Source organism: Acidianus manzaensis, from assembly GCF_002116695.1.
Classification (GTDB): domain Archaea; phylum Thermoproteota; class Thermoprotei_A; order Sulfolobales; family Sulfolobaceae; genus Acidianus; species Acidianus manzaensis.
Window position 1 is genome coordinate 1,754,462 of record NZ_CP020477.1, and the last position, 53,039, is coordinate 1,807,500.

The window sequence follows — 53,039 nt, forward strand, 5'->3', positions numbered from 1 at the left end:
CAATACTCATATTTCTGATCTCTATCAAGATAACTTTACAGGAGTTCTGCTAACATTTACTGGAGTACTATGGGTTCATAATGAAACTAAAGGATGGGTTGATTTGGCATCGCTTCCTAAAGTTGGACCACAAAGTGGAATTTGGATAAATACTACTTATCCATTTAATTATACGGTAATACTGAGTAACGCTAATGGAGATACTTTTGTAAATTGTATAATCATAAATGGATCTAAATATTTGGTAGATATACAAACATGTATCCCGTGGAATTTTTCTTACGTAGGAGTAAGATTAGATAATCTAGATATTGTCACAATTTGTGACTTTTTAGTATCAGGAACATCAGTAACTTTTCCTCATCAACCTTATATAGTTTATGTTAATAATAAGGAATACGTCTCTGGATATACTAACGAATTAGGTGAAGGTTCAGTAACGCTTACTGTATCTTCTCCCTATATGATAGTCAACATAACTTTTCCTTCAGCCCATATCTTTCGTATCATAACAATTTCTGCTCAAAGAGGTGCTAACGTACACGTTGAGTATCCAATTCTTCAGTATGCGCTTTTAGGCGTTTCGGTGCTTTTAGTTGCTATTTCAATAATTGAGAGGAAGCGAATGCATTAGTATATATAAAGAGCATTTCTTGATAATGAAACTTAAAGTCAAAAATTGGAACTAATAACATAAAATTTTATCAGAAAATTTTCTATATTATATATAATATTGAGAATTAAATAACTAAAGTTATAATATTTTTAATAACTTAATTTGCTGTACGCTTTCCCCTCTAGGTTTATCTTTTAATATATTATCTCAATTAATTTTTCTCCTCTACGTAACTTCTCTATAACGGATAGCCAGTTGTCAAAAACTCTTCTATAGGCATTTATTCTCGCTATCGTAGATGTTATACTTTTCATTAACTATCATTTTTAAAGAAGAGATTTTAATCCTTGCTGAAATTTTATATGCATGAGGATAGATTGATAGGAGTAGTTTTACCAGTAAGGACGTTTATCAAATTTGTCGGGGGAGGAGATGTTCATTCTAAGGAAGTTATAACTAGATTAGCTAAGAAAACTGATATACTTTTATTGCCTCCTCCTAGTGAAATCATAGATTATAACGCGGAAATTTGTAATTTCTTAAGAAGGAGTAAGCTTACTTTCCAGATTTTCTAAAAATGTGAAAAACTCAATTATTCGGAAATTATTCATAAATACTTAGAGTATTTAACTGATGTTAGAATAATATATGATCCTATTACTTACATTTATATGGATATGTCTTCTAAATTAAACAAGGCTAAGTTATTTCTAAGATCTCTCAATAGAAAAATATATTGTGACAACGTGATATCTTTTGATGCATATTGTATAGCTAAGACTTCTAATAAACCCCTAGTTACTACAATTCATCCAGAAATAAGGACTTACGAAGACTCATTAAGATTTCTATACGGTAGTATAAAATACGGACTAGGAGATCCTCTATTTGGTTTCAAGAATAGATACAACCTTATTAATATCGCTAAATTTGGAAGAATTTTAATGGATCCACTCGTTAAGTATGTATTATCAGTAAGTGAAGGAGCTATACAAGGTTTAAAAATAAAAAGCGAGAAGATTAAAATTCTTAACCCTGGAAATGCGTTTGATCAAGAGCTTTTGCAATACAGAACAAAAAATAAAGAAGATTACTTAGTATTTTTGGCTAGATTATATTATCTGAAAGGAATATTCGATATTCCTTATATAATGAGGGAAATAGTCAAAAGAAACGATAGTGCTAAACTTATAATGTTTGGCAAATTCTGTAATGAAATGGAGAAGAGAAAATTCTTTGAATTAATTAAGAAATTTAATTTAGGGAAAACATAGAATGGTTAGGGTTTATCTCAGATGAGGAAAAATATAAAATAGTTAGTAAAGCTAGAGCATTAATATATTCATCCCACACTGATTCATTCTCTCTTGTTATCTTAGAGTCTTTGGCATTAGGCACACCAGTAGTCGCTTATGACTTACCTGGTCCAAAAAGTGCGTATAAAGGTTTAGATGCAGTAAAGTTTGTTAAGGAATTCGACGTAAAAACAATGGCTCAATATACGCTAAATATCCTTAAAATGAAGGATGAAGAGTATTTTAATTTAATATATAATGAAAAACTTAATAATTTTCTAGATAGATACAAAAGCTGGGATAAGGTAGCAGATGAAATTCTAAAATATCTTAACTAGTCTTTATTTATCATACTTACATTGAGATTCAATTTAAGAGCTCTTATCTAATTTGTCCTAAAAAACAAGAGTTAGATAGATGATTTTTCCTATCACGTTTTCTTCTAGTTTATGTCTTTTTGCTGCATCTAATAAGATAAGTAACTTTTCCCTTTTTAACCTCACACATAAAATCATTCCCTAATTTGTCTAGTACTTCATTAATTTTTTTAGGATAATGAAACTCAAAAATAATCTTTTCAAATCTATTTAAATTTTCATAATCGTTCATGATAATATCATATTCGCATCCCTCGCAATCCATCTTCAAAAGGTATGGATCATTAACTATTTTTAGAACGTCAGTAAGGGTAATTTTATCTACTTCTATTTCACCACTATCATTAGCCTTATATGCAAATGAATAATATATATTATAATTTGTTGGAACTTTTATCTTTCCTTTGGAGGAAGCTAACGCTGCGTTTAGTACTACTACCTTATCCTCTACATTATTTAGTTTCAAATTTGTCTTTATCTCTTCGATTAGTATCGGAAGAGGTTCTATTGTAATTACTTTAGATGCTCCCATTTTAGCAAAGTATACTGCAGTATCTCCAATTCCTCCACCTACATCCACTACCTCTCGACCTTTAATGCCTGTATCGTAGTATTCTTCATCGTTAAATGTTTCATAAGCAGTAAAGATCATGTGTTTTAATTTAACATCTTTATAAACCCATACATCATTCTTAAATCTCCAACCATTTACATAAGCTCTAATTCCCCAAATTTCGTTTATAGGTATTTTATCCAAATTAATTAGAATACAATTTTCTTTTGTATCAACGTAAAAACTCTCTACTTTATTATTTCCAGCATATAATAGAATTTCTCTAATTGCAGATAATGGTAAAAATAGTGTGTAATTATCAACGGTAACTTTAACACGTTTTTCACTATATTTTCCACTAAACATATCTAAAAATAGATAAACTAATGGAGTAAGACCTTTAAATTAAAATATAGTATAGCGTACTTAGCCTTATCTAATACTGACATTACTAATTAATATTTTGTATTTACTTATAAATCTATTAGATTATTGTATATATTAATAACTTTCTTAACTGAATTCTTCCACGAGAATTGACTAGCATAGTCTCTTAAAGATTGAAAATACTTGTCTCTAAAACTAGTAATCTCGTCTGTTGATTGAAGCTCATCATCAATTTTTATACAATATTCGCATACTTCTTTCGGAATTCTAGCATTTTTGAACACTATGACTGGAACTCCCCTAGCTTGAGCTTCAATTATGGATAGACCGAAGCCCTCTTCTTTAGTGGGAAAGAATAAGGCATCAAACGAATCATAAATCTCTATAAGCTTTTCATTTGGTGCTGGACCCATAATTTTTATCCTTCTGTCGTCTTCACTTTCCTTTTTTATTTCCTTGAATACCTCACTGTTAGGATTATAGCTTCCCCAAAGTTCAAATATTACATTCTCATCTTTTAATTTTTTAAATATCCTTATTCCCCTAATAACGTCTTTTCTCTCGCTATCAAGTTTGCCTATATAACCTAGCTTCACTATTTTTTTCTTCTCTTCTCTTTTTATAGGAGCTGTAAAAAATTCGTCTCCAATTCCTGGATTAACAACAAATACTTTCCCTTTATATCCCAGTCTTTCAACATCTTCCTTAATTAAACTAGATACTGCAATAATTGCATCAGAACTTAATATGCTCTTTATGTAAAATCTTTCCATCATTGGCGTTGGCTTTGATTCTTTATATTTAAGGAAGAATAAGTCGTGAACAGTAGTTATCCATCTTGCTTTGCCTTTCCTTATAGGAAAAAAAGGTTTAGGAGAGAGCAAGTGAATTATATCGTAATCAGCATAGTTGTGAAGCATTCCTTTAATCATGCTTAGAAAGGAAGAAGTAAAAGAAGAGTAATCATAAACTGGATAAGCAGAAACGTTAATTCCCGAATTAACTAAACCATTGTAAACTTCTCTGGCATATCTTCCTATTCCTGTAACTTTGCTCACATCTTCTTCAAAGTCTCCTTTGCTGGCTACTAAAAGTACTTTCATAACTCTTATTATCTGTATATAAGAATAAAGCTAGCTGTGAAAGTAACAATTATAACATCAAGTTTAACTTCAAACTATTCTGGAGGATCTACTCACGTTAATAATGTTGTTTATCGTCTAACCAAATATTTTGATGTAGAGTTTATTCCTTCCATTAACTTCTTTATTAATAATCATAAAACTGAAGAAGAACTAGAGAAGATAAGTAAAAATGGAATAAAAATTCCAGAGTTCGTTTACTCCTTCTCTTTCACTAACCTTAAGCCATCTTTTCTTCCTTACTCTAGTTCGGTATATGAAGCCTTCTCTGAAAAGGTTAAGCTTGACTCTGATTTTATATATGATCCTGATTATACTACGCCAGAGAGTATATTCATTTCTAACAGAAATAAAATACAGTTAGGCATAACTCTTCATGCACCTTTATATTCTCTTTCTCAGTGTATATTCTATACTTACTATACACTAAAGCCCTTCTTCTTTAATTCGTTAGATTACTTTATGAAGAGATCAATAGCGCTTTATTTACTCACTGAGAAAAAAGAAGGATATATAAAAAGAGCTAGATACATGAGTTTCATAGCAGGAGTAAGTAAAGGTGTTATAGATTCTATAAAAACTAAAAAGATAAAGAAATATCTCTTGTTTCCTGCTAACGGAGTCGATAAAGAGCTTTTGAATTACAGAACTAAAGATAAAGAAGATTATGTTGTATTTTGGACTACTCTAATTCCACCCAAAGGTATCTTAAACTTTATTTATGTACTTAAGCTATTGAAAGATGAAGGTATTAAAGTCAAGGCCAAGGTTGCAGGCAACTTCTTATATGAGAAATTCAAGAAATTTTTCTTTAAATACGTTACTGATAATTCATTAGATGTGGAATATTTAGGTTTTCTCGATAAAACAAAGCTTCACGATAAGAGAAGGCTTTACGAAGTAGTATCAAAAGCAAAGCTTTTAGTATATCCTTCATTAAACGATGGATTTTCAATTACAGTTTTAGAAGCTTTAGCTTTAGGAACTCCAGTTATAGCATACTCAATACCTACAGTGTACTCAGCGTATAAAGATGTTCCGGCGGTTAAATTTGTTAAGGAAGGTGATATTAAAAAAATGACAGAAGAGGTAAAAAATGAACTTAACAAAGGAGAACTATTAGATGCAGTTTTTAGTGACAAAGTTAGGTCTTTTGTGGAGTTTCATAACTGGGATAATGTAACAGAAAGTATTGTTAAGATCATTAAAAATGCGGTGGAATCGTGAGAATCTTAATTTCTCCGCCGATGAGATTCGGTTATGAATTCACTGGAGCTTCTAGAAGAACTTTAGAAGTTTATAGTAGGATAGGAGAAGAAGTATATCTTTGCGTAGATAAGCATACACTAAAAGAAATAGATCCAAATATTTCACCTCTTCTAAGTAATTTCAGGCTAGTGGAAAGTAGTAGCACTTCAAGAAAGGATTATATTCAAGGTTTCTTTAACTGTTTATCTGTAGCAAAGAAGGTAGATGTTATATTAAGCTATTCTGAGTTCTCGCTTAATGTTGCTTACTCTTATTTTCTCTCCCTTCTATCTGGTAAACCTCTGGTTATCTTTGTACATCATATAACTGAAGAGATGAAGGGAGAATCAAAACTCTATTTTCTAATTAAACTCGCATTTGGAAGAAGTAAAGGAATAATCTGTTTAGATAATCCAGAGGTATATGAAGAGCTAAAGAAAATGTTTCCTAAAAAGAAAGTAATTACATCAACTAACGGCATTAACGTAAAAGATTATTACACTTCTGATGAAAAAGTATGCGATGGTCTATTTATAGGCAATTATGGGGAAAGAAAAGGAGTAAATTACTTGACTAAGATATGGGATATTGTAAGCGAGAGGATAGGTGCAAAATTATGTATAATAGGTAAAGGATGGAAGGAAATTCCTAAAAATGCTGTTTATTACGGCTTTGTAAGCGAGGATAAAAAGAGGGAAATATTGGCTAAATCTAAAGTATTTGTGTTTCCCTCCCTTTATGAGGGCTTCTCTTTAGCTACGGCAGAAGCTTTAGCGTCTCATTTACCAGTAGTTACTTGGGACTTGCCCTGGTCTAAGAGATTTTTAACAATTAAGATACCGCCGTACGACGTAGAAAAATTTGCTGAAGCAGTAATAGATCTTCTCAAGGATGAAAAGAAAAGGGAGGAAATAGGAAATGAAAGTAGGAAATTTGCCGAAACTTTAAGCTGGGAAAAAGCTAGTGAGATGGAAAGAAAGGTATTATATGAAATTCTTAATCATTGAGTCTATGGCATTAGCTACATTGTCCCATGAGGAATGAAGTCTAATAAATTCATCCAATTCATTATCGAAAAACATTTCCTCTATCTTTTTATTGCTAAGCTTGATAACTTCTTTTTTAGCTTTTTCTATTAAAGACATAACATCAAATTCTCTTACAAAGAATGTAGGCTTAAACTTATAGACTGAGGTTAAGGAAGGTAAGTCATAAGCTATTACTGGAGTCCCTACTGCTAAAGCCTCAAGCATTGTAACTGAAAATTACTCTTGATGTGAAGGTAAAATTAATGCCTTAGCCTTAGATAATATTTCGAATTTCTCTCCTTCAGATACGTTCTCGATTACCTCTATCCCTAGCCTTTTTGCCTCCTTGGCTATGAATTCTTGCTCTGAATAACCTATCATCTTTAGCTTAACATATTTTCCTACTTCTAAAGCCTCGTTAGCTCCTTTTGCAGTGTTTATCCTTCCTAGAAAAACTACGTAGTCTTCCTTATCAAAATTTCTATATTTTAATGCTAAGGAATTAAATGCGTGAGGAGGAGATAGGACTTTTACGTTAAAATGTTTTGGTAAATTAGTATAGTTAATTGCTCCATTATTCATTACTGCTATGAAAGAAGGCTTTCTCTTCAAAGTCTTTGTTAAGAAAACCATATTTTGAACTCTCTGCATGCTACAGAACTTTATAGCACTTGTCTTACTAAACCATACTTTACTCCACACATTCACACAATTTAAGAACGATTCCTTTTCAAGCAAAGAATTGTGAGGATCTGTCATTAATAGCATTCCATATTTATTTCCTATGCTCGATAAGAGGATAGAAGACATTAACTGAATTCTATAATTGTGAGGAATATACGCAAAGTCTACTTCATCAACTTCTTTCCTATAACCATCCAGCAATTCTTTAGATAGAGGAGAGAAAGTAAATAATTCTCTAAAAAGTGAAGTAGAAACTTTCTTATCTAGTAAACTTTCAAAAAACGATGGAACTTTAGCGTATTTTTTAATTTCCTTTAGCTGTTCTTCAGAAATTTCGCTTAAAAACGCATGAGTAGTTGGTAAATAGTAAAGTTTATATCTTGCTGAAAGCCTCTTAATAATCTCTCTAACATGTTTTTCAGTTCCACTGTTATGTTTACTTATTGCTCTTGAGTCTACTAATCCTAATGATAGCATTCCTAAATACTTCTACTATATTTATCTTAAAAATGCTCTTGTACACTATGAAATACAAGAATAGTAAATAAAAGAAGATGTCTACTGCAGTTATTAGCAAGTTAGTAACAAACCCTAACTTTATTGATATTGCAATTCCTCCATCTGAAGTGAAAATATATTGACCAAAGCCGTTAGTTCCTAAAGCTTTGCCGTTATTAACTATTATTCCACCATGAGGTAATGGTAAGGAAGTTTCTACTAGATAACCTTTATTGCTGTAGACTGTGAATTCCGCCATTAGTTGGTTAAAGCTGAAATTAATCGGAGCGGAAACTAGATCTGATAAGTTTACGTTGCTAGGTATGATTATAGTCCATCTTTTTATACTTAAGTTCTCATCATGAGTTATATCTATTCTTGTTATATTTCCTTCATAATTTATTATATAAGTTCCTTTAAGTATAGTAATATTTCTGCTTTCATTAAATAATGAGATGTAATCTTCATTAACAGTAGATGGATTAAGTAACATTGTTACTGTTGCAGGAGTCTTTACTGGAGTAATAATTGCTGGAGTATAATTAAGTAAAGGATAAAGAAGCCATTCCGCATTAAACAATACGGTCTTGTTTCTACAGTTGAGGAATATTCCCATTTTAGCTTCTCTGAATATTGATGCATTTGGCTGTTCAAGTAAGTATACATCACCGTTTGCATATAAGACCTTTAGGCCAGAGTGATTAAGGTAAGAGTAAATGAAGGAATTGCTTAGTGGAACATACGACGTATTATCTATAAAGAGATATTTTATTCCAGCAACCTCATAAGCTAGAGGAGTTTGATTAACATAAGATGTAGAAGGAGTAGAAATTGTAGCATAGCCTGGCATAAGAGGAGGGGAGTATGAAATAAATTGATAATTTGTCCATTTTTCGCTAAAGCCTACTTCACCTACATAAGCAACACCTGCATTTGATGTAGATAAAATATTCATTATATGAACCCATTGTGGCGGAGGATTTAATGGATAATAATAGCCTTCTAAAGATACACCATTACCTGGAAATGAACCAGTATGTTGGCTAGGATAAAGTGTACCATTAAAGTATTGCCAGCTTGCAAAGCTCATAATTATGACTAGTATGATTCCAATTATATATTTAGTTTTAATTTTTCTAAAGGTGTTAATAATGTAATCAAAGCCTATTGCGGCCAATATTAGCGAGATCGAAACGTTAGTCCATTCTGCATAAAATGGAATTGCAAACGCTGTAGACATTATTCCTCCAATTATTGGTAACTTTGATGGAAGAACGTCAAATATATAAGTGAATTCTCTAAAAGGATAGTTAGTTCCACTTTCTACTCCTATCATAAATAAGAGACTTAATAGCAGTTCTGCGGATATTTTCCTTTTAGATTTATTAAAAATGCTTATAAATACTATAAATATAAAAATAAAGAGAGAAGATAACCATATATATGATATAGGATCATTTGGCATTAGAATCTGATCATTGAAACCATAAGCTGGTAGATAGAACCATTTATCTCTAGGATAAAAGAGTATAGAAGGAGAAGATGGGATAACCGATGGCCACCAACTACTTATGAACATAAAAAGATTGGGAAAATTTGAATTTTGAGAGAATCCCGCTATATAAGATAGACTATCTGGCCTTAATGCGCTAAAACTTGCAGCCTCAGCTATTGATGTCGTAATCAGAGAAGGATATATAAATATATAGTATACATAAGCTACGAAAGGTAAGGATGTTAAAAATATGCCTAATAGACTTTTAATAACGTTAATAAGAGACTTCCTATATGCTAAAATACTAGATAGCAGAAAAATTGATATAATATAAATAAACCAAATATAAAATCTTGGATCCATCATTGCAGAAAATCCTAGAGCTATACCAGATAATATAATAGTCTTCTTAGATAAAGAAACGTTATTTAGCTGTATATTTATAAGGTTTATTAAAACAAATGAAAGTGAGAGTATACCTAATATTACATTAAACCAGTTAGAAGCTATTAGTTGCATGTAAAGCGGCAATAAATAGAAGAATAAGATTAGTAATATTTTTACACTGAAACTATGTATTTTTAAAACATCAATGATCAAATCAGTTAGCTTCCATAGTATAAGATAAATTACACTAAACATTAATATTAAATATATTTTAGCAAGAATAATAACATCATTACTTGGTATAAGATACATAAATAAATATAGCACACTTTCTACACTGGGAGAAATACCTGTTTCGGGAGCATATACAAAAAGAGGATAAAGATATTTAACTTCATATCCAGAGAAAAATGGAAATTGTGGACCTCCGTAGTTTAAATATCCATTACCAAACAGATACCCAGAGATGGGAATTAACGAAAATGCCCATAATAATAAAAATATCATTGTTCTATGTTTGGTATTTACATCCAACATTACATAGATTTCTTGTCTCTCTCCCCTTTTTAATTTTTCTTCTTTAATTCAATCAAGCATAAAAATTATTAATTTTCTCCAAACTATAATTTTATACAAGTAATATATATTTTCCTATTAAACTATCATCTATGGCATTGTAGCTTCTTAGATAGTCGTAAATATTCTTAGATATAGAAATTTGTGTATCTCTAGTATTTACATTTAAATATTGTGTTGGATCTACAACTGTATTGATAGCTTTTTTGAAAAAATATACATAATTATTTACATTAGCATTTTTATATTTACCCTTAATTCTAGCAATGACATCTAGTAACATTAGAATTAGAATGTACTTTTTAGTGTAGGGATACATGAGCACAAGATCCTTAAACTGTATATTCAAACTGCGATAAATATTAATAACATTCTTTAATAGTCTAATTCTCCATAATTTTGTATATCTTCTTTCTCTCTCTATATAAAGATTTTTTGCTTTTATTTCTTGATTTTCACCTATAATTAAGGGAAAAGTGATAGATATTTTCTGCCTACTCAAAAATTCTATATCTTCTCCATAATTTAGATTCTTCCAATTTCCAATTTTAAGGATTTGATCCTTTGACTGTATATAACTCATCATCGGACCTAATATAAGCAATTCTTTTAATCCAGATTTTATTACTTTGTGGAAGTTTTCATTATAATAAGTGTCGAGGTCGAAGTATGCTGTTATTGAGTTTTCTGGGCAGTGTTCTAGTGCGTATGCTCTTCCTTTTCCTCTGCTTGATTTTAAGCGTAAGAGTGTTAAATTATAATCTTTCTTTAGTTCTTGTAATTTTTCCCAAGTTCCGTCCTTGGAATAATTATCGACTATAACTATATCATAAGAGGGGTCAAATACTGATTTAATGCTTTCCTCTACAGTGTTAACGTTATTATATACTGTACCATAAATGCAAATAGTCATAATAGCAAGTTAAAAAACACTAAATATAAGCTTTATGAATAATATGTTTATATAATATTCAGAATACTTAAAGGTTTTAACAGCAGACTTAAGATATATCATGATGTTTTTACAGATGTGAACAGACAAATTTATTCATTTGAAATTTAGCTAAAAATTTCTTTAAAATTTTTGTACAGTTTATTTTAGTGTAAAGTTATTAAAATTATAATATACTCTTTTTATCAATGTACAATCTTCTTGATGATATATTTTTACAGCTATTATAAGATGAAGAATTAAATAAGGAGTGTAATAGTTATTCCTCATTCAATCCAGTAAAATACCAGTAAAGTGTTTTGTTCCAGCATCGTAATATTTGTTGCTTAGTGTTATTTAGGAATACTATTTTATGCATAGCATAAGCTGTTTTGTTTAAGATTTAAGTTTTCCACTTACTAGTGTTTCCTTGATTTCCAGTTAGCAGTTTAAAGGAAATTACCTCACCATAAAAAATCAAAATATTTATTCGTGGACTAATAATATATTTTTCATTTAACTTCTTAATTCTATCGCTTATCAGAAAAAATTTTCACTTAATACGATTATTATTCTTAGAAATCTTTAACGTAATATAAACATGTATTAACAATTTTCCTATAATTGCTAATCAGTATTTTTGTACATAAAAATTTTATACAAGTCATTACTAAATTCTCTGCATGTTAGTAGTTGGATTTAACTGGCCTTTATAACACGATCACGGGGCAGCAGTCATACAAGATGGAAAGTTAGTATTTGCTACGGAGGAAGAGAGGTTTACTAGACATAGGCACTTCCTTATGAGAACCACCTTTTAACTCCCTAAGGCAAGCTTTCAAGTTTCTAAAGAAAAGAGGTATAAAGCCTAAAGATGTTGATGCTTATGCAATAAATTGGGTACCATCACTATTTCACAGGGAATATAAACAATTAAAATTTGGTCAGATGTTTGTACGGCCCTTAGATAATGTTATAATTAGTTATTATGGATTTTCTTCTCTTATAATAAATTTTATTAAAATCGATTACATAGAACTTGAAAAAAACTTGTGAGAAAGGCAATTTCAGATTTAGGGGAAGAAGTTTCATCGGAAATTAAAATATATCCCGTTATGCATCATTTAGCTCATGCAGCTTCGGCTTATTACTTTTCTGGATATAATTCTTCTACGGTGTTGACACTTGACGGAAGCGGAGAATACGATGCTTAGGTAATATGGAAGGTTAAGGATGGAGAATTTGAACCAATACTATCAATGTACACATCCTATAGCTCATTGGGATTTCTTTATGAGTATATAATGTAAAAAATATCTTTCAATAGGCTAGAAGGTCCTGGAAAGGGAATGGGATTAGCTCCTTATGGAAAGAGATCAAAATATTACGACAAGCTAAAAGAATTTGTAAAAATTACTCCAGAAAGAGATATACCTTTTTACATTGAAAATGGAAAGGTTCTAAAGACTAAAAACAAGTTAGAATTTTTCTCATTTTACGAAAGGTTGACTGAGAAGTTTGTTGGCCAAAAGCTTGCTTGGAATCCATATGGTGAATTAAATGAGGATGCGATAAATATAGCTTTGGCTGTTCAAAAGGTTACTGAAGAAGCTGTTTTGGCAACAGCAAAGTGGGCTAAAGATCATACTGGTGAGGATAAGGTTGCTTTAGCTGGTGGGGTAGCACTTAACGCTAAGGCTAACATGGAGCTTCATTATTCTCGTCTATTTAACGATATGTTTATTTTTCCAGCAGCTAATGATGCCGGAGGTCCTATTGGTGCTGCGGCTTATGTTTACGAGCACGTTTTAGGAGGTAAGATGAAGAGGCAGAGGTTAAAGAACGTTTATCTAGGTCCAGAATATGATGACGAGACTATTAAGAAAGCAGTGCAAGATAGTAAGTTTAAGGCTGAGTACGTTGGGGAAGACGTTAATAAGGTCGCTGATTTGGTTGCTAAGGGTTACATAGTTACTTGGTATCAAGGTAGGGCTGAATTGGGGCCTAGGGCTCTCGGCAATAGGTCAATTGTTGCTGATCCAACTAGGAAGGATTATTGGAGGCTTGTGAATGAGATTAAAGGTAGGGAATGGTGGAGGCCTTTGGCTCCTTCATTGCTTGATGAGGATAAGGAAGTTTACTTTAAGGATCCCGTATCTCACGAGTTCATGGTCTTAATGTTTCGTTATAAGGATGAGGAGGCATGTAAAAGAGTTCCTGTAACTTGTCACGTGGATATGACTGCAAGACCTCAGACAGTTACTAGGGATCAGAATAAGACGTGGTATGATCTTATAAAAGCATTTAAAGATGCTAAGGGTGAAGGATTAGTGATGAATACTTCATTTAATCTTGCTGGAGAACCTTTGGTTGAAACTCCTCAAGAAGCTTTGAGGAGTTTTGCTGTTAAAGGTTTTGATGCTATGTACATGCAAGGCTGGATAATATACAAGAGGTAGAGAAGAAAAAGAGAGAAAATCATTTTATATACTCTCTCTTTTTGCTTTAAATCTATAACAGATTGATTTTTAAATTTTACATCCTTCATTATTCAAATGAAGGTAAGTGTAGTAATTCCCACACTTAACAGTGAGAAGACTATTGGTTTAGCAGTAAGTTCTGCGTTAAAATTTTCAGATGAGGTCATCGTAGTTGATTCGTTCTCTTCTGATAGAACTGTGGAAATTGCTGAAAAGGAGGGAGCAAAGGTAATCCAGATCAAAGGCAGTAGGCTTATTGCTAGGATTGAAGGAGCAAAGAGAGCTAAAGGAGACTACGTAGTTAACCTAGATTCTGACATGTATTTTTCTGACAACTTTAAGGGATTTGAGGAGAAAGTAGTTGCTTTAGGAGAAATTACTGTGGGGAAAGGAACAGTTTATAAAATAATGTCGATAGATAGGGAAATAACTCACAGGAGATGGATGGAAAATCTGGACGTAAAAAAGGGCGGAATTATTCCGAGGATGTACGATAGGGAACTGTTGTTGAAAGCTTATGATAATATCCCTGGACATCTTAGGGAGAGATTGAATGCCTTTGAGGATAGTATTATATATTACGAAGTCTCAAAACTGTACAAGGGAAAAGTTCAGTTTATCCCTAGTGCTGTATACCATATAGAAGACGATTCTCTCTTTCAATTCATGAGGAAATGGTACAAATATGGGAAGAACGCAAAGCTTCTAAAGGGGACTGAGTACGAAAGGATTATGAAAGAAAGAGGAATGAGACCCGGACTAACTATGTCAGAAAAGGTAAAATTGGTTTTGCCTACGTTAATTAAAGGTATACCTTTCGCCTTAGGATATTATTTATAGATCGATGTGTCTATATAAATATTTAATATCTCACAAGCAAGATAGAGGGCGATGTGAAAGTTCCATATTATAAGGAAAATGATTAATGAGTCTATTAAAGAATTGTGAGGCTGACGTTATTTTAAACTCAGAGTTAGAGAAGATAGTGTTTGAAGCTCACCCTAAACTGAGTAAGGTTTCTAATAAGAAGATAATTTCTAAGTTGGAGAGCGAGAAATGTAACAGTAAAATTAAATGAGACGGAGATAATTTATTGTGAGAAAATAATTTGAACATAGTTCATTGTTTAATTAAGCGTTAGAGTAAGAAAAGATCTTAAGGAGAAGACCGAGGAGTTAGTAATAAACATTAGAGAAATTGTGGAGAAGGCTTTAGAGGAAACATGTAAAGGTATAGAGTATGAATTTAGAGTCTAAGGAGGCAAGTGGCAAAAGCCCTTACTCATTTTGTTATTTAAAATCTAATATGTCTACAGTTATAAAATGGAATTTAGCTGATATATAAGTTTATGAAATAACTAACCAGCAGATATACTACATATGTTATTTTCTAACATACATAGCGTAATAGATTCCTGGATATGTTAGCTCTTCTTTTAATTTATATAACCCATGTCCTTGCAATTTAGTGTCTACAAAGTTTCGATTTTGTTCATGAACTTCTATTATTACCTTATTTGTTCTATCCAGAGTATTTTCAGCACCTATTAGAACCTCATTTTCTAAGCCTTCAACATCAATCTTTAACAAATCTATTCTACTTAACTTCAGTGAATCTAGAGTTAGAATTTTAACTCTATATCCAGATTGTGAGACATGAGTTTCGTCAAAATCAAGTTCAATAGTCACCTCACCTTCTTTACTTCCTAATGCTACGTTATATAGTTTAACGTTATCGAATTTGTTATCGTGAACGTTGAGTGATAATATCTTAAATGAGTTCGGATTAGGTTCAAAAGAGTAAACAGTACATTTGTTTTTAGCAGCCCTTAAAGTATATGCACCAATATAAGCACCAACATCTACAAAAACTTCTCCTTCTTCAAAGGAAAACCATTTTCTAACGTTAATCTCTTGCCTTAATAAGTAATGCTGAATGTCGTGGATGAAATTATGTTTACGTACATTAAATATTATACCGTCTATCTTTACCTTTATTAAGCTCGTGACATCTTCATTGTGCTCAAATCCTTTGTGAAGAATAAAGTAATTTACGAAAGTTTTTAGTGAGAGATAGTAGAAGATAGGCAAAGTTCTGAGATCGGCTGGAAAAACCTTTAAATAATCTGAATAACGCATACACCAATATTTCAAATATCTATTATTAAGTTTTGATATTAAATGTGTTCTGTGAATCGCCTTAGAACGTTGTTAATCGAAAGACTAGTGCAAGAGAACTGAACATGATGAAAGCGTCGTAAAAATTTACGAACTGATGTTCCCCTTTTACGTCTTCAGACACTGGTGGGAACTACTCTAAAGAGATTTAGCCATCCATCGCGTATTTTTAACTGAATGAAGAGAATCGGTTAAAGGAAAGTTGATATTTTTACAAACATATTTCAATTAAAATAAAAAAGTAAATTATTCACTTAAGAGAACAGATAAATGGAATCAAGTATAAGGCAAAATACTACTAACCTTATTAGAGAAGGCGAAGGTAATATCAACATGCCTTACGGTATGGGACAGAGTGAAAAACATAGAATTAGCTTTTCTAATAAGGTAATATCTTAATCCAAATTAAGTGAGGTTTTATTTTAAGGCTTGTCTTCAATGCTTTATTCAACGCAGGTACATTTTCTCAAAAAACGAAGAAAGTGATGTTATCTATTCCTTTTAGCATTAATAAGGCTGCACTTAGAAGTTTTATTGATCAATGGTATACGTTTTATATGGAAGCTGAAAATCTATCCGGTAATATTCCTTCCGATGTAGCCGATAACTATTTGGAAGCAGTTAGGTGCTTTAATGCTAATGCGTATAGGGCATCTGTAGTAATGGCTAGGAGAACTCTAGAATTAGCATTGTTTAGAAAAGGATTAATAAAAGAAAAAGAGACTATAGCAAGTTTTATACAGAGAGAAAAGGAAAAGTCTTCTGAACAAAGAGTGCTTAGTGATAAAGTGCTTGATTTATTAAGTGCTATTAGGGTGTTCGGTAATTATGGGGCGCATGTGTCTGATGACATGCTGAATGATATAACTGAAGAAGATGCAAGACTAACAATAGAAATCTTAAAGAAAGCCCTAAGTGAGCTATTCAGACCGAATCTATTGCGTAAACTGGGGGAATTAACTCGAAACGCCTAACGTATTCTACTACTTCACTATTCTAATTTTCTTTTATAGTTTGATTCTATTTCTGCTTCTACTTGTCGAGATTCTACCAAATCTAAAATGTCTGGTATGACTATCTGAACTTGTTCCATAATTTAAACTAATGCAAAATAATATATAAGTATTAGGAAGAGAAAAAGAAGAATATATCTTAGAATGTCTGAGTTCTTTTCTTTCCTGGCTTTCTTAATCTCGTTTCCCTAATCTTATTTTGAATGCTCTCAAACGGCCTGACATTGATACCTTGAGCATTAAGCCAGCTATCCATCTTTTGCCCAAACTTCTGTGCAGTCATTATAGCTCCTGCTTTTAGATTTTCGCCAACACCATATGCAAATGCGTGAGCCTTTGTTTCCTTAATCTCAACATCCTTCTTCCTCAAGTTAGTAGCAGTTTCGCGAAAAACAGTTGCCTGTCCTTGTTTTTCTGTATTAAGTGATGAGATTGCAGTAACGTTATTCATGTCCGATCCAGTTATCCTCATATTGTTGTTCGTTGGTTTCGCTTGCATCGGTCCGTAGTCAGTATATTCCTTCGCTGAAGTTATCTCGTACCCCTTAGGAACGTTCACTGGGTTTTCAGCACTCGTAGATATCTTTGCAGATTCCCTATTCCTAATTCTACTTATGATCCCTACTGGCGCCGGTCCGGGCGAATTCACTGATAGAGAAGAAGGCGTGCCATACTGTTGTGATAGTTTCGTTCCGGGTGATGGAGGAGGATTCGAAACGTTCATATTTATCCTCCCAAGTCCCGTTCTTAATTTTGAAGATCCGACCGAAGCGCCTACTTGAGCAGGAGCTCCAGCAGGTACTGGTGTAGGTGTATTCTGCCCCGCGCCACTTCCTCCTCTTCCGCCTGCTCCTCTTCCTCTTTTGAATGGTAGAAGATTCGTCCCTAATGACAATAATCCCGATCCGCCTGCAAAACTGATCATCATCGGTAAAAATCCATACAAGACGGGGGACGCTAAGTACAATATCGTTGCGTAGCCTGCGTTTGATGTACCTACGCTCAGTAGCGTTAGAAAGATGCCAGAAGCTATTATACCAGAGAAGGCCATCCCTAATACAAATTCTATTAAGAATTTCACCGCCCCGCGAAGGGGAGGGAATACCCATAATGCCATGAACACTGGGAATAGTACCAGCGCTGCAGCGACGGCGAAAAATCTTATTGCAGCTAACATTCCTGCTATTGCTAGAGAAAATAGTATATCTGACGCAGTGTCCGCCAGAGCGGGAACGAAGTATCCTCCTGCAAATCCCCCTGCAATTAATGCAGCTGCTGAATCACCCATGCTTGTTATCGTTCCTGATACGGGTTGTATCAGGCAGTTTGCTATATAGTTAATAACTGTTGCAAAAATTTCATAAATGTAAGGCATTGATATTATAAGAAGTACTGCTGCAGCTACATCTTTCGAAACATCTTTCAGCATAGCAAATACGTCTTCTTTCTGCCACAGTGTCCAAATAATATCCCCTAATATCGCTATACCTAGAACTCCGAACGCAATGTTCTCTGTGAATTGATAAACGCTTTCCCCGTTTATCTGGATTGATAGAATTTGAGATGAGCTTGGCATATCGATAAGCCATTGAACGGGCACCCCTAACTGGAAAGAGGTCCCAGGTATTCCGATACCGAACACAGCGTTAACTTGAGGTGGTTTCAAATTTACATTATTAACGCCAAAAATTGAAGGGCCATAATTTAACATGAAGATCAGCGCTATAGCAGTCAAGAAATACCCCAAACCTTCCCTGCCGTTCCCCCGAACTAGCTCAATAGCTGCGAAGATAACAGAAAACGCCGCTGCAGCGTATATGGCATACGATATGTCAGACCAGCCTGGGATATTATAACTTTGATAACTTATTGTGCTCGTGATAATAGTCCATCCAAATGCTAGAATAAATGCCCCGATTGTAGTTCCAAATATTATCTTTCTTCCTTCGGCAGACCTACCTAAAGTAAATAAAATAGCACTAGCTATTATCCCTCCGAAAACCACAATCCAGCCGAAATAATCCAGATAATCTACTAATGTGCCTAGTTCTATCACTTTTCCTCAAAGAAAAAATAAGGAATATTTAAATAGAGTTCACGCGCCAAAGAACTCAACACTATAATTCGCATATTCATATTGTTCAAATTCAATAGCCCCGTCACACCAATTGAGCCATTTATAAAATGTATGCGTTCCATTTTCTATATCTGTTATATTCGCAAATCCGTACATGAAAGAAGATACGACCAATCCTTGTGAGCCGTTTACTATTATTTTGCTAATGAGAGGAAGCTCCAGCGGTCCTATAATTTCCATTGTTGCGTTTGGTATACTGTAGTTCAGCCAAGGTATACTGAAAGATGCGAAATATAACGCTAAGTTTCGTACTTCCCAAGAAGGTCCAGAATAGTTAGCCAGGATTTGCACTGGCTGTAAGGTTTCACTTTCATTAATTTGATGTAAATCATTCACTAACGACATAAATAATGTTATCGCTGTGAAATTAGCATATTTCTCATTAGCGAAGTAATTCGTTAGATATTTATAAAGTCCGTATAAATAAGCAGGTCCTTGTAGAAATTCCAGAGCGAAATTATGTTCGTATACTTGATTTTGAGGAATATGATGGAATACCCATTGGGGCTGTTTTGCTATATTATCATTTACTTTTATATTGAGATAGTAGTTTATCGTATTCCCAGTCTGTTGTCTATATTGCTTAGTGATAATTTCTATATGTCCCGCGTTCCATGTTCTATTTATCATATAGTTTGCAATCTTAATCGTATCGTAAGTCATGATCGTTGGTGTAGAGAAATTTTTAGTTTCAAAGCTCCAGATCAAAAATGAAAAATCAGCGTTGATTATTCTAGTATGATAAGTTTGATTTCCTATGACTGTCACGGGGTTAGTTCCATTGAAAACTCTAATCGTCATGGGGATACTGACATTATACTCGTACCAGTTAAAAGTAAAATTCTGATAAGACACGTATGGTCCTTTAGGACAGTATATATAAACATGATAAGTATAGTTTCCCTGAGTGTAAGTATAATTATAGCAGGCCTGAGTTGTGCTCAAAGAGAGAAGAGCGTAAACTTCCTCAGGATAGTGTTGTATACAGACTATACCCGTTATATTTTCTGTGACATTTCCGCCAACCCAGTAGAACATATACTTAAAGTTTGTAGTATTGACCAGCTTATTATTTGCATATAAATAAGCGGTCCCGCTTACATTCATATTGTAATAGTAATATTCATACACATTGTTACAAATAATGTAAGTCCGATTATAGAATAGGTAAGTTTGGACATTATAACTGGTAGTCACGTGGGTTTTTACTGAAGTTTTGTTGATAATCTGGCAAACTGGGGAGTTTACCGTAATGTTATCGGATGGCGGATACGAAACATTGAACGGACTGGCATTAAAGAAGGATAATTTCAAATGATAAAATGTAAGATTAGCACCGTTGTACTCAACCGCATTATATAATTTATATGTAATATTACTAGGCTCTAGTGCGCCTGCAAGATCCGCAGTTGTCCAATAAGGACCAGGAGCTATCATACTTGCATTGTAGGAAAGCAACTGTAGTATTGCTTCTTCTAGTGGTGTTCCTGTTCCGTCACTTAGGAAGATCTTCAAGTTCGAATCATTCGTAAGGTTAGTTGGAGTTACAGGTAGCTGCAGCATACAATTCAGTAAAGTTCCTCCAGTGATTGTCATATTTTTATAATAATTTGGCGGAACAGGGGGCTTAATTGGTACTACACTGAAGTGCACATTTGCTGCTATTTGTAACGCTAACATTATCAGTAAAATAGCTACAACAAACCAAATTATTGCCTTGTGCGGTTCTTCTGTTTCCATTTTCTTCTCACCTTATCAATATTTCTAAAATTCTTTCAAATGAAACTGAAAAACCTGCTATCATCATTACCATTGTTATGATCATTTCCTTAATGTTCAAAATCAGTAATTCTTTGTGAAATAAAATCGCTCCGAATGCTCCTACTGCTATTCCTATTATTATTATAATGTAATCTGCATAGCTGACTGCAGGGGATTTTGATTGTATGATCTGCTGTTTCTCTTCAGTGCGAATATATTTCTGTGCTTGCGATGCGCTTTTCTGCTGTTTCTCTTCTTTCTTTTTCGATTTCTCTTCTTTCTTCTTTTTCATTTCCTCTTTTTTCTTCAGTTTTTCTTCCATCTTTCTTCTTTTCTCTTCCTCTTTCTTCCTCTTGAGCTCCTCCTTTTTCTGTTTCAGCTCTTCTTTGCTCTTACTAGAACTAGAGCTCCCGAACAAGTAATAGGACATCAGGCCTATTAGCAATGATTCTGGTCCGACAGATTTTTTCGGATAAGCTATTAAAAATCCTAGAAATGCAATTAATAAAATCCCTAAAAGTTCTGTCACTGGTTTTCCACTATCAATGAGTTTATACCCTACTAGCACCGCAATGAGCCCGTACATCATATTTTTCATTGTCAGGAAAGAATTTCCGCCTAGAGGTTCTTCAAAAAAGTTGATTTCGTCTATAATCAGACTCTCTCTTAATCTTGCCATTCTCTCACCCTCTCTAGAATTATCTCTCTTACGACCTGGGAAACTGAACTTCCCTTAATTTCTGCCATCTTCAATAATTTATTGTAAATGTCTTCATCTATATACGTTATTACGGCCTTTCTCTTCATCATCACCACTCACCTGATGTCCTGAATAATTCGAATTCTTCTCTAGAAGGCTGAACATAGATTCTCAGTAAGTAATTACCAGATCTAAGAATTCCATGCCCAGGCTCAGCGTTGATCAGTGAATTCGCCTCCTCCTCCCTGATATTGTAGATCTCTTTCAGCGTCTTTATTGAAGCCTCTTTCTGTCTTAGTAAGATTGTTGTAGCAGACTGCTCAAGAATCGTTCTTCCAGCTTCAGTTGCAGCAACATCGTAAGGCCTCTGCGTGATAAAAAGTAGTCCTTTGTTATATTTTCTAGCTCTTCTTGAAAGATTTTCTAAAAGGCTCATCGTAATGGGGTACTTAACGAAGAGCCACGCTTCATCTATAAAGATATATCCTTTTTCTCTGTCTGAAAATGCATATTTCTGGAAAATAATCGTAACTAAAGTTGTAATAAGAGCCTTCAGTCTTGACGCTCCATAGCCGCTGATCTCTTTCAGCCCAAATATTATATTATGCTGAAAATCTGGAATATCGCCGTCGAAAACATAAGAATCTGGTGGGGCTTCTATTCCTTTCAAATAGTTATATAGTTCTGTATCACTTTTCTTTATTTTTCCTACAAATTCGAATATCGATTCTGATTCACTTGCAAAATCGTTTACATAAGCTCTCAGTCTGTTGATGAGTGCAATATTTTCCTGGGGAATATAGAAAGTTGAAAGAATCTCTGCAACATCATCTACATCTAATAAACGTCCCTCCGTTGTTGTTATTCTATAAAGCTTAAACGGATCTAGACCTAATAGCTGATTTTTTCTTACTATTATCCCTTCGGCGTTGAATATTTTCGCATTTTTTACGTATTCATTTTCTGGGTCAATTCCATAGATTTTAACACCAAATTTTTCTATCATTCGCTTTAGAAATACTTTCGACGTCATGCTCTTTCCAGACCCAGTTTCACCTAAAACTATAATATTGTAATTATTTCTTCTGTAAGGATTAAACAAAACAGGTGATCCGGAATCACTGAAACCTAGAAAGATCCCATTCTCATCTATTAGATCTTCAGAAATCAGCGGATAGAATTGCCAACTTGCTGTTATTGTGTCGACATAATGAGGCCGAATACTGTTATAAAAAGGCATGAAAAAGTCCACGTCAACCCTAAAGTTGTAAAGGGCACCTTGGTAAAAGCGCGGTATATCCACATCGAACAAACGACTTTTTGCAATCGATCTCACTTGATTAAATTTATCTTTCAGTTCTGCTTTAGATTCGCCGTAGTATGTGACATAGGTCCAGAATCTTAGCAGTTTCGCTTGTCCTCCAATGATTCCTTGAAGCTGAGTTACTTTGTTCATCTTTCTAATTGTGAAAGAATCGTTACTATTTGCACTTTCTAGTCTCTTTCTGGTTCTATCTATTGCGGAAGCAGCTGATACAGGGTCCAGCGCTTCCCATTTAAAAACAATATCCCCTAAGCCGAAATATTCGGCGAGAAAACCTTCTGGGACAATATCAGGGAATCTATAGAAAACTGCAGATTGCGCTAATAGTCCATTCTCAAGCTCTACGTAGTCTGGGTGGGCTTTAGCGATTTTTGGCCTTTCAAGTTTTGCTTGATTGTATTGAAGATCGGTAGTTGTGGCTAACAAGAACTTATTAAAAATGATAGGATATTTCTCGTTCTCATATTCATATTCGCTTTGCTTAGATATTACTATTATTGTACCGCGATCTACTAAATTTAATAATTGCTGGAAATCGTTTTCTAGTCTGTCCCTTTCGTTATCGTCCAATAACTCAAAAGGCCCAGGTTCTAGTTCGTAAATTTTCTCTTCTATCTTCTTCTTTTTTGTTTGTTGTTCCTGTTTCATCAATCAAAAAATGCTAATGTTTAAATAGGCTGCGCTCTACATATCTCTATTTAAATCTTCGCTTTCTTCATTTGAGAAAATGGAGCCGTTCTATTTTAAATCATATGATAAAGTAATAGGAACAGCACACAATATAAAGGAGCTAGAAAGTGAGGTGGAAAGGTTATCTAAAGAGGATCCGGAAGCATTGCAGTATCATTTAAAGGAAGGTCACATAGTATCCTGGCTGAACTATATAGGCGAGAGGGGTTTAGCTGAAATACTGAAAGGTGTAACAGAACCTGAAGAGGCCATTTCAAGAATAAAAGAATATGAACTACTGAAAAATTCTGCGAAAGTGCCAAACAAAAGATCAAGCAAGAGAAGGAAGAGAAACTGAAATAACTCCCTAGTTAAATGAGTAACATAATATATGTTGGTGGAAAAATGATGGGTGTTTATTATTATATATATGTGCTTGTAGATTTATTGTTATTTATTACGGGGTTAATAGCCATTAAAAAAGATAATTGGACGTTGGATCAAAAGGATTATGTGGTCGGCGTTTCGATTTCAACATCTCTTGAAATGTTATTTCTATCCTTTATTGGAATTCCAATAATTTATGAGGCCATGCTTGTGGTAGGCGTAGTTGTTTTATTCGCTGACTTTTTATTATTTAGACTAGCAAGTTAAATTTTTATTTTTATATAAAACTTTTTAGTTTAATATTCTGTTTTAGCCACTCCGTCTTTCTTTGCTAATATGTGCAGTTCTTTTTCTCAGCTAAAGCGTAGAAAAATTCAGAAAACTCCCCAATTTACTGAATAAAAATTCTATTTATGATCTATGTTTCTTTTCTGAGAATCTGAACTGTGTATAAACCATTTTTTTATACTGAGCAGCCTTTTGTTTTTGCAATCTTTGATATGCATTTTTTGGTGTATGTCCTTTCGTTATCTTTTTTCACCTCAATATAATTTAGCATTTTAAAAATAAAAATGTTGAAGAGCACAATATTGTGAATTGTGATAGAAGGACAAACCTCGCCATCTATGACAGGGAGGAAGTCAGATTTGTGAGTTAACTTTATTCCTTCTGAATCAAAATAAAAATAGGGGAACGGGCTCAGATTCCAAGCCTTTCATCATGGTTCAGCCCTGGAATCCTCATCATTTCCCCGCCCCCATTTTAGTTCTTGATTTTTTTCCTTGTGTACGCCATAAATAGTTCTTAATTTTCTTACATATTTAAACTTTCAATATCGCAATATCACGTTTCATTGTTTATAGTGAGGAGGAAGTCAGTGCGAGAAATTGAGGCTAGATAACGGGGGTTATCTCAGTGTCTGTTCTTTTAGCCATTCCGCATACTTCCTAATATTATATATTATAGCCCCGTATACAGTTGGCATCCGATTCAGTTCTGGTTTGGTCCATCATTTGCCCACTCCCCATCTTAGTTTTAATCCTGGTCGGATCCAGGGGTTTTTAGTCAAAAGAGCTTGATCTTACGATAATGACGACAAACCTAACACTCTGTTAATCCTGATATACCAGTCTAGAAATCCCAATTCTTGCTCCCTTCTAAGGAGGTAACACTCTGTTAATCCTAGTTAAGGTTTAATAAGGGCAATAGTTCAATACAATTTTATGGAAAGTAAGATTGAGAAACATAAGAGGAGGTTTACAATCACACAAATTATTTTGATGACAATGGCAAAAGCCCCAGGGAGTTGTTGTAGTTTGGAGTATCTCAGTGAGAAGACGTCTGTAGATAAGGACGAGTTGTTGGTTTATCTATCCAGGTTGGCACAGAGGGGGATAATAGAGAGGAAGTGGCATAAGGGAAGGGCAGGGAAAGAGAGGATGTATTGCTTAAAGTATAAGGATGAGTTGTTATGAGTGCATACAAGAATCCACTGCAAAATTGACATCATGCAAGTTTCTAGTGGAGCAAGAGGATTCCTTATCTCTTTAGAGTTCAATAACACGGATCCACGCAGCAGTATTGAGATATGGTTTCCTATAGATGGATATCTTGACCTACAAAAAAACGAGAAAGGATATATAAGGAATGAGTACGTTTGCAGGATTTTAGAAACCAACCCAGACGTTGCATCTAATATCAAAAACATAGAATTAGATGATTATCTCTTAGCACCGAACCAGATGAAATCCAGTACTTTCCTTTGTATTGTTGAACCTCATATTGCCCATAGGCTGTATAATTATATTAATAACATCAATATGAACTATATCACCTTTAATTTAAGGCTCCTCTTTAGTGCTTTATTCAACGCAGGTACACTTTCTCAAAAAACGAAGAAAGTGATGTCATCTATTCCTTTTAGCATTAATAAGGATACACTTAGAAGTTTGATTGATCAATGGTATACGTTTTATATGGAAGCTGAAAATCTATCCGGTAATATTCCTTCTGATATAGCTGATAACTATTTGGAAGCAGTTAGGTGCTTTAATGCTAATGCGTATAGGGCATCTGTAGTAATGGCTAGGAGAACCCTAGAATTAGCATTGTTTAGAAAAGGATTAATGAAAGAAAAAAAGAGTATATGGGATTTCATACAGGGAGAAAAGGAAAAGTCTTCTGAGCAAAGGGTACTTAGTGGTAAAGTGCTTGATCTATTAAATGCTATTAGGGTGTTCGGTAATTATGGAGCACATGTGTCTGATGACATGCTGAATGATATAACTGAAGAAGATGCAAGACTAACAATAGAAATCTTAAAGAAAGCCATAAGTGAGCTATTCAGTAAGTAACCGAATCTATCGCGTAAACTGGGGAGTTAACTTGAAACGCCTAACGTATTCTGCTACTTCACTATTCTAATTTTCTTTTATAGTTTGATTCTATTTCTGCTTCTACGTGCAACATAAAACGATTCTAATAGTCGTTTTATTGAAACACTACCTAGCCTCTCAAGCCTGTGGCCCGGGTTCAAATCCCGGCCGGAGCACTAATTTTTCCTTAAATTGAAAGAGAGTTATGTTCTCTATAGATATAAGGAAATTGCAACAGCGAAGGATATTTTTGCAACACTCTCACCATTTAATATGGAATGTGATAATATTGTAGACATTGATGTAAATAAACTCGATAATGGGCAAAAAATTAGAATATTGAAGAAAGCAATAGAAAAATTTGGATTAAGTTACGTTGCACAAAAGCTAGGGATTGACAGAAGCACTTTATATAGATACGTTGCAGTCAAAGTGAAGAGAGTCCCAGATGAGATAGTAAGCAGAGCTGCGGAAATGCTCAGTGTTGAAGAGTTATCAGATGCTATATACGGGTTGAAAACTATAGACGTAGATCCTACAGTAGCTCTTAGTGTAATTATAAAGGCATTAAGGGATGACGGATTTCGGAATTTCTTCTTAACACTGCTTTATCAATACCTGGGAGACTATCTGAATACAGTTACCAGGACCTATATAGTAAATGAGGAAGATCTGACTTCCTCTCCGCCCTAAAGGGCGAGGGCGTTCAGTAATAAATCTTTTGGTCGAATTTTGAACATAGTATTAGCTACTATTGCCACGCGGACTCTTTCAATCCGCGTGGCGATTATGGGAGGGTCACTTCACCTCATAAGGTTTATTATTATACCAAACACTCCACACTATCCTAGCCAACTTCCTAGCTAAGGCAGTGTACAGTTTCCTACCCTTCAGTTTATCCTTGTGGGCTTCGTAGAACTTAAGGAGAGTCGGGTTACGAGAGCATTGAGTCTCAGCGAGAAAATAAAACAAGCTACGCAAATACTTGTTACCCCTCTTGGAGATACCCTTTCTAACCTCAATCCTACCGCTCCTCTCAACTATCGGGTCTAAACCGCAATAAGCAACGAAGGATTCAGGTCTCGGGAAGCGCTTAATATCACCCACAATCCCAATTATAATCCCGGCTGCCAGTTTCCCTATCCCGGGAATCGTGAGTAACACGTGGTCTTGAGGCACATTACCCTCTATCATCTTCCTCACCTCCTTCAACTCTTCTCGTGTTTGAATTAGTGTCCTCGCCAGGACTTGAATCTCACGTAGTACTGTATTAGTGTATTCCAGTTGATACAGTTTTACGTCGGAGAAGTCTCCCTTAGAGAACTTCTCCAATCTCTTCTCGCTCAACTTCTCGTCGCTCACGAGGAAGAGAGCTCTCCTCAACCTGTTCTCCTGTTTCGTTTGCACATCCTTCATGAAGAGGTAGAGTGATACTAACTCTTTCAAGGGGTTGTTAACGTATTCTCTAGCCTTATTTACCATGTTTTCAAGTTTTTCTGCGTCGTAAAAATCTGTTTTCTTTCCCCTTACGTCTTTTTCTTTCCATAACAAGGTAGGGCTGACTAGCAGGACTTTCACTCCTCTTTCTTTGAAGTATTGGCAAGGTCTCGTTGAGTATACTCCGGTGGGTTCTATTACGATGATGTTTGGCTTCATGGTTAGTATTTCTTCGTAGCCCTTCTCGTTGTTTGCGAATTTCCTCACCCTCCCCTTACTTGTTACCAAGTGGTCTTTTGATATATCTATTCCAATTGCCCCTACGCTTGTGTCACACCTATATTCGTGAATATTTTCACAATGTTCAGTCCGACCGTAGGGGCTCGTCACGCCCTCGCCCGAAGACTTTGCTTCAGTTCCCCTCTCGACCATTTTTCCCCAGCTGAGGAGGATTACTCTCCCCAGCTAATTAACCTATATAGGTTCCCCTCATCGATTCGGATTTACATTTCTCATTTGAGGGGCAGTCGAGAGGCTCAGAGAACCCCTCCCATTCAGATTCGCGACTGCGATAACGTCACGATCATTCTCGTAACCGCACGAACAGGAAAACCAACGGTGAGAGGTCTCCTTCATCTTCTTCCCGCACTTAGGACAGGTTACGGAGGAATAGAATGCGGGAACGTATTCCACGATGAGACCGTGCTTTTTAGCTTGCCATTCAATCCAATACTGAATACGACGATACTGCATCAGATATAACTTATCTCTGTACTCCTTCGGTAGATCCTTAACATTTTTGATCAAGTCCCTCAGATTCTCAAGCTTAATAACGTTAGCACCCAAATCTCTATCAATATCTACAACCCATTTTCCTATCTTTCTTGCAGAATCCTCCATGATACATTTAGCCTTCAGATGAAAAGAATGGATCCTATAGAGGATCCTCTTGTTCTCTTTCCACCTTTTTGGATATTTTTTCTGAAGAACCTCTGCAAGTGACTTCCAGTGATGGGAATCGGATAAGCGAGTTGGTATTCTAACATAATGAGTGTCATCCTTCCCTGCAACAATCTCGTTCATGTTCACGTCTACGGCTACACCGTCCATGGGTACTATTTGTTCTTGTTCCTTCTCAAATACAACTTTAAGAAATGCTTGGCTGTCCTTAATTACTAACCTGGCTTCTTTCATCTTCCAGTCTTTATAGGAAGAGAGATTTCTGGGATAACCCAGAATCGGAAGTTCGCCGACGCTAGCTATCTTAACGCCCATTTTCTCTAAATTAAGAGAGTAACTCAGTCTCGGTGATAACCATACTGTTGGTTTATGCACCCAAGGGAATCTACCTTTGTTAGTGTTATTATACCAGCCTTTATAGATTGCAAGTGCATCTCTATAACAATCTTCAGCAATCTTAGAGGGTAGTTGGAATTCCTCTCTTATTTTTTCATATAGTTCTTGATGTATTAGCTGAAGGATACCTTTCTCTTTTGGATTTACGTTCCTCTCTTTTAACCAGAAGAGAACGAACTTTAACGCCTTCACGTAGTTACGAGAGAGGGCTAAGAGGGGCTCTGATACTCCAATCTTCATAGAAACTGTTGCTCTGATTGGATTTTTACCCCCCTTAGCCATAAGAATGAGTCGGAAGGAAAAATATTTAAACTTTCATCATCCCCGCCCCTAGAAGGGGCGAGGCTTTCATTCTTTTGTAAAGAAGTTTGAAATGCTGCTTAGTAATAAGTCTAAAAGCACTAAGGATATCCGACTTAGGTACTTAAAGAGAGCCTTATTAGAATTGGGATATGAAATATCCCCAGAAGGCATTAGGGAAATGATAGCCGAAACACCTAACGTTGCCAGACATATCGCAAATTCATTAAAGCTCTTCATTAAGACGATTGTGAGAGAGAAAAATCCTGGATTAGCACACTTACTTTACTCTTCGTTTACAGTGCCGAAGGGAAAGTATAAACATAGACCAGAAAACCTTAACGTAGAAACTTTAAAGAAAATATTTAATACAATAGAGCACCAGGGAGGAGTCAGTGCAAGGCAAAGTATATGTCATATCTTATATTATTTTAGATTCTTTTTAGAGTATTTTATGGAATTATGTTCTTCCCTTTATATTAAACTATATAAACCTTCAATCTATAGCTTATGTATTTCCTCTATCTCTTTTAATATTTCTTTTCCTTTATCATTAATTTTTATAATTAAATTAGATAAATTCAAAATAAAGTCAATAATCTATTTTTGCGCATCATTTTTAGAAGTTATTGGAGAATATTCTCCTGCTTTATCATAACCTAAATAAGAAAAGACGTGAAGTGACATAGCCTCCTTAGCTAAGTTAGTTATTCCTGGAAAATCCTTTTCTAAAAGAGATGAATAGGAAATCAACCTATTTGAAGGCGCAGTAAAGCCTATCTTGTAGAAGAATTTCCTTTCCTTTTCATCCAGTAGCGAAAAGAAAGTAGACTAATTAGTGCTTATTAAGCCGCTCAAGAATGCCTTAAAATCCAAGAAAGCCTTATTTGCAGAATTCCTTAGCTTACCTTGTTTCAAAAGCTCTAAAGAAATTAAAGCTTCATCTATGCTTTCATCTAAATCTTAGTTTCCCCGTATTTCTTGACGTCTCTTTCCCAAACTACCTTTTTGCTCATTCTTATTTTTATATTCCCTATTAAATATATATTTCCTAATAGTTAACTAATTAGAACGTGAATTGAAAGTCAACACGGTAATCTTAGTTAACATTATGCTTAAAGTTTAACCGAAAATGTATTATTGAAGATTGTCATTATAACGGAGTGATTTATTAACTCAAAATATATAATAATTATAAATTATCTTAATTTATTCTTAAATCTTTATTGTAATTTTTTAATAAAAACTAAATAAAAGTTTAAAAATAAAGGCTTTATAGGTAAATTTCTCTTTACTTTATATAAGTTTACAAAATCTTTAAATTTGTAAATAGATTATTTGCATACATGGATATCTTTGATGCAATTTCAAACGAGCTGAGAAGGAAGATAATAAAATCTTTAGATAAGCCTAAATCTTTCTCTCAACTTTCGGATGAACTTAAGGTAGAAAGTTCAGCGTTAGCTTTTCATTTGAAGAAACTTGACGGCTTAATATCTAAGGATGAGCAAGGTAACTATATACTAACTGAGGAAGGAAAAAGAGCTTTATCCATAATAAATGTAATAGAAAATCAAAATATATCACTTTCAAATTCACCTAAGATTCCTATGATAATTCAGTATGTAGATAATTTTGTTGTAAATGAAAATATGATAAGAAAATTAAAGGAAGAAGGAAGAAAACTTATAATTAAGGACGTTAATACTGTAGAATTTAAGGAAGTAGATCCGGAACTTCTGGACAGTGTATTAGAAGACATAGAGAATGTAATAACTGTTAAATGTCCAGAAGATCTAGTCAATGTAATTTCTTCTAAATCTAAGGAAATAATTTCAGTTGAACATGAGACTGAGGAAACTTCGAAAAATGAAATTGAAATGTTTCAACCTGAGAGTTTAGTTGGTAAGTTTATTTCGGCATTTTTACCAAAAATAAGAATAAACGATAAGTTAAAAATAGTGTATGATGGTCCTCTTCAATCTACTAATGATTTACATATAGATCTCGATGGAGGAGTAATAAAAATATCAAAGGGAGAACCACATCTTTTTGCCAAATGTAGGGAAGTAAATGACTTAGATATAGATAAGGATAATATAGAAGCTGATGGATGTTATATAAAAATTTCCTATCCCGATTTAAATTCTCTTGATGTTACACTGGACGGAGGTAAAATAGATCTCTCAGGTTTAAAAATAAACAAATTGTCAGTAGACGTTGATGGCGGATTGATAAATCTTAACGTTTCAATACTTGATGAGGCATACTTAAGTATAGATGGAGGAAAAATTGATGGGAAAATATCATTTTTACCTAATCAGAATTCTAAACTGACTATAGATGTAGATGGAGGAGTAGGGGACATTTCCATATTTGTGCCTAATGACATTGCTGTAATTTCGTCTTCTAACATAAATGGCGGAGTGGTTACTTTACCTAAAAGCAGGATAGGTAAAAACGGTATCCTAAACATAAACGCGTCGATTAATGGAGGAGTAATCAGAGTGAAGGAAGAATGATATACGTTGGAACTTCTGGCTGGGTATACGATTGGAATGAGAAAGGAAATTTAGATTGGTATGTTAAAAACAGTGGATTAAATGCTGTAGAGCTTAACATGAGTTTTTACAGATTTCCTTTTAGAAACCAAGTTATTTCATGGAAGAAATACAATATTAAGTGGTCCGTAAAAGTTAATACATATATTACTCATATAAAAAGAATGAAGGATAAGGAAAGTTGGGAAAAATTCTATAAATTAATGGAAGATCTTCATCCTGATTTCTATCTGTTCCAATTACCTCCTAACTTCAAGTATTCCGAAGAAAATCTAAAGAGAGTGAAAGACTTCTCCCTAATCCTTAAAGATAGAATGGCTGTTGAATTTAGAGAGAATGAATGGTAGGATAAATTACCTAAGTTAGATTGTACTGTAGTTTCTATTGATTCTCCGATAGGTACTTATATTGTAAATACTTCAGGTAAAATATATCTCAGAATGCATGGAAGAGAAGAGTGGTATAATTATGAGTATAGCGAAGAAGAGTTAACTGAGATAGCTAGAAAAATTAAAGAGAAATCTCCTCTAGATATTTACGTGTTTTTTTAATAATGATCATTATATGCTGGAGAATGCTAGAAAAATGAGAAAAATTTTAGAGACAATTTAACTATTTATCTAAAAATAATAAAATACGATACTAGTCAATAGAAAATCCTCTTAAATAATAGGAACCTAAGAATTAATAAAATCTAAATTACTAATCTCTAATACTCTATTTAATCTTGTCTTAATAATGCATTTCTATATAGTTTATAGTGCGAATTCTTTCAAATTATCCAAATATTATTGATATATCAAAGCTAGATTGTATTTAACGGAATGCTTCCTTGAGCTTCGGTTTGAACTAGCTAACATGTTGAAGGCGTTAGAGAAGCTGGAGGACGAGTGGGACAATTACGTAGAGTTGAAGGGTGTTATGAAGGAACCGGTGGTGATAGTGAATGAAATATTCGACCACAAATCATATTCTCGTGCAGGTAGAGTCAGCAGGTACGGGAACTACTTCACTTGGAGTTACTCTTACAGGAAGTTCTAGGCTGGGGTGCTGGTGCTCACGCCCTCCACGGCCTCACCACGGAGAAGAGTTACTTTTCTGTTTTCTGCGTTCCCCTACGCGATCAGGAAGATGTGGGAGACCGAGATGGTGGATCAGTTCAAGACTAAGATCCAGATGGCTGCGGCGTTCTGGAGGTGTTGAGGATGGAGTTCCACATTGTCAGGATCATCTTCTACTCCTGATATTGGTCATAAGAGCCGTTTGCGAAGAACTTGGTGCCGGAGCTCAAATCCAAAAGGGGTCCTCAAGGTCACGCCCTTGGAGGGACGCGTGGAGGACGTCATCAGGTTAGTTGAAATACTTTTAGGAGGTGTTCTAGGCTTAATGAAACGTTTAAGCTTATGTTAAAGTCGTACAACTGCTATTATTGCTCTTAATTTAGGAGTAACGAAGGCTATTGATGAGTCTTAATATCAAAACGTACTATACAGCTTTATTCTTACAAGGCAAATGTTAATACCAGAATTTAAGTTTAAACTTAGTTGAATGTATTTAAGCTAAACATGAAGATCTTCAAAAGAAAAAAAATAAGAAAGCAACTAGAAATATACGAAAAGGTTAGTAGAAAATGGATTCCCATAACAACTCCTTCAGATTCATGACCGCTACTTTAGTAATTAAGGACTTTCTTTTAGGATTTCAGTTCTTAGGCTATCCCTTGTACATGTACTTAGTTGGTATAACTCCTTATGAGATTGGTATAATATATTCGCTTGAGTTTTTATCTAAAATTGCATTTATTCCAATTCTTCATTATTTTAAGGGCAAAGAGAGGCTAAGCTATACTTTGTCTTTTTTATTTTCATCCATAGTGTTCCTTAATTTGGCTTTATATCCCTCTCTGTTTACTTTCCTGGCAAATGCTCTACTGATAGGTCTTTCAAGTTCTCTAGGTTCTTCGGTTACTGTATTCATGGGAGATTTAGATAGATCTAAATTTTCCGCACTAGGTTTTTTGAGGAGAGTATTCGCAGCCCTTGGTTTCCTTGCCTTTTACCTTACTAAGTACATTCCATTCTCTACTTTTTACCTTTCTTTCTTTCTCGTTGCGATCGTTCCTATAGTTCTGTCACAGTTTATTGAAATGAAGCCGGTTGCTGTAAAATACACCCTATCAATTGAGTTTGTTAGGAGAAATTTGAGGGAGTTTTCTTGGTACTTAACCTATGTTGTAGGCATTTCACTCTTTACCAACATGATACCGATAGTAATTCACTACTACACCGATTTATCAGCATACGATGAGGTGTTTTATTTCGTCATTGTATTTGTTATCTCTTCGATAGGTGCTTATTTTTCCAAGTTTATCAAGGGCAGATTACTTATCACGAGCTTTATGCTTTCATTGCTGATTTTGGCTCTCATGGGAATTGGATATTACGGCGGTGTCATGTACGTCTCTTATTCTTTTCTCTATGCGGTCGTGTCCCCTAACGTGTCTTACCTTTACGCCAGGACTGTAAATAAGGACATTGATAAAGTGGCTGTAATATCATTAGTCGGCACTATGATTACCGCTCTGGACAACTTTATGGAAGGACTAATTATAAACCTTGGCTTAACGTCTTTAATCTTTCCCTTAGCATCACTTTTCATGTTCCTCGGAGTGTTCAGCAAAGTTAAGGGATTAAGCTCAGAAAATAAACCATAACTTTAGAATTCTGTGCGTCTTTCCCAATTTAACATTGCAAATTACATTTGGGAGATTCAGGGATCCTTTGCGAAAGGTAAGCATTAGCAGATCTGTAGATCTATTAATAACGAACTAATTTAAGCTTTACCAGAATTTACTAGAAATGGGAGAATAATAGATAATATGGAATGTATATATAGTTTTATAGAAGATCTAAATCGTCTAGCGTTATTAATTTTGTTAGGCATAATTAAAACAATTATAGCGTACATGTTCGGGATGACACCTTAAAAATGATATTACTTAAATGCATGAAAAATTAACGATAGAAATATTAAAGGAGGAAGTACGTGCTATACCTTAAAAGGCATAGTTTTGTAGTTGTAGAGGTCTCTTGTTTAACTGTTCGGCAAGCCTCTCAAGCCCGTGGCCCGGGTTCAAATCCCGGCCGGAGCACTAATTTTGCATTTAGTTGAAAGATATTTACGTTCTCTCAATAAAGGCGTAAATGGAACAGCGTCACTTTATTAAAAGTAGAGTAATTTAGTATGCTGATTCACGTCAGTAAATTAGACGAGGAACAGAGAAGAAGAATATTGAAGAAATTAATGGAACGACTAGGTTTATCACAAGCTGCTAAGCAGTTAGGTATAGTTAGGAGTACGTTGTTTAGGTATATTAGTAGAAGTCAAAGTGTATCATTGGAAGTAGTAGAGGAAGCTTCACAAAAACTGTCTGTGGAAGAACCTCACAAATGCTTGTTTGTTTTTGTACTCTTTATTCTTGTTTTTTAAGAGTGTTGTTAAGGGAATTGATTTTAAGCTTTTTCTTGGCTTAATTTTTGTAAAAGAGATAAAGGATAAATTTATATCTGGATTAATTAAAATTATGAAACCGCTTTTTATTAATTTTAATTTATTTTTAAGGAGGTGATTTTAGGGACTACCGTCTAGGGCGAGGAGGAGGTCAGCGATTTCTTTTTTCATGTCAATAATATGAAAGGTGAAACTTAATTTATTTTGCATTAAATGGTTAGCCGCTAACAGATATCTAAAAGAAGTTAACCATAAACTTTTAACTCTTTCATTCAAAATTTACTGATGATCATTTCAGTTCAATCAGAAGGAAGATGTGGAAAGACCACAAAAGAGACATCAATATCAAATTATAAGAAGGAATCTTCAATTCAGTGTTTTGGCATAAAACTTATCGATAATGCCTTGTATGGTGATTTAGAAAACACGTTATTTGAACATCACAATCTTAGTATGTCTAACCTTCAACAGTTCATTTTTACTAATATTTATGGAATTAAGGTTTCTAACAATGTAGATAGAGTAAATTTCAAAATAGTTTGTCAAAAAAGAGGTCATTAAATTATGTTTATTGGTCATTTTGCAGTTGCGTTCTTGTTACATTATTTTTTCCCCATGGTACCATTATGGATTCCGCTACTTGGTGTAAGTTTTCCTGATTTGTTATGGCCAGTGTTTATCATATTAGGCGTTGAAATAGCACATTTTGATAGCAACTCTCCACTTCAGAAAAATATAGATTTTACGTACTATCCATATTCACATTCCTTGGTACTTACTTCAATATTTGCATTTATTGTAGGTATAATTCTGTCTTTTATTTTGAAAGACATAACAGTCGTCCTAATATTCACAATTGCATCAACAACTCACTGGTTCCTAGACATAATAGTACACAATAAAGATTTGCCAATTCTTGGATTCTCCAAATATGATAAAAAAGTTGGTTTTGGTCTTTGGAATTATGGATGGAAAGCTTTCGTTATAGAATATTTATTTTATGCCTTAATTACAGTCATTTTTGTAAGACCCGCTTTAGTATTAGATTTGCTATTACTTGGAGCATTGTTCCATATAGCTAACATAAATACATTCATAGCTTTTACGAAGAAGAACCCATTTGCATTTTCTAAATATAGTTACCCAATTATAACGTTACTGGGATTTTCTCTGTTTATAATTATTGCTACATTATGACCTAAGAATAGCTTTAATTTCATTATGACTATCATCTCTTAATAAGACTATTAGATCAGCTATCTCAGAATCATTAGTAGCGATATCTATTGGCCTATATAGGTCTTTAATATCTATAAAAATATTCACGATATCTTACCCAGTGTAAAAGAACACCACCTAGTGCATGGGCTCTGTTTATCTCAGCTTTAGCTATACATTCTTTACCAGCGGTTTCTCCTTTGTTAGTTGCCTTAATTCGGATATATTTAGCCTTACCTATGATAGGGGAATTTAAGATAGGTGTGAGAATTCAGTTAGTGCGTTAAATACTATTTCAAGTTCGATTTTCGGTTTTTTCATTAACTCTCTATTTTGCTTCTTTAATTCCTCAACTTGTTTTTCTAAGGCTTTAGTTTGCCTTTGAGAATAATATACTGAAAAAGCTAAGGCTATTGCTGAAATAATGCTTGCGGATGCACCTAAATCAGATATTATGCTCATTGCATATACCTCTTGAGTGACGAATTAAAGTATTTACAAATAAAAAATTTTTTTAAATCATGATAGAATTTATTCTCCAGTAAACGCAGAACGGTTAAGCGATTTTGATATAGCTTTATTCTACTTTTATTTTCAACTAGTATTGTAGATTTGCTTAAACATGTAACATAATACGTTAATTTTTTCGTTTTATTTGAAACATTTTCTAGTTATCAAGGCCCGTGGCCCGTTCAGATCCAGGCCATAGCACTAATTTTCATGAAAAATTGAAAGGAGTTATCCAGAAAGACAACCCTCTGATAGATAATAGCTTACAAAATTTATCAACTAAAATAGAACTTATTATATTTTATAACTGCGCTAAAATAATTAAGTAAAGAAACTTGTTGGAGTTACATTACTTAAGAAAATCGCTTAATATTAATGTAAAAAATTCAGTAAAGGCTTACAAAAAATTATAAGTCAAAAGCCTAGACGATATAGCGAATAGGCTAACGTTACCTAATTATTAATTTATTATCCTATTATTTTTTACTCCTTTTTGCTAGGTAGAATAGTATTAGCAATGATATGCCTACTATAAAAGCTATTGAAATTGGAAAAAAGTTTAAAGATGATTTTAGTGTTGTGCTTGTATTAGTTGTTGTAGTATTTATTTGCTTAGCAATTATGATAATTGTATTCTGCCCTATCTTTAGATTTGCTGTAAACTGAAGTAATTCATGGTTAGCCCTATAATTGAAAGCTTGTCCATTTATGAATATGTTAAAGTTAGTGATTCCTGTTAAGAAGTATAAGCTTAAGTTCTGTGGATAATGCGCGTAGATATGTAATATTAAGGCTGATCCATTCCATGTTTGGTTCTCTAAATAGTTTCCGTTACTAAAATTGGCATAGAATAATTGAATTTTGGGGTAGTCCCATGCTTGTATATAATCTTCTTCAGCTACAATTCCCCATGGTTGTGTTTCACTATTTATTTGCCCGTCTGTCCTGTTATCACTTACATAATAAGCCATATAATAAGGATAATCTAAAGTTGTTCTTTCCCACATTCTGCTAATCGCCAAATCTGCTAATGTTTGATTTCCTATAGCATCAGCGTATTCACTCAATAGTTCGTCCATATACGTATCGTAATCTGATTGAATAGTACTGTAATTGTAATAAATCCATATTCTGTAATTAATTGATATATTTCCTTTCATATCACTCCAGTTAAGAAAAGGCTCCTCTGAATAGTGTAGCCCTTGCTCGATCATTAAAGCATGTGTTAGGTAAGTTTGGTTATGTGTTAAGTAATATAATGACATTAATGCTTGCCCCGACATTGAAGTTACATCAAGACAGTAATTGCTCATAGGATATTTAATAATTGGATTTAATAATTTGGGTATTGTAAATAATCCATAAAATGGATTAGGCCAGCTAAATGGGATTGTAACATTTGATGGTCCGTTAGTTGAGTCAACTAACATATAAACCTTTTGCGGGGCTTTTACATTGATTCCTACTATTAAAGTACTGCCAGACGGAGCTTCAACATTAGTCAAAACGGGAATATGGAAAGTAACTGGATAATAGGGTGTACTGCCACTTTTACCGCCAGCTTGAATTTGTACATTAGTAAATATAGATGAGCCAATAGTCTGTAGAACTTGCCCATTGTATGCTATCTGAACTGTTATCGTTACATTAGCCTCTGTATCTGTACCACCACCGTTAAAGTATAGTATAGTTGTTAGAATTCCGCTTACATTCAAATCATTGCTTAATGTGGGTGGTAATAATGCTTTGTATGGTTTATTGTAAAGACGAATTGCATATGATGTATTAAGTGGAATATCCTCAAAGAAGTTGATTGCTATTGAGCTTCCGCTAATCACAGTACCTACATCCATGCCACTTGTAGTGTTAATGATGTAGCCATAAGTATTATAACCATTTATGTTAGTAACGTAATTATCTTTGTGATACCACATACTAATATTATAATATGTATATCTGTTGCTACTTTGATACTGAAGTAACCATGAACCTAACTGATTTAATGCATCTAAGTAAATGCTATTATGTGTAGTATTGTAGAGTACTATTGTGGCTAAGATAAATCTCGCTAGGGAAGATGTGTAGGTTTTTCCGTTAGACCACTTTAACTCATTATAGTATGCTTGCCATGATTGTTCTGCCATTGATAATGCCTGGGTATTTCCATATTTACCTAAAAGCGCCAATGCATAGATTATTTGTCCTTCATAATAATCTTCACCAACAATTGCGTATTTCCAATATGATGGGCCGTCTAAAATGTTCTTTACTACTGTGTTAGGACATGGGATCCAGTCTACACTAGGGATAAAATCGAAGCCTACTAGGGAAGTTCCGTTGCCTTCATAGGCTATTTGGAACCATTGATAATATCCTGCTGGCGTTTCAAATGTTGAATTCATGTAAAGCGTATTTCTAATCTCATAAGGTGGGCCAAAATAAACGGTATAAGGTCCAAAGTGACCAAATTGTGAATTGTATTCAGTATAATTAGCCAGAGGAAATATGAATAGTAAATTATAATCACCAATCCAATTTGGTGCATAGCTGGTATTCAGCAGTAACCATTGTCCGATATTCACATTTGCGAAATAAGTCCAGCTAATATTAGATGAGTCTTGATAATTCTTTATGTATCCAAATTTTTGCGTAAACATATACTGATAACCGCTTCCAATAGTAGAAAGGCCATTAAATCCAAAATATAATGTAGAGCCATTTTGAATTTCTGCTAAAGCTAAAATCATATTATTCTTTTGCAATAAGTAAGCCCACCAATATTGCGAACCGCTATTGCTAGTAAAGGTATAATTAAAGGCAACATAATTTTGCGTTTTGATTACATTAAATTGAGGTGCATAAGTAGTGGGATAAAGAGTAGATATTGAAGCAACGTAAATTCCAGTGTTCCTAGTCTGAGTGGATGTTGCCCCAGGCACATAGATGCCTATTCCGATAAGGAATGGATAGGCTGACAAAGTGCCTAAATTCCAATATTTCGGGTATACTGAATTAGGGATTGGAACATTTATGTCCTGCCATTGTCCATCTGCTGTGAAATAAACTGGTATGTTTGTTTGTATGAATGATCCAGAAGCGTTTTCCCACACAAAAATCAAATATATTCTATTAATTGAAGATGATTGTATATATAATGTTATGTTGAAATCCATGAATTGGTCATTAGGATTAGTCTGTCCTAGGTACTTAGTCCCTTTTATTAATGTAATAGCCTGTGGTAGTACATTCACTATTGGGTAATTATATTGTAATTGTTCTGATGGTGTGCCGAATAATGCTGGGCCAGTTAGATTGAGATATGTTTTCGCGCTATTGTCTAAAGAGGTCTTTGTATCATTCCCCCATGCTGAAATATTAAGTAATTCCCATGGTGGATTTTGTCCACCAGATCCACTGAATCCCCCATCCACTATTGGGTTTTCAGTAGCTTCACATGGATTTACCAAAATACCATTGGGTTCTTGAATTACAACAGATTGTAAATACGCTACGGTTAGTGTTGGATTATAATAGGTGCTTACTCTTAACCCTTGTAATGTATTGCTTTGATTGTACCATATCCAATAATAGCCATTAGTATATCCAATCAGATCCCCGCATATCTTTTCATAGAACTGTGCAAATGGATATTCAAATCTTTTTATAAAATATCCGCCAACATCACCTTCTTGCAAAAATTGAAGGATATCATCAACATAAGTACTGTAACTATTCCAATATGACGCTATTGCTTCTAGAAATTTTGAATTATCATCAAGCCAATAAGAATTTGGAATACTCTTAGCTTCATAAAAAGCATAAGTCCCTGTAGGGCTCTTTTCCCATAATGTAGCAATTTCTTCATTAACAGCCATTTTAAGGGGTAAAGGAATGTCACTATAAGCTACTGTATTGAATTCGCTTATTAAAAATAAGGATAAAATAAATATTGAGAGAAGAGAAATAACTAATTTATTCATTTTGATCATCCAAGGAAGAAGTTATAACTTTAGCTCCTATAATGGAAAGAATGAGAATACAGATTGCACATGAAGAAATAAGACAGAAATCTGAAAGTAAAATATTTTCTGCGATAGAGAAAAGTAATAAACCTGAAGTGATCATAAATTTCCATCTAAGCTCTATTAGTATTACTACAGCAGAAATTAATTCATTTATCCACGAGTGAAATTCAAAAATGATTTCTGAAGAACTGGTAAAATTTTGAGTTATAGTAATAGATGATGAGATATTATTCAAAGGGTATATCGTCAATATTGTGTAGTTCTTGCTCACCATATCACATCTAATATTATTCAATACTTGAAATATATAAGTGGTACCTTTGCATGTTCAAAACCGGTAATATTAGATCATGCAACTTAAAATAAAGAATTTAATTCTATTTTCAATAAAGATAGCAAATTGTTGAAGTGCATAATTAGGCAAAATTGGAATACTAAAATAAAGGCTGAACTTGAAGGTGTGTATTGATACTAACATTACTTACTATATTAATTGTATAAGAAGGAGTTGAAGCACTCACTGGATACACCTAATTTATAAAGATATAAATGAAATAGTAAAGATTATTTCTGGGAAGTAATTAAAATTATGGATTTTTTTATTAATCTTTATTAAAGAGCTATCTTAAGATTATAGTTTAGAGTTCAATATTTCAATCAGTAAACTATTCCGCCTTACGACGGAGCATCCCGACCTCGCGATGAGGATTTCCTGCTTCTCTGGGGAAACATGGGGACTTTCGCCCCTTAACCCCATTAATGTTAAAAGAGAAAAAGAATTTTCTAAAACATGAAACATAAGATGTGTGTTTTCAGTTTATTTAAATAATTGGTATTTCAAACTCTTTTTTAGTTCGACTAACGGCACTAATTTTACGTTAAGTGAAAAGTTTATCTAAAAAACAGTTTTCACGCGTAAAAACAAATATAACAGTCAAATTAAATTATAAACTTGGAGAAACAAAAATAAGCGGATATATCTATAATTTTATATTTAATTCTCTTATATTCAATTCTTAATAATAACTTAGTCTTGTTCCACATTTTATACAATACTGGCTTCCAGCAGGATTTGGATATCCACAATTAGGACATATTATGCTGTTTGGAGGTATTTGAGGTTGTATTTCTCTCAATACTATAACGTCTCCTATTCCTCTTATATCTGTTATAGAATAATACTGTTCTTTATTATCTTTTGTAGATACTATTATAGCCATTCTTCCTGATTCATCATATCCCGTATCTTTAACTATTCCTACAATATTACCATCTTGATTTATGACTTGTTTGCCGACTATATCCTCTCTTTTATATATTTTTCTTGTAGACACAATCAATTTGATAATTTTATAACTTAAAAATCTTATTGATAGCATTACTAAATTATGCTCTAATAGATAATCAAGTTTAATCAAAAAAAGTTAGTAAAAATGTTTTTGATCTTGAATGACATACATAATTATATCTTGTATAAGACTAATTGTATTTAATAAATCTGGTAATTCAGATAAATACGATGTAAATTTCTCTATTAATGTTTTTCTTCACTTTTTATTTATATTATATATTAATTTAGTAGTGATGATTAACATCAGATAAAGCTAAAATATTATTTTTATGCTTAGACTTTATGAATAGGTTCTTTATCATTTTCTTAACTTCGATATCTTTCTTCTTAAGTTATTTCTCTAGAATAGCGTGGAGTATTGTTTCAGTTTACTCGTCTCTTAGACCTACAGAAGTAGAAGATGGAGTAATATTTTCTCTTTTCTTTTTAGGGTATATTATTGTTCAAATACCTTCAGGCATTATTGCAGATAAGAAACCTAAAGAAGTTATAATTTTAGCGCTAATTGGATTGGGTGTTTCTTCTTTTATTTCTGGTTTTGCTATATCGATTCAGGAAGAGTATTTTGCTAGTATTTTAATGGGTCTTTCTGCTGGCTGGATTTATCCTGTTACTATAAAGATTTTATCTTCAAGTTTTTCAAGGGAAGAATTACCAATTGCTATTGGCTATTACAGTTTAGCGTGGCCTCTTTCTATAGTGCTTGCTGGTTTGATATTACCATTTTTAAGTATAAGTATTGGATGGAGATTTTCGTATTATCTAATTTCTATTATTTCTATAATAGTGGCTCTTTTATATTTAGGTTTGAAAGTAAATATAGTAAACGATTCTAAAAAATTTAAAGTTATAACAGATAAAAATGTCATTATTGTAAGTTTTGCTGGTTTTCTGTTCTTTTTATCTTACTGGATAATTACTCTTTATGCTTATAAATATTTTATTTATATAGGGTTAAATGATTATATTGCTGGTTTAGCGTATTCGCTGTTAGCTTTGGCAGGTATTCCTTCAACTATTATAGCTGGGTATATTATTAGAAAAATTGGAGTGAAGAATACGTTATCTTTTTTTGAAGGTATTTATGGTATTTTAGCTCTTATGTTTTCATTTTTTATTTCTGCTATAGGAGTAATGGTGATTTCAACAATTATGGGGTTTGTGAGATTTATAATAACTCCAGCTAATTCTAGTGCAGTATCAATTATAGGTAAGAATAAGGCAGGAAGTGTGTCAGGATTTGCGAATTTCTTTTGGCAAAGTAGTGGGGTAATAGCGCCAATATTAGCTTCATTTATAATTATATCGTTAAATTATTTTATACTTTGGATAATAGCGGGTGTAATAATTGTATTATCTGCTATACTCTACTATGTCCTTTTGAAGGTAAATTAATAATAATAAGAAAGCTTATTAACTGCAAGTTAAAGGGTTATATTAGAAAGTCTTGAATAAAAAATCTCTAAAAAAGGTAGATAAAAAGATGAACTTATTCTTAAATGAAATAAAAATAGGAGACTCGCGCTAAATCCCCTTATTGGGGAATACGTGAGTTAGAAATAGAAGATGCAGAAAAACCGTTTTACTCTGGAGATAATAGGATGGATAAGTATAGTCTAAAAGACTACTATCTATGGAAACTACAAGGAGATAAAGTATACGTATTGGATATTAATGGAGATATTGCAGGAGTCGAGGATCTTATAGAAGGGGATAATTATATTCTAGTAGACATGTTAGCTAGAAATAAGCTTGTTAATGCAGAAAAAGTAGGAAGTAGATTATTAGAATTTGCTGAAGAATATGCAAAAATTAAAGGAAAGGTATTTGTAATCGTAGAAGCTTTAGATACCGCTTCAGGTTTTTATAAAAAGTTAGGATATAAAGAAGTTTCAAAGAGATACGATAAAGAATGGGGTATGTTGACTGTTATGGCAAAAGAAGTTGTCACAAATAAAAATAATAATGAATTATTACTTCAAGCTATTCATAAATAAGTCATCCAGTTTTTTGTATTGCTCCTTTTGGCCAAGTTAGTAGCGTAATTAATACTATAGCCAAAGACGAATATCCCATAATATTTCCAAATAATGTTGCAGAACTTAATCCATAAATTTGAATTAATGTTCCCATTATTATTGATCCTATTCCACCTATTACGCTACCTAAATTGTAAGATAATCCTGTGAATGCTGATCTAGATTCTGGTGGTACTGATTCTACTATTAAAAGTGGGGCTAATGGCCAAAATCCAGTAGCTATTAAGTATATCAGAAGTCCAGTTAACATGATGCTAGGTATTTTTAGAGACTCAACTACTGGTAACATAAAAGGTAATCCTATTATTTCTCCTATGATGCCATAAATTATGAGTTTTCTCTTACTAAAATAATCTGATATTCTTCCATAAAATATAAATGATATTGCTAAAGCTATGTTTCCTATAGTCATCATTAAGCCAACAAAGTCTTTTGATAATCCTATACTTTCTGCTAAGCTAGGATATACTGCAAAAATTGAGTAGTAAGAGAAGAACATACCTGAAATTACTATAGATGATCTAATTAATATCTGTAAATATTCCTTTACATTTACATTTATTTTTGTTTTGTTTTCTATGCTTGGATTATCTATTTTCAGTATGATGTATGGAAGCAGTATTATGGGGATTGCACCGGTTAATAAGAATAATCTCCATCCTATACCTTGCATTATTGGAGAAAACGCTATGAAAGCTACTCCAGTTAATGCATAGCCTATACCATAACCTGCCTGAACTATTCCATTAATTATTCCTCTTAATGATTTTGGTGCTTTTTCGTATGCTATTACTGTACCTGCAGTCCATTGTGCACCCATGAATAATCCTTGTAAAGATCTTGCTATCAACAAGATTATTACGTCTGGAGAGAAAGCCATTAAAGCTTGAAATATTGAGTACCCTGCTGTTCCTATAATTAATACGATTTTCCTTCCTTTTTTATCAGCGAATCTACCAAAAACATATCCACCAATTACTCTAAATATTAACCCTAGAGCAAATAGTAAAGTTCCTTCTACAGCGTTTAATCCTAAGTATTCTTGAAAGAATGGATAAACGTAAGTTACTATTAGTAAGTCATATATGTTTCCAGCCCACGAAAAGAATGACGCTATTGTAGTATGAATGTACTTTTGCATAGCAAATTTTAGAATTTATTAATATTACTTAACTCTAACTTATTAAGAAATTGATAGCTAAATAAAAAATATCTCGAAAAATTTAAAATAAGTTTGAAAAGTAAAAACTATTTTACATTTATATGTTACATCCTATATCTTTTAATTTCTCTAAAAATTCGCTGTTATACGTTATTATAAGGATTTTATTTCCTTTTTCCATTATTTTCTTTAATATATTAAGAATTAATGGATAGTTTTCTTTTATAGTATATTCGTCAGGATTTTCTATAATTATGAGTGATGTATCTTTGACAGAATTTAGCTCTAAAATTAGAGCTGAAATTGATCTAATATATTTGTCCTTATTTATTAATGGTGTATCTTCGTAAGTCATTATACCGTTTGAATTCTTTAATTTATCTAATCCATAATTCTCAGTAAAGCTAGATTTTCCGCTTCTTATTCTATTTATTGCCATCTGGCATGGATCTGTAAATAACTGAGCAATTTCTTCAGTATTTAGTGCTGATTCTTCTGCATTGAGGATAAATGGTCTGCCACTGGGTATGTAAGTTATTTCTTTAAATCCAACTTTATTAGATATATTTTCTTTTATATCATAAAGTATTGGTTCTATTAAGCTTTCTATGACGTCTATCATGAATTCTTCTAATGACGAGTGAGTATCTATTGATTTTTCGTTAACCTCCTTTGCAGTAACTCTTAATACTTTATTTAACTCTTCTGCTGAAATTTCTCTATTAAATCCTTTATCTGGAATATAATAATTTAGATTTAAGTTCATTTTTAACTTGTTATTTTCAAATGAAAAACTAGCTATTAGTGTTAATCCTTTAACGTTAGAGAATTTATAAAGATCTAATTGATTCTTGACTTCTCTCTTTTGGCTAATGATCTCTGGATCAAAATTATTGCCTATTAACGATTTAATTAATTCATATAAATTTAGTTCAAGTTCAACGTTTAGTGGATCTTTTATGGAAAGTGTATTGTTTTTCCACGATAATTTCATTGAAGTATTTATGTTATCTAAAATAGATGGTAGGGCAAAGTTCATATTTATATTTCTGAAGTTCATTTCTCTTACTATTGCAGAAATTTCATAAATAACAAAATATATTGATCTTATTTCATCTGAATATTCTCTTGATATCTTAAAATATAAATTCCATGCAATATTTCTTCTTAACTTTAAATATCCTAAAGAATCCAAAATGTACAAAGGCTTCATAAAATTTTCTACGTCAAAATTGCCGTAAACTATACAACAACGTCTACTTTTTATCTTTTCTAATAAATCGGACATAAATTAAGATTAGTAATAATGTTTTATAAAATGGCGTTAATATACGCAAGAGATATTAAAAGTTAACTTAGAAAAGATTTTTACTTTAATTCGAGAATTATAGATTTTATTCTTTTTAAATGAAAATCTCACTATATTACTATAGTTTTTCCGTAAATTGATTAAGATAGTGTTTCCAATTAATTAATAGATTATAGTAAAGAAAGTATGACTAGTATATTTTAAATTATAGACGTAAGGAAAAATCTGTATAAAGAGGAAATTGCATCCTATCAGAATTTATTATTTATAATTATAGTTATTATAAATCTTTTAAAATATCGTTTAAAGTAGTTAATGATAGATAAACATTGTTCAGAGTTATAAATTTTTGTAGGAATAAATAGTAAATATTTATTTTAGTTTATATTAGACAGGCTTATATACGGTATTAGGATTGAAAGATTTTTATGAAAGAGTATATTCATGCTACTATTTCTTCTTCGTTAGCGTGGGCTGGAAATATATATGATCTGCTATTAATGACGTATGTATTTATAGAATTGGAAAAAGTTTTCTCATTGAATTATTTTGAAGTATCTATTCTCTTTTCCTTAGGACTGTTAGGTCGTGTAGTAGGTGGAATAATTTTTGGAAAATATGCTGATCTTATAGGTAGAAAACCTGTACTTATTATTGGTACTGGAGGATATGCTATATTTCAAGGATTAATGGCTTTTTCTCCTATGATTATTTTGCTTTTTGTTTTCAGATTAATTGAAGGAATTTTTATGGGTGCCGAGTGGACTGCAGGGACAGTAATAGCATATGAAAAAGCACCTAGATCGATGAAAGGTTTTGTTACTGGTATAGTTCAATCTGGCTATGGAATAGGTTATGCATTAACTGGTGTAACTTATCTAATGTTTATATCTTCTATTGAAACGTCTTGGAGAATATTTTTAATTACTGGTAGTCTTCCATTACTTTTACTCCCATATATACAATTAAAAATTAAGAACGATAATATTGATAATATGTCTAAAATAAAAATAAGATATAAGGATTACTTGGGCATATTAATTAAATCTACCTTAGCAATGTCTGGAATGTTTATAGCATATTTTGCTCTTTTTGGTAATTATCCTTCTATTGCATCAGATTTTAACGTACCCGGTTATCTTCTTGGAATTGTATTAACTATTGCTAATATCTTGCTTGCTTTCTCGTTTATATTATTTGGTAGATTAGCAGATATTATAAATAGAAAGAAGCTGATAATAGTAGGTACTATAGGATTAATTATTGGATTGCCACTTGCTGTTCCATTTATACCTAGTATGATTATATTACCTATATTAATTAGTGGAGTTATAATTTTTGCATTTTTCACTGGTTTTTGGCCCATTATGCCATTGCTTTTAGCTGATGCAGTACCTACAGAAGTTAGAGGCTTCTTATCAGGATTATCTTATAATTTAGGTGGATTCTTTGGAGGAATTACTAATATAATTATAGGTTTACTTACTTCCATGTATGGAATGTCTAGTTTGCCGAAATGGGTAGATATGTTCGGTTTAGCTGCTGTAGTATTAGTATTAGTTAGTATAATAACTTGGCCATCAAGTGGGTCTAAGGCAAGAATATTAATAGAAAGTTAATATTAAAAGAAATTTTTTCTTTTTCTCTTTTCTATTGCTTTTGTTCTTTTATTTCTTTGCTAAATTCTTCTATAACTTTCTTTAATTCTTCTATGGATGTTTCATCTTCTAGAGTAGATACGTCTCCTAAGGTTTGTCCAGCTATTACGCTTCTTACTAGTCTTCTCATTATCTTACCTGATCTAGTCTTTGGTAGTTTGGTTACGAAGTATAATCCACCAAACACAACTAATGCTCCTAAGTTATTTCTAACATATTCTAATATTGATTTTTTGAGTTCGTCAGATGGTTGATATCCCTGCTTTAATACTACAGCAGCTACAGCTACTTCTCCTCTTACTGGATCGGGAACTCCGATTACTGCTGATTCAGCTACTGCAGGATGAGAAATTAATATATCTTCAATTTCTCTTGTGCCTATTCTATGTCCTGCTATCTTTAGCACTTCGTCTGCTCTACCTAAAATGTAGAAGAATCCGTCTTCATCTTTTACAGCATAATCTCCGGGATAATATATTCCTTTAAATTTGGAGAAGTATGTTTTTACGTATCTGTCTGGATCTCCCCATACTCCTGCTAACATTCCTGGCCATGGTCTCTTTATTACTATGTATCCTTTTTCTCTTGTTCCAGCAGCATTTCCGTCTTCTGTAAATACGTCTGCGTCTATTCCAGGCAATGGTAGTCCATTTGCGCTTGGTTTGAGCATGTAATTTCCTAATCCTGGTGTAGCTGAAATCATTATTCCTCCAGTTTCGGTTTGCCACCATGTGTCTACTATAGGAAGTTGAGAGTTTCCAATGTTCTTGAAGTACCATCTCCAAGCTTCTGGATTTATTGGTTCTCCTACGCTACCTAATATTCTTAATGTAGATAAATCATGATTCTTAACCCAATCCGCTCCATATTTCATTAATGATCTTATAGCTGTTGGTGAAGTGTAAAATACTGAAACTCCATATTTTTCTACTAATTCCCACCATCTGTCTGGATTAGGATAATCAGGTACTCCTTCATACATTAAAACTGATGCTCCGTTTTGTAATGGACCATAAACTATGTAAGAATGTCCTGTTATCCAACCTATATCTGCTGTGTTAAAGAATATGTCGTTATCCTTTAAGTCAAATACCCATTTTGTAGTTAAATAAGTCCATAATGAATATCCGCCATGTAAATGTAGAATTCCTTTCGGTTTTCCTGTTGTTCCAGAAGTATAAAGTATAAATAATGGGTCTGTAGATAAAGTTTCTTCAATTTCCACTTTTTTATATCCTGTTTTCTTAGCTAAATCTTGGTATAATACGTCTCTTTCTTCATTTAATTCTATTTCCTCATCTCTTTTTATTACTAAAACTTTTTCTACTGAAGGAGTTTGTGCTACTGCTTCATCTATTATTCTTTTTAATTCTACTCTTTTTCCTCTTCTCATTGTGTGAGAAGTAGTTATAACTAATTTTGCTTTTGCATCGTTTATTCTATCTATTACTGCTTGTGTAGAAAATCCTGAAAATACTATGCTATGTATTGCTCCTATTCTTGCTAGTGCTAACATTGAGATTGGAAGTTCTGGCATTAATGGTAGGTAAATTAATACTCTATCTCCTTTCTTTATTCCTAAATCTTGTAAAATTTTTGCAAATCTATTAACTTCATTATATAATTCTCCATAGGTTAAATGTCTACTTTCTCCTTTTTCGTTTTCCCAATATAATGCTACTTTGTTTTTCCTTGATTTTAAATGCCTATCTAAAGCATTATATACAATATTTATTTTACCGTTAGGAAACCATCTATAAAATGGTGCATTAGACTCATCTAAAACCTTATCAAATGGGGAAAACCAATCTAGTTCTTTAGCCATTCCTTTCCAAAAATTTTCTGCATTCTCCAAAGACTCTCTGTATAGGATCTTGTAAGGAGGCTGAATATACCTCTCATTAAAAGGTAAATTCTCTGACATGCTATGATTTTAGATAAGGACGTTTTTAAAGTTTTATATCGCTTATATATATCTATAATAATCATGTGTGTTAAACTAAATTTATGGAATATTAAACTTCAAATATTAGGTTTTGGGATATTTTACTAATGATTGAATTAGAGAAGGCTAGTGACGTAATGGAACTGGCAAGGGAAATAAATTCTCGAATTAATATGAATTTAAATTTAGATAAAATAGCGTTTTTGCGAAGTAAAAATGCAAAAACTACTGCTATAGCAAGGACATTAGTTTTGCCAGCTCAATGGAGATATGTTCTTGGAGAAGAAAAAATATACATTGTAGAAGTTATTTCAGAAAAATATGATAAGTTAACGTGTGAACAAAAAGTCTATGTAGTTACCCACGAATTAATGCATATACCTTATACTATGAAAGGTCTGAGAAATCATAATTATAAAGGATTTAAGCAGATAAGAAGAATAAGTAATGAAGTATCAAAATTCATATGCTGACTTCGTTTTTAATTGAAAATTGCTGAACCTCATCTTCGAATTTTCGTACTTTTACCTTCTCTACTTTTCCATTAAAGTAAAATAATGCTTCTCCTACATCTAAAGTTTTTACTATTTCTACTTCCTTACTTTTCCATGGTAAAATCTCTCTGTAAACTTTTAGATCAATAGGATGAACCACTTTATGTAAAAAGTATATTTCGCTTTGCGTCAATACATCTTTATTTACTTTAGCTGATCTTTGACTGACCATTATCATTCCTATTCCTCTTTTCCTGCCTCTTAGGGCTATTCTCGTTATCTCTTCACTGATCTTGGTTTTTTCTCCTTGAGGTATAAATTCATGGGCTTCTTCAACTAAAAGGAATACGTTTTTTCTATAAATTTTGGACATGTTCCAGAAAGTATCTAAAAATTTAAAAAGAAATTTGAAAGATTCGTCTGTCCAATCATTCATATCTATTATTGCAGATCTTCCTTCTTCTAAGACTTTTTTAACAATAATCTCTTCATCAACGTTAAACTTATCAATTCTTATCTCATTTGAAAGTCTATATTCTCCATCAGGATCTATTATTATCAAAGGATACCCCTCTTTATTTAATTCTTCAGATAATATTTTAGCAGTATTTGATTTTCCAGAGCCACGAATTCCTAGAATAGCAATGCACTTTCTTACAAAATCTTCAGAATTCACCTCAAAACCTAAGTCCATAAATTTATGTAGAAGCAAAATAAATATAAAACAAAGTACTAAGTAATATGTAGCTCGAAATATCAAAGGGATTATTAGAAATAAAAAGAAGGGAAAATCAATTATCTTTTACTTTAAAGAATTGAAGTATATTCTTTCTATGAATTAACTTAGTTAGTTCTTTAGTACAATAGACTGTTCCATTACCTTTTCCTATTACTTTGCCTATAACTGAAGGTTCTAGTCCAGATTTGCTTAATTCTTGAGCTATGTTATCTATTACATTTTTAGAGGCGAAAATTACTATACCTCCATTAGTTCCTGCAGTAGAGTTTGGTATTATAAAACTCTCTGTTGCAAATTCTGATATTTCCTTATCAATTACGGGTACGTCATAAAGTTCTACATCTACATTAGCTTTTTCAGCAAATTCCTTAACTACAAATATTCCTGGACCAGTAACATCAGTAGTCATTGCTATATGTGCATTCTTATCGAAAGATTTTCCAAATTCAGGTAAATGATTGTAAATTATTTCTGCTGTTTTTATATTTGGTTTTTTCATGTACTCTATAGCCTTCTTCTTTGCTTCCTCTACTTTAGCTAACGATAGTCCTCTACTTTCTAATAATTCTAGCAATTCTGGAACTGCTAAACTCCACATATATACATTTACTGGGGTTAATTCTCCAACTGGTCTGGTAACTAAAATTTCCATTCCTTCATCTACTTTATCATAAAAAGTAGGCAACTCGTGATCTGATTCACCTATTACAGTTGCTCCCATCATTAAGCTTTTTGTTTCTGGTTGGATATCAGAAATTATTTCTATATTATATCTTTTTGAGAAAGATTCAAAGTTTTTCATTAGTTCAGATTTTAAGGACTCAATAGGAGCATCAGCTAATGGTATCATTCTTAAATTCTTTGACACACCTTTAGTAAATAAATCATTCAAAGAATTAGATATTGCTACATCTACTTGCGTTTCTGACGCTGGATCTTCTAAAGGATCTACTATTTGAATTGTATCATTATTTGCTAAGGTATAAGATGGTAATGTTTTTCCATCTAATTTGAATAGATCTAAAACTGCAACTTCTGCTGAAGGAATATTAGTTACTATAGAATGTCCTTTACCTATGGTTAATTTTCTAGATGTTTTAATTGACGTATAAGCTTTTAGGATAAAATTAGCGAATTTTTCTGGACTACCTGCAGTTTCTTGATTTACTTGAATTAAGCTTATAG

At 33.0% G+C, this 53,039-nt stretch carries 52 protein-coding genes and 3 pseudogenes (2 of these 55 running past the window's edge); 31 read left to right on the forward strand and 24 right to left on the reverse strand.

Going from position 1 to position 53,039, the window contains the following annotated elements; genetic code table 11:
- The 4 genes from B6F84_RS08885 to B6F84_RS14075 all read left to right on the forward strand — a co-directional run.
- Positions 1–634, forward strand: partial view of a hypothetical protein gene (locus tag B6F84_RS08885; protein ID WP_148691907.1) — the 3' portion only. 347 nt of this gene lie to the left of the window's left edge; the window shows 634 of its 981 coding nt (coding positions 348–981); its start codon lies beyond the left edge, outside the window; its stop codon occupies positions 632–634.
- A gap of 329 nt (positions 635–963) precedes the next feature.
- Entirely contained in the window at positions 964–1,191 is a 228-nt protein-coding gene (locus B6F84_RS14065; RefSeq protein ID WP_236748930.1) for a hypothetical protein, read from the forward strand.
- A 102-nt stretch (positions 1,192–1,293) separates the two neighbouring features.
- Positions 1,294–1,890 carry a glycosyltransferase family protein gene (locus tag B6F84_RS14070; protein ID WP_236748931.1) on the forward strand — a complete coding sequence of 199 codons (597 nt, stop codon included), beginning with the start codon at positions 1,294–1,296 and terminating at the stop codon, positions 1,888–1,890.
- Between the two features lie 38 nt (positions 1,891–1,928).
- Positions 1,929–2,249 (forward strand): glycosyltransferase, encoded by a 321-nt coding sequence (locus tag B6F84_RS14075; protein WP_236749113.1) that lies wholly within the window; start codon positions 1,929–1,931, stop codon positions 2,247–2,249.
- Between the two features lie 109 nt (positions 2,250–2,358).
- Here the strand turns inward: B6F84_RS14075 and B6F84_RS08895 are convergent, their stop codons facing one another.
- The gene (locus tag B6F84_RS08895) at positions 2,359–3,207 is read right to left on the reverse strand and encodes an FkbM family methyltransferase (protein WP_148691908.1); all 849 of its coding nucleotides are present in this window, start codon (positions 3,205–3,207) and stop codon (positions 2,359–2,361) included.
- A gap of 107 nt (positions 3,208–3,314) precedes the next feature.
- The gene (locus B6F84_RS08900; RefSeq protein WP_148691909.1) at positions 3,315–4,331 is read right to left on the reverse strand and encodes a glycosyltransferase; all 1,017 of its coding nucleotides are present in this window, start codon (positions 4,329–4,331) and stop codon (positions 3,315–3,317) included.
- A gap of 36 nt (positions 4,332–4,367) precedes the next feature.
- On the opposite strand from B6F84_RS08900, the gene B6F84_RS08905 reads away from it, so the two are divergent.
- Positions 4,368–5,597: a glycosyltransferase gene (locus B6F84_RS08905; RefSeq protein WP_148691910.1), complete on the forward strand. Its 1,230-nt coding sequence runs from the start codon at positions 4,368–4,370 to the stop codon at positions 5,595–5,597.
- Positions 5,594–6,625 (forward strand): glycosyltransferase family 4 protein, encoded by a 1,032-nt coding sequence (locus tag B6F84_RS08910; RefSeq protein ID WP_148691911.1) that lies wholly within the window; start codon positions 5,594–5,596, stop codon positions 6,623–6,625. Before B6F84_RS08905 ends, B6F84_RS08910 begins: the two co-directional genes overlap by 4 nt.
- Here B6F84_RS08910 and B6F84_RS14080 read toward each other — a convergent pair.
- The 4 genes from B6F84_RS14080 to B6F84_RS08925 form a co-directional block, all read right to left on the reverse strand.
- The gene (locus B6F84_RS14080) at positions 6,602–6,871 is read right to left on the reverse strand and encodes a hypothetical protein (RefSeq protein WP_236748932.1); all 270 of its coding nucleotides are present in this window, start codon (positions 6,869–6,871) and stop codon (positions 6,602–6,604) included. The two genes, B6F84_RS08910 and B6F84_RS14080, sit on opposite strands and share 24 nt — an antisense overlap.
- Positions 6,872–6,883: 12 nt before the next feature.
- Positions 6,884–7,807 (reverse strand): glycosyltransferase family protein, encoded by a 924-nt coding sequence (locus B6F84_RS08915; protein ID WP_236748933.1) that lies wholly within the window; start codon positions 7,805–7,807, stop codon positions 6,884–6,886.
- Positions 7,767–10,247, reverse strand: a complete 2,481-nt coding sequence (locus B6F84_RS08920; protein ID WP_148691912.1) for a hypothetical protein — start codon at positions 10,245–10,247, stop codon at positions 7,767–7,769. The genes B6F84_RS08915 and B6F84_RS08920 overlap by 41 nt, the downstream gene beginning before the upstream one ends.
- 91 nt (positions 10,248–10,338) lie before the next feature.
- Positions 10,339–11,199 carry a glycosyltransferase family 2 protein gene (locus tag B6F84_RS08925; RefSeq protein ID WP_148691913.1) on the reverse strand — a complete coding sequence of 287 codons (861 nt, stop codon included), beginning with the start codon at positions 11,197–11,199 and terminating at the stop codon, positions 10,339–10,341.
- Positions 11,200–11,954: 755 nt separating this feature from the next.
- On the opposite strand from B6F84_RS08925, the gene B6F84_RS14220 reads away from it, so the two are divergent.
- From B6F84_RS14220 to B6F84_RS13885, 5 genes and pseudogenes are all read left to right on the forward strand, one after another.
- Entirely contained in the window at positions 11,955–12,038 is an 84-nt protein-coding gene (locus B6F84_RS14220; RefSeq protein WP_338025995.1) for a hypothetical protein, read from the forward strand.
- A 294-nt stretch (positions 12,039–12,332) separates the two neighbouring features.
- Positions 12,333–12,944 (forward strand): annotated as a pseudogene (locus B6F84_RS14085) (carbamoyltransferase N-terminal domain-containing protein); the annotation flags it as partial.
- Between the two features lie 93 nt (positions 12,945–13,037).
- Positions 13,038–13,676 carry a carbamoyltransferase C-terminal domain-containing protein gene (locus B6F84_RS14090; RefSeq protein WP_236749114.1) on the forward strand — a complete coding sequence of 213 codons (639 nt, stop codon included), beginning with the start codon at positions 13,038–13,040 and terminating at the stop codon, positions 13,674–13,676.
- Between the two features lie 96 nt (positions 13,677–13,772).
- On the forward strand, positions 13,773–14,537 hold the full coding sequence (locus B6F84_RS08940; RefSeq protein WP_148691914.1) for a glycosyltransferase family 2 protein: 765 nt from the start codon (positions 13,773–13,775) through the stop codon (positions 14,535–14,537).
- Between the two features lie 85 nt (positions 14,538–14,622).
- Entirely contained in the window at positions 14,623–14,775 is a 153-nt protein-coding gene (locus B6F84_RS13885; protein ID WP_187152669.1) for a hypothetical protein, read from the forward strand.
- A gap of 304 nt (positions 14,776–15,079) precedes the next feature.
- Here B6F84_RS13885 and B6F84_RS08950 read toward each other — a convergent pair whose 3' ends face one another.
- Positions 15,080–15,835: an FkbM family methyltransferase gene (locus B6F84_RS08950; RefSeq protein WP_236748934.1), complete on the reverse strand. Its 756-nt coding sequence runs from the start codon at positions 15,833–15,835 to the stop codon at positions 15,080–15,082.
- A 309-nt stretch (positions 15,836–16,144) separates the two neighbouring features.
- Between B6F84_RS08950 and B6F84_RS14185 the strand changes: the two genes are divergently transcribed.
- Together B6F84_RS14185 and B6F84_RS08955 are read left to right on the forward strand one after the other, a co-directional pair.
- On the forward strand, positions 16,145–16,273 hold the full coding sequence (locus B6F84_RS14185; protein WP_257788601.1) for a hypothetical protein: 129 nt from the start codon (positions 16,145–16,147) through the stop codon (positions 16,271–16,273).
- Between the two features lie 158 nt (positions 16,274–16,431).
- Complete coding sequence (locus B6F84_RS08955) at positions 16,432–16,848, forward strand: DUF4145 domain-containing protein (RefSeq protein ID WP_187152670.1); 417 nt, start codon at positions 16,432–16,434, stop codon at positions 16,846–16,848.
- 178 nt (positions 16,849–17,026) lie between these two features.
- Here the strand turns inward: B6F84_RS08955 and B6F84_RS08960 are convergent, their stop codons facing one another.
- From B6F84_RS08960 to B6F84_RS08980, 5 genes are read right to left on the reverse strand one after another with little or no spacing between them, the layout of a single operon-like run.
- Positions 17,027–18,943, reverse strand: coding sequence for a hypothetical protein (locus B6F84_RS08960; protein WP_148691916.1), 1,917 nt, complete (start codon positions 18,941–18,943; stop codon positions 17,027–17,029).
- 39 nt (positions 18,944–18,982) lie between these two features.
- Entirely contained in the window at positions 18,983–20,764 is a 1,782-nt protein-coding gene (locus B6F84_RS08965) for a hypothetical protein (RefSeq protein ID WP_148691917.1), read from the reverse strand.
- Positions 20,765–20,771: 7 nt separating this feature from the next.
- A complete protein-coding gene (locus B6F84_RS08970; protein ID WP_148691918.1) occupies positions 20,772–21,464 on the reverse strand; it encodes a hypothetical protein in 693 nt (230 codons plus the stop codon).
- Positions 21,452–21,595 (reverse strand): ribbon-helix-helix protein, CopG family, encoded by a 144-nt coding sequence (locus B6F84_RS08975; protein WP_148691919.1) that lies wholly within the window; start codon positions 21,593–21,595, stop codon positions 21,452–21,454. The genes B6F84_RS08970 and B6F84_RS08975 overlap by 13 nt, the downstream gene beginning before the upstream one ends.
- A complete protein-coding gene (locus B6F84_RS08980; protein ID WP_148691920.1) occupies positions 21,595–23,457 on the reverse strand; it encodes a VirB4 family type IV secretion system protein in 1,863 nt (620 codons plus the stop codon). Before B6F84_RS08980 ends, B6F84_RS08975 begins: the two co-directional genes overlap by 1 nt.
- A gap of 79 nt (positions 23,458–23,536) precedes the next feature.
- Here B6F84_RS08980 and B6F84_RS08985 point away from each other — a divergent pair, with 79 nt between their 5' ends.
- The 5 genes from B6F84_RS08985 to B6F84_RS09005 all read left to right on the forward strand — a co-directional run bounded on the left by B6F84_RS08985 (position 23,537) and on the right by B6F84_RS09005 (position 26,933).
- Positions 23,537–23,836: a hypothetical protein gene (locus tag B6F84_RS08985; protein ID WP_148691921.1), complete on the forward strand. Its 300-nt coding sequence runs from the start codon at positions 23,537–23,539 to the stop codon at positions 23,834–23,836.
- A 17-nt stretch (positions 23,837–23,853) separates the two neighbouring features.
- Positions 23,854–24,132, forward strand: coding sequence for a hypothetical protein (locus tag B6F84_RS08990; RefSeq protein WP_148691922.1), 279 nt, complete (start codon positions 23,854–23,856; stop codon positions 24,130–24,132).
- A 956-nt stretch (positions 24,133–25,088) separates the two neighbouring features.
- Positions 25,089–25,340 (forward strand): ORF80 family leucine zipper DNA-binding protein, encoded by a 252-nt coding sequence (locus B6F84_RS08995; protein WP_148691923.1) that lies wholly within the window; start codon positions 25,089–25,091, stop codon positions 25,338–25,340.
- Complete coding sequence (locus B6F84_RS09000) at positions 25,341–26,219, forward strand: DUF4145 domain-containing protein (protein ID WP_148691924.1); 879 nt, start codon at positions 25,341–25,343, stop codon at positions 26,217–26,219. It abuts the gene before it with no gap.
- A 213-nt stretch (positions 26,220–26,432) separates the two neighbouring features.
- Complete coding sequence (locus B6F84_RS09005; RefSeq protein WP_236748935.1) at positions 26,433–26,933, forward strand: helix-turn-helix domain-containing protein; 501 nt, start codon at positions 26,433–26,435, stop codon at positions 26,931–26,933.
- Between the two features lie 105 nt (positions 26,934–27,038).
- On the opposite strand, the gene B6F84_RS09010 is transcribed toward B6F84_RS09005, so the two are convergent.
- Together B6F84_RS09010 and B6F84_RS09015 are read right to left on the reverse strand one after the other, a co-directional pair.
- Positions 27,039–28,109: an IS110 family RNA-guided transposase gene (locus B6F84_RS09010; RefSeq protein WP_148691925.1), complete on the reverse strand. Its 1,071-nt coding sequence runs from the start codon at positions 28,107–28,109 to the stop codon at positions 27,039–27,041.
- A 57-nt stretch (positions 28,110–28,166) separates the two neighbouring features.
- On the reverse strand, positions 28,167–29,315 hold the full coding sequence (locus tag B6F84_RS09015) for an RNA-guided endonuclease TnpB family protein (protein ID WP_148691926.1): 1,149 nt from the start codon (positions 29,313–29,315) through the stop codon (positions 28,167–28,169).
- A gap of 199 nt (positions 29,316–29,514) precedes the next feature.
- Between B6F84_RS09015 and B6F84_RS14095 the strand changes: the two genes are divergently transcribed.
- Complete coding sequence (locus B6F84_RS14095; protein ID WP_236748936.1) at positions 29,515–29,991, forward strand: hypothetical protein; 477 nt, start codon at positions 29,515–29,517, stop codon at positions 29,989–29,991.
- A gap of 173 nt (positions 29,992–30,164) precedes the next feature.
- Here B6F84_RS14095 and B6F84_RS14275 read toward each other — a convergent pair whose 3' ends face one another.
- Positions 30,165–30,251, reverse strand: a complete 87-nt coding sequence (locus B6F84_RS14275) for a hypothetical protein (RefSeq protein ID WP_420807173.1) — start codon at positions 30,249–30,251, stop codon at positions 30,165–30,167.
- 428 nt (positions 30,252–30,679) lie between these two features.
- Between B6F84_RS14275 and B6F84_RS09025 the strand changes: the two genes are divergently transcribed.
- The 7 genes and pseudogenes from B6F84_RS09025 (at position 30,680) to B6F84_RS09060 (ending at position 36,601) form a co-directional block, all read left to right on the forward strand.
- A complete protein-coding gene (locus B6F84_RS09025) occupies positions 30,680–31,855 on the forward strand; it encodes an ArsR/SmtB family transcription factor (protein WP_148691927.1) in 1,176 nt (391 codons plus the stop codon).
- A pseudogene (locus B6F84_RS09030) lies at positions 31,852–32,506 on the forward strand (DUF72 domain-containing protein). The gene B6F84_RS09025 and the pseudogene B6F84_RS09030 overlap by 4 nt, the downstream one beginning before the upstream one ends.
- A 198-nt stretch (positions 32,507–32,704) precedes the next feature.
- Positions 32,705–33,097 (forward strand): annotated as a pseudogene (locus B6F84_RS14280) (hypothetical protein).
- Between the two features lie 427 nt (positions 33,098–33,524).
- Positions 33,525–34,607 carry a hypothetical protein gene (locus B6F84_RS09045; protein WP_148691930.1) on the forward strand — a complete coding sequence of 361 codons (1,083 nt, stop codon included), beginning with the start codon at positions 33,525–33,527 and terminating at the stop codon, positions 34,605–34,607.
- A 530-nt stretch (positions 34,608–35,137) separates the two neighbouring features.
- Positions 35,138–35,383, forward strand: a complete 246-nt coding sequence (locus tag B6F84_RS09050) for a helix-turn-helix domain-containing protein (protein ID WP_148691931.1) — start codon at positions 35,138–35,140, stop codon at positions 35,381–35,383.
- 306 nt (positions 35,384–35,689) lie between these two features.
- On the forward strand, positions 35,690–35,965 hold the full coding sequence (locus B6F84_RS09055) for a hypothetical protein (protein WP_148691932.1): 276 nt from the start codon (positions 35,690–35,692) through the stop codon (positions 35,963–35,965).
- 3 nt (positions 35,966–35,968) lie between these two features.
- Positions 35,969–36,601 (forward strand): hypothetical protein, encoded by a 633-nt coding sequence (locus B6F84_RS09060; protein WP_148691933.1) that lies wholly within the window; start codon positions 35,969–35,971, stop codon positions 36,599–36,601.
- Here B6F84_RS09060 and B6F84_RS14190 read toward each other — a convergent pair.
- The 3 genes from B6F84_RS14190 to B6F84_RS09070 form a co-directional block, all read right to left on the reverse strand.
- Positions 36,596–36,730, reverse strand: a complete 135-nt coding sequence (locus tag B6F84_RS14190; RefSeq protein ID WP_257788602.1) for a hypothetical protein — start codon at positions 36,728–36,730, stop codon at positions 36,596–36,598. The genes B6F84_RS09060 and B6F84_RS14190 overlap by 6 nt on opposite strands.
- Positions 36,731–36,874: 144 nt before the next feature.
- Positions 36,875–37,084 (reverse strand): hypothetical protein, encoded by a 210-nt coding sequence (locus tag B6F84_RS09065; RefSeq protein WP_148691934.1) that lies wholly within the window; start codon positions 37,082–37,084, stop codon positions 36,875–36,877.
- Positions 37,085–37,608: 524 nt separating this feature from the next.
- Entirely contained in the window at positions 37,609–41,112 is a 3,504-nt protein-coding gene (locus B6F84_RS09070; RefSeq protein ID WP_148691935.1) for an end-filament protein, read from the reverse strand.
- A 50-nt stretch (positions 41,113–41,162) separates the two neighbouring features.
- On the opposite strand from B6F84_RS09070, the gene B6F84_RS13890 reads away from it, so the two are divergent.
- Complete coding sequence (locus tag B6F84_RS13890) at positions 41,163–41,321, forward strand: hypothetical protein (protein ID WP_187152672.1); 159 nt, start codon at positions 41,163–41,165, stop codon at positions 41,319–41,321.
- Positions 41,322–42,173: 852 nt separating this feature from the next.
- Here the strand turns inward: B6F84_RS13890 and B6F84_RS09080 are convergent.
- Positions 42,174–42,491: a zinc-ribbon domain-containing protein gene (locus B6F84_RS09080; RefSeq protein WP_187152673.1), complete on the reverse strand. Its 318-nt coding sequence runs from the start codon at positions 42,489–42,491 to the stop codon at positions 42,174–42,176.
- 299 nt (positions 42,492–42,790) lie between these two features.
- Here B6F84_RS09080 and B6F84_RS09085 point away from each other — a divergent pair, with 299 nt between their 5' ends.
- Together B6F84_RS09085 and B6F84_RS09090 are read left to right on the forward strand one after the other, a co-directional pair.
- Positions 42,791–43,903, forward strand: a complete 1,113-nt coding sequence (locus B6F84_RS09085) for an MFS transporter (RefSeq protein ID WP_148691937.1) — start codon at positions 42,791–42,793, stop codon at positions 43,901–43,903.
- A gap of 206 nt (positions 43,904–44,109) precedes the next feature.
- The gene (locus tag B6F84_RS09090) at positions 44,110–44,505 is read left to right on the forward strand and encodes a GNAT family N-acetyltransferase (RefSeq protein ID WP_148691938.1); all 396 of its coding nucleotides are present in this window, start codon (positions 44,110–44,112) and stop codon (positions 44,503–44,505) included.
- Position 44,506: 1 nt separating this feature from the next.
- On the opposite strand, the gene B6F84_RS09095 is transcribed toward B6F84_RS09090, so the two are convergent.
- Together B6F84_RS09095 and B6F84_RS09100 are read right to left on the reverse strand one after the other, a co-directional pair.
- Complete coding sequence (locus B6F84_RS09095) at positions 44,507–45,688, reverse strand: MFS transporter (protein WP_148691939.1); 1,182 nt, start codon at positions 45,686–45,688, stop codon at positions 44,507–44,509.
- Positions 45,689–45,806: 118 nt separating this feature from the next.
- On the reverse strand, positions 45,807–46,997 hold the full coding sequence (locus B6F84_RS09100; protein ID WP_148691940.1) for a hypothetical protein: 1,191 nt from the start codon (positions 46,995–46,997) through the stop codon (positions 45,807–45,809).
- A 449-nt stretch (positions 46,998–47,446) separates the two neighbouring features.
- Here B6F84_RS09100 and B6F84_RS09105 point away from each other — a divergent pair, with 449 nt between their 5' ends.
- Positions 47,447–48,637 carry an MFS transporter gene (locus B6F84_RS09105; RefSeq protein ID WP_148691941.1) on the forward strand — a complete coding sequence of 397 codons (1,191 nt, stop codon included), beginning with the start codon at positions 47,447–47,449 and terminating at the stop codon, positions 48,635–48,637.
- Between the two features lie 31 nt (positions 48,638–48,668).
- Here B6F84_RS09105 and acs read toward each other — a convergent pair whose 3' ends face one another.
- Positions 48,669–50,600, reverse strand: a complete 1,932-nt coding sequence (gene acs / locus B6F84_RS09110) for an acetate--CoA ligase (RefSeq protein ID WP_148691942.1) — start codon at positions 50,598–50,600, stop codon at positions 48,669–48,671.
- A 128-nt stretch (positions 50,601–50,728) separates the two neighbouring features.
- Between acs and B6F84_RS09115 the strand changes: the two genes are divergently transcribed.
- The gene (locus tag B6F84_RS09115; protein WP_148691943.1) at positions 50,729–51,094 is read left to right on the forward strand and encodes a putative metallopeptidase; all 366 of its coding nucleotides are present in this window, start codon (positions 50,729–50,731) and stop codon (positions 51,092–51,094) included.
- Here the strand turns inward: B6F84_RS09115 and B6F84_RS09120 are convergent.
- Complete coding sequence (locus B6F84_RS09120) at positions 51,084–51,809, reverse strand: ATP-binding protein (protein WP_148691944.1); 726 nt, start codon at positions 51,807–51,809, stop codon at positions 51,084–51,086. The genes B6F84_RS09115 and B6F84_RS09120 overlap by 11 nt on opposite strands.
- A gap of 97 nt (positions 51,810–51,906) precedes the next feature.
- Positions 51,907–53,039, reverse strand: partial view of a SelD-related putative sulfur metabolism protein gene (locus tag B6F84_RS09125; protein WP_420807174.1) — the 3' portion only. Its footprint extends 268 nt past the window's final position; the window shows 1,133 of its 1,401 coding nt (coding positions 269–1,401); the start codon falls outside the window, past its right edge; its stop codon occupies positions 51,907–51,909.

What these genes read in the sequence shown, in the direction of transcription:
- B6F84_RS14070 (WP_236748931.1), top strand. Translation starts at nt 1,294, where the DNA reads ATGTCTTCTAAATTAAACAAGGCTAAGTTATTTCTAAGATCTCTCAAT.
- B6F84_RS08895 (WP_148691908.1), bottom strand. Translation starts at nt 3,207, where the DNA reads ATGTTTAGTGGAAAATATAGTGAAAAACGTGTTAAAGTTACCGTTGAT.
- B6F84_RS08900 (WP_148691909.1), bottom strand. Translation starts at nt 4,331, where the DNA reads ATGAAAGTACTTTTAGTAGCCAGCAAAGGAGACTTTGAAGAAGATGTG.
- B6F84_RS14080 (WP_236748932.1), bottom strand. Translation starts at nt 6,871, where the DNA reads ATGCTTGAGGCTTTAGCAGTAGGGACTCCAGTAATAGCTTATGACTTA.
- B6F84_RS08915 (WP_236748933.1), bottom strand. Translation starts at nt 7,807, where the DNA reads ATGCTATCATTAGGATTAGTAGACTCAAGAGCAATAAGTAAACATAAC.
- B6F84_RS08920 (WP_148691912.1), bottom strand. Translation starts at nt 10,247, where the DNA reads ATGTTGGATGTAAATACCAAACATAGAACAATGATATTTTTATTATTA.
- B6F84_RS08925 (WP_148691913.1), bottom strand. Translation starts at nt 11,199, where the DNA reads ATGACTATTTGCATTTATGGTACAGTATATAATAACGTTAACACTGTA.
- B6F84_RS14090 (WP_236749114.1), top strand. Translation starts at nt 13,038, where the DNA reads ATGAAGAGGCAGAGGTTAAAGAACGTTTATCTAGGTCCAGAATATGAT.
- B6F84_RS08940 (WP_148691914.1), top strand. Translation starts at nt 13,773, where the DNA reads ATGAAGGTAAGTGTAGTAATTCCCACACTTAACAGTGAGAAGACTATT.
- B6F84_RS13885 (WP_187152669.1), top strand. Translation starts at nt 14,623, where the DNA reads ATGAGTCTATTAAAGAATTGTGAGGCTGACGTTATTTTAAACTCAGAG.
- B6F84_RS08950 (WP_236748934.1), bottom strand. Translation starts at nt 15,835, where the DNA reads ATGCGTTATTCAGATTATTTAAAGGTTTTTCCAGCCGATCTCAGAACT.
- B6F84_RS14185 (WP_257788601.1), top strand. Translation starts at nt 16,145, where the DNA reads ATGGAATCAAGTATAAGGCAAAATACTACTAACCTTATTAGAGAAGGC.
- B6F84_RS08955 (WP_187152670.1), top strand. Translation starts at nt 16,432, where the DNA reads ATGGAAGCTGAAAATCTATCCGGTAATATTCCTTCCGATGTAGCCGAT.
- B6F84_RS08965 (WP_148691917.1), bottom strand. Translation starts at nt 20,764, where the DNA reads ATGGAAACAGAAGAACCGCACAAGGCAATAATTTGGTTTGTTGTAGCT.
- B6F84_RS08970 (WP_148691918.1), bottom strand. Translation starts at nt 21,464, where the DNA reads ATGGCAAGATTAAGAGAGAGTCTGATTATAGACGAAATCAACTTTTTT.
- B6F84_RS08975 (WP_148691919.1), bottom strand. Translation starts at nt 21,595, where the DNA reads ATGATGAAGAGAAAGGCCGTAATAACGTATATAGATGAAGACATTTAC.
- B6F84_RS08980 (WP_148691920.1), bottom strand. Translation starts at nt 23,457, where the DNA reads ATGAAACAGGAACAACAAACAAAAAAGAAGAAGATAGAAGAGAAAATT.
- B6F84_RS08985 (WP_148691921.1), top strand. Translation starts at nt 23,537, where the DNA reads ATGGAGCCGTTCTATTTTAAATCATATGATAAAGTAATAGGAACAGCA.
- B6F84_RS08990 (WP_148691922.1), top strand. Translation starts at nt 23,854, where the DNA reads ATGAGTAACATAATATATGTTGGTGGAAAAATGATGGGTGTTTATTAT.
- B6F84_RS08995 (WP_148691923.1), top strand. Translation starts at nt 25,089, where the DNA reads ATGGAAAGTAAGATTGAGAAACATAAGAGGAGGTTTACAATCACACAA.
- B6F84_RS09010 (WP_148691925.1), bottom strand. Translation starts at nt 28,109, where the DNA reads ATGGTCGAGAGGGGAACTGAAGCAAAGTCTTCGGGCGAGGGCGTGACG.
- B6F84_RS09015 (WP_148691926.1), bottom strand. Translation starts at nt 29,315, where the DNA reads ATGGCTAAGGGGGGTAAAAATCCAATCAGAGCAACAGTTTCTATGAAG.
- B6F84_RS14095 (WP_236748936.1), top strand. Translation starts at nt 29,515, where the DNA reads ATGATAGCCGAAACACCTAACGTTGCCAGACATATCGCAAATTCATTA.
- B6F84_RS09025 (WP_148691927.1), top strand. Translation starts at nt 30,680, where the DNA reads ATGGATATCTTTGATGCAATTTCAAACGAGCTGAGAAGGAAGATAATA.
- B6F84_RS09045 (WP_148691930.1), top strand. Translation starts at nt 33,525, where the DNA reads ATGGATTCCCATAACAACTCCTTCAGATTCATGACCGCTACTTTAGTA.
- B6F84_RS09050 (WP_148691931.1), top strand. Translation starts at nt 35,138, where the DNA reads ATGCTGATTCACGTCAGTAAATTAGACGAGGAACAGAGAAGAAGAATA.
- B6F84_RS09055 (WP_148691932.1), top strand. Translation starts at nt 35,690, where the DNA reads ATGATCATTTCAGTTCAATCAGAAGGAAGATGTGGAAAGACCACAAAA.
- B6F84_RS09060 (WP_148691933.1), top strand. Translation starts at nt 35,969, where the DNA reads ATGTTTATTGGTCATTTTGCAGTTGCGTTCTTGTTACATTATTTTTTC.
- B6F84_RS09065 (WP_148691934.1), bottom strand. Translation starts at nt 37,084, where the DNA reads ATGAGCATAATATCTGATTTAGGTGCATCCGCAAGCATTATTTCAGCA.
- B6F84_RS09070 (WP_148691935.1), bottom strand. Translation starts at nt 41,112, where the DNA reads ATGAATAAATTAGTTATTTCTCTTCTCTCAATATTTATTTTATCCTTA.
- B6F84_RS13890 (WP_187152672.1), top strand. Translation starts at nt 41,163, where the DNA reads ATGAGAATACAGATTGCACATGAAGAAATAAGACAGAAATCTGAAAGT.
- B6F84_RS09085 (WP_148691937.1), top strand. Translation starts at nt 42,791, where the DNA reads ATGAATAGGTTCTTTATCATTTTCTTAACTTCGATATCTTTCTTCTTA.
- B6F84_RS09090 (WP_148691938.1), top strand. Translation starts at nt 44,110, where the DNA reads ATGGATAAGTATAGTCTAAAAGACTACTATCTATGGAAACTACAAGGA.
- B6F84_RS09095 (WP_148691939.1), bottom strand. Translation starts at nt 45,688, where the DNA reads ATGCAAAAGTACATTCATACTACAATAGCGTCATTCTTTTCGTGGGCT.
- B6F84_RS09100 (WP_148691940.1), bottom strand. Translation starts at nt 46,997, where the DNA reads ATGTCCGATTTATTAGAAAAGATAAAAAGTAGACGTTGTTGTATAGTT.
- B6F84_RS09105 (WP_148691941.1), top strand. Translation starts at nt 47,447, where the DNA reads ATGAAAGAGTATATTCATGCTACTATTTCTTCTTCGTTAGCGTGGGCT.
- acs (WP_148691942.1), bottom strand. Translation starts at nt 50,600, where the DNA reads ATGTCAGAGAATTTACCTTTTAATGAGAGGTATATTCAGCCTCCTTAC.
- B6F84_RS09115 (WP_148691943.1), top strand. Translation starts at nt 50,729, where the DNA reads ATGATTGAATTAGAGAAGGCTAGTGACGTAATGGAACTGGCAAGGGAA.
- B6F84_RS09120 (WP_148691944.1), bottom strand. Translation starts at nt 51,809, where the DNA reads ATGGACTTAGGTTTTGAGGTGAATTCTGAAGATTTTGTAAGAAAGTGC.